Source organism: Glycomyces endophyticus (genome assembly GCF_039531525.1).
Taxonomy (GTDB): domain Bacteria; phylum Actinomycetota; class Actinomycetes; order Mycobacteriales; family Micromonosporaceae; genus Glycomyces; species Glycomyces endophyticus.
Genome location: NZ_BAAAQF010000006.1, coordinates 1 through 57302, shown reverse-complemented (window position 1 = coordinate 57302; position 57302 = coordinate 1). Strand labels below are relative to the sequence as shown.

Here is a 57302-nt window from a genome sequence, read left to right as displayed (position 1 = left end):
TGGCGCGATCTTCTGGCGGACGTCAAGACGGAGCAGGCCCAGCGCTCCGGCGAGCGATCCGACTTCGACGCCGCGGTCGCCTCCGCACGTGCGGCGCTCGAGAGCGCGTTCGGGGACGAACAGCAACGCGGCGTCGCCCTGGCCCGGCTGGGCCACGTGCTCGACCGGCGGCACGCCCTGTTCGCGTCGCCCCAGGACGGCGAGGAGGCGGTGCGGTCACTCGAACTGGCCCGCGAACGACTCGACGGCCGCCACCGCGATGCACTCCTGATGTGCCTCAGAGCCCTCCGCAGCGCCCACCGGAACCGCGCGCTGCGCACACTGCGCCTGGACCACCTCGACGAGGCCATCGACGCCGCCCGCGCGGCGCACGCGGTCGACCCGGACGCCTCGAGCAGCGCCGACGCCGCGCTTCGCATCGGAGAACTGTTCCTGATCCGGTTCCGGTCCTCCGCCGAAGGCGTCGACCTCGACCGGTCGCTCGCCTCGCTGCGCGACGCCGCAGCTCTTCCCGGCGGCGACGGCTTCGACGTCCGGTTCGAACTCGCCACCGCTCTCATGGTCGCCTTCGAGTGGCACGGGCGCCCCGACTTCCTTCGGGAGGCCATCGACCTCCTCGAAGCCCTGCACGCCCACAGCGGCCTCTCCGATGTCGAGCGGGCGAGACTCAGCTCCCGTCACAGCTTCACGCTGGTCGTCCAGTCCGAAACCGCACGCTCGGCCGACGGCGCGCGACGCTCAGTGGACCTCGCCCGTCAAGCGCTCGCGCTCACGCCCCCCGGACATCCCTTCCGCGAGCCCCACCTCAACAACCTCGGTCTCGCTCTGGCCGCGCAGTACCGCCACTCCGGAAGCGCCGCAGTCCTCGACGAGGCGATCCGAACGGCACGCGAGGCCAGAGACATCGCAGATCCCGCCGATCCGGTCCAGGTCTCGCGCGGCGCCGGCAACCTCGGGACCGTCCTGCGGTTGCGCTGGGGGCAGATGCATTCGGCCGCCGACCTCGCCGAGGCGATCGACCTGCACCGCGAAGCCGCGGTGGCCGCCCCGCAGACCGCCCGCCACCGTGTCAATCTCTCGATCGCGCTCGCCGAACGGTTCTCCCTCAGTGAAGCGCAGAGCGACATCGACGAAGCGGTGGACGCCGCGCGGGAGGGCCGGGCGCTGACGCCCTCCGACGCCCCGCAGCGGATCCGCTCGCAGATCGCCCTCGCCGCCGCTCTGCGCATCCGCAACTCCTCCCCGCACCGGCGGCACGGTGACACCGATGAGGCCGTCGCCATCCTGAGCGAGGCCGTCCGCGACACCCCGGAGGGACATCCCTCGCTGGCGATCGTCCATTCCAACCTCTCGGTCGCCTTCAGCACCAGGAGCATCGAGGACCCGGTCCACCCCAGGGACGCCTCGCGCGCGGTCAAGGCGGCGGAACAGGCGCTCCGCATGCTTCCCGCCGATCACCCCGAACGGGCCAGGACGCTGGGAAACCTCGGTACCGCGCTGCTCGGCAGGGCCAGGGCATGGAACGCGGACAAGAGCCTCGACAGGGGCATCGCGTGCTTCCGCGAAGCCACCAGGACCCCGTCGGCGCCGGCGCAGACCCGGTTCCGGATCGCGGGCGCCTGGAGTCGACTCGCACTCGAGCTCGCACGATCCGGGCGGCTCGGCTGGGATCAGGCCCTCGAAGCCCACCAGGCCGTCATCGCCGAACTCCCGAACATCGCCTGGCGCGGCCTCGACCGCGAGGCACGCCTGTCCTCGCTCGGCCGGATCTCCGGGCTCTCCAGTGACGCGGCGGCGGTCGCCCTCAACGCGGGCGAACCCGAGACCGCGCTCCGACTGCTCGAACTGGGGAGGGGCCTCCTGCTCGCCGATGCGATCGACGCCCGCGACGACCTGGCGGACCTCCGCGAGCGGCGACCCGACCTCGCCGCTCGAATTCGGGATCTGCGCGCCCTGCTCGACGCCGAACCGGACCCGGGGGACTTCGGCGACTCGGACCCCAGTCCAGGCGACCAGGCCAGGCGCGGGCGCGCCGAGGCCGAGCGGCGTCGCGGCCTCACCCATGACCTCGACGACCTCGTGCGGCAGGTGCGGGCGCTGCCGGGCCTCGAGGACTTCCAACGGCCGCCCTCGATCGAACGGCTGCAAGCGGCCGCGGCCGGTGGGCCCGTGGTCGTCGTCAACACCAGCGCACTCCGCTGCGACGCCATCATCGTGACCCGCGACCGCATCCTCCCGGTGCCGCTCCGGGACCTGCACCTCGCAGGTCCCGAGGGCATCGAAGCGCGATCCGACGCGCTCCTCCCCGCGCTCGAACGGATCGGCCGCAGTATCGCCGAGACCTGGACCGCCCAGATCCGCATGGCCGACACGCTCGCATGGCTGTGGAGGACCATCGCCGAGCCGGTCCTGGGCAGCCTCGAACCGAGCACATGCGCGGGCGGCGACCGCCCGTCCCGCATGTGGTGGTGCCCGACCGGCCTGCTCACGCTGCTGCCGCTCCACGCCGCCGGACGCTACGGCCCGGAAGACGGCCCCGACGAGAACCTCCACTCCCGGTTCGTGTGCTCGTACACCAGCACGGTTCGGGCACTCGCCGCGATGCGCGGCCACGAAGTCGAGCCTGGAGCCAAGGACCGCCTGCTCGCGATCGCGCAGCCCGCCACCCCGGGGCTCTCCCCGCTGCCGCGCGCGCAGGACGAGATCGCGAACCTCGCCGGCCGGGCGACCTCGATGACGCGACTGGACGGCCCCGCCGCACTTCGCGCCGAAGTCCTCACCGCGCTCCCCCATCATTCGATGCTGCACTTCGCCGGCCACGGCAGCCAGCAGTGGAGCGACCTCGGCGGCGGCGCCCTCTACACCCACGACCACCAGGACGCGGGACCGCTGACCGCCGCCGACATCGCCCGCCTCAGGCTGCGCCGGGCCCGGCTCGCCTACCTCTCCGCCTGCGAGACCGCCCGCGGCACCGCCGAACTCCCCGACGAGGCCCTCCACCTCTCCGGCGCCCTGCAGATCGCGGGCTTCACCCATGTCGTCGCAGCTCAATGGAAGGTGCAGGACCAGGATGCGCTCGACATCTCGGACGGCTTCTATGCAGGTCTCGGCACTCGCGAGGGACTTGATCCGGACCGGGCCGCCCGTGCGCTGCACCAAGCCGTCGCGAATCTGCGCGCCCAGTCGCCCGAACCGATCTGGTGGGCCGCTTACGTGCACACCGGGCCTTGATGAATTCGAACGTCTGTCCACAATCCACTCTCCGAACGCGAGGATCAGGCGTGTCACCCGTTCGTGTTTTGCATTGCCCGGGTAGAGTATCCGCTGCCCGCAGTCTTCCCGTACCCCCTGGGATTTCAAGATGATGCTGAAACGCAGGCCGCGTCCGGGCGCGGCTTCCCCGTCCCCCGTCTCACTCGCAGGCTGGCTGTTCGCAGATCTGGCGCTGCTCCTGTTCATCGTCACGGTGGCCGTCGCCGCCGACTTCCCTCCCGACGACTCGGCGGGAAGCGAAGCCGCGGCGACGCCCGACGCCGCTGCGTCACCGACGCCGGAGCCCACGCCCACCGCCGAGCCCGGCGTCGAGTCGGAACCGCACGTGTTCTACGTCGACACCGACGCAGCGGGAATCGTCGCGGGAGACGCCGATGCCGAAGCGGCCCTGACCGCCGCCCTGCGAGACGACTTCGAAGCACTGGTCGCGCAGGGCTACAAGGTCGGATTCGCCCTGACCTTCGGCGGCGCCGAGGAGCCCGCGTTCGGCGGCGACATCGCCGAGGCGTCGAACCGGGTCCTGGCCGAGGGCTTCCCCGAGCTCTTCGGCACCGCACCCATGCGGCACTTCTGGACCTCCAGCAACAAGGACGGCATCGATGTCGGCACGTTGCAGGTCGAGTTGTATCTGCTGGCCGTCTGAGCCCTCCTGGAGAACGATGCTGGACTTCCTCAAAGCCGCGCCGCCACCGGCGCCGACCACCGCCCCCATGCCCGCCGCCGCCGCGGACTACGGCCCCGGGACACCGGCCGCCGACGGCACGGCTTCCCGACTGAAGTCGCTGGCCGACCACTCCCGGTTCGCCTCGCACCGGCGGCCGCTCCGAGCGCTCGCGGACGCACTCGGCGACGCCGAGACCGCCGCGCTGTGGCGCGAGCTGCCCCTCCACGACGTCTTCGCCGGTGTCTCCGGCGAACCCGGGCAGCCCGCGCGCGGACGCGTCCTGCAGGGCCTCTACGCAGTCCGCGCCGCCGCGATCTTCCTGCCGCTCCTCGTCTCCTGGGTCGGCATCCACGGCGCCGTCAGCGCCTACCGGGACCGGCTCGGCACCGATGCCGAACAGGGCGCGCAGACCTTCTTCCGCGAATGGCTCAGCGGGTTCGACGGGGAACTCTGGCTCAGCTTCGACCGCATGGCCGGAGCCGTCGTCGCCTGCGTCCTGATCCTCATCGCCGTGTCCGTCGCCATCGAGTGGTTCCAGCGCAGCGTCGCCGCCGAGACCGAGGCGATCGAGACCGGCCTGCGCGGCGAACTCGACGGCGCACTGACCGAGGCCGCCCTCCACCTCCGGGCCACCCCCGGTTTCAGCGCTGAAGCCCTCGAACGCCGCTTCGGCGAGACCGTCGGCCTCGCGGCCGACCTGGGCGTCACCCTCGTCGAGGCCGCGCAATCGGTCAACGGCGAACTCGCCGCCCTCGAAGCCGCGGGAAGCGAGTTCCGAGCAGTCGCCACCGGCCTCGAGTCCGGCGCCCGTTCGATCGCCGACGCGGCCACGCGGCTCGACACCACCGTCGCAAGTGAGCGCGACCGTGCGGTCCAGGCCTTCCACGACGCCGGCATCGCCACCGCCGCCGCCATCGGCGTCGCGGCACAGGGCCTGCAGGACAACGCGGCCGAACATCAAGACCAGGCCGCCATGATCCTCCGAGAAGTCGGCGCCTCGGTGATCGAGGCCGTCGGGCAGGGAGAACGGCACCGGGACGCCCTTGGCCGGCTCCTCCGCGACAACCGCGAAGAGGACGCGAGCGCGCTCGCCCGAGCGATCGCCTCCGAGCAGTCGCGGTTCGCCGACGACATGCGCCGCGCGGGCGAGGACATCGCCGCGAAGCTCGCCGGAGTCGTCGAGATCGAGGCGGACCAGCAGCTTCGCGACCGGCTCGACCAGATCGCCCGCACCGGCGACCAGATGACCATGACCGTGGACCGACTCGCCCAGGCCGTCGACCGGCTCGGTCAAGGCCTCGGCGAACCGCACCTGCCCGTTCCGGTCACGCCGAAGCGGCGCTGGTTCGGACGCTGAACGAGAAAGGCAAAACCATGGAGCAAGTCCTCCCCTTCTACGTGATCTGCGACGAGTCCTACTCGATGGAAGACCACATCGACGCCTTGAACGACGGACTCCAGAAACTGCACGCCGCCGTCGGCTCCGATCCGGTGGTGGCGGACAAGACCCGCTTCTGCATCATCGGGTTCTCCGACGACGCCGAGGTGCTCCTCGAACTCTCCGACCTCAGCGACGTCACCTCCACCAAGGGCCTCGTCGTCAAGGGCGGCACCAACTACGGCGCCGCGTTCCGGCTCCTGCGCGACACCATCGACGGCGACGTCGCGAACCTCAAGGCCGAAGGCTGCCGCGTCTACCGACCCGCCGCGTTCTTCCTGTCCGACGGGCAGCCGAACTACGACTGGCGGAGCGACTTCGCCCGGCTCACCGACCCCTCCTGGAAGTCGAGGCCCAACATCGTCGCCTTCGGATTCGGCGCCGTGGACGAGAGCACGATCGCCGAGATCGGCACCTTCAAGTCCTTCATCGCGGACAACACCATCGGCCCGGCCGAGGCCCTCCACGAGTTCGCCTCCGCCCTCACCAAGTCGATCGTCCAGTCCGGAACCAGCATGACCAACGCGGGAGACGTCACCCTCAAGGTCCCCGATCAGGTACCGGGCTTCACCGAGCTGAAAGCCGACGAGATCTGACGATGGACGACACGGTCCAGAACCGGCTGCAGCTCACCCCCGGCCGGCCGACGGCCGCCTGGGGCGACCGGGAGCCGCCCTGGGTCCCCGAGACCCTCGGCCGCCGCGCACGAACCGCCGAGGCCGCATGGAAACTCGATCCGGACCCGGCCTACCCCGACACCGTCTACGAACAGGGCCGCATAGGCGACGTCACCGTCGCCGCAGCGGCCGTCCGCGGCGCGAAGCACCGCTACGAGGGCAAGCCCCGCCAGGACTCGGCGCTGGCGCGAAGCGCAGGCGGTGCCTGGGCGGTCGCCGCCGTGGCGGACGGCGTCGGCTCCGTCGACCACAGCCAGGTCGCCGCCGAGGCCGCAGTGCGCCTTTGCATCGAGGACCTGGCAAGGCGTCTCGAGTCGTCGGGCGCCGATGCGTTCCGGCAGGGGCGCGCGCTGTTCAAGCACGTGAATACGAGACTCGAGCGGTTGCAGGGGCCCCGGACCACCCTCACGGTCGCGGCCATGGCCGCGAAGCCGGACGGCGACGGGTTCTATCCGTACTGGATCGCCCGCGTGGGCGACAGCCCCGCGTACGTGATCGACGAGCGGCGCCTGATCGAGCTCTTCCCGCTCGAACGCGACGAGGACTTCAGCACCGTCACCGCCGCGATGCCGACCGCAGCGCTTCGCGACTGCTTCCGCGAACGGATGGGGCTGCTCTCCCCGGGGCAGGCGCTCGCACTGGTCAGCGACGGGATCGGGGACCTCATCACGACCGACGGGCACCGCGCGGCCCGCAGCGGCGGTCCCATCGCGGACGACTCCCGGGACCACTTCGGCGAGCGCTGGAGCAGCGCACCCGATCCGCTCGACTTCCTCCGCCAGACCCAGCTCCGCCGCAAGTCCTTCGACGACGACCGCTCGGCAGCGGTCTTCTGGACCGCGCTCCCCGAGCACCGGGAGCCTGCGCCGCCGCTGCTCCCGGCCGGTGCACTGCCGATCGGGCCGACCCTGCCCAGAGATCTCGAACTCCGCGCCGGAAGGCACGGCGACATCGAGGTGCGCGCCGCGGTGGCCGGCAGCGATCTGAGCAAGGCCTCCGGAATCCCGCGGCGGTCGCGGATCCTGATAGCCGCCCACGCCGATCGGATCGTCGCCATCGTCGCCGCCCCCATCGTCCTCGGGGCGGAGCGCACCGTCGAACGGTGGACCAGCACGCTGCAGGCCGCCGTCGAACTCATGCCCCCGGATCAGCCGTCGGAGGACTGGACGGTGCTGCCCTGGACGCATGCGGTCCGCACGTTGCGCGACGATCCGGAGATCCACCTGGACGCCATCGCCGCCGCGCTGATCTGCGTCGAGCCGACCGCGGGCTCGGTCCACTACACGCTCAGCCTCTCCGGCGGTCCGTCCGCCCTCATCGCGGGCGACGGGATCCAGCAGAGTCTCGGCGAACCGCGCCGCGTCTTCACCGGGACCGCCGGCGAGCCCGAAATGCGCCTGTACGCCGACCATCTCGACGAGGACAAGACGCTCCTGCTCACCTACGGCCTCATCCCCGCGCTGATCGACCGGGTGCACCTCCGCCCCGGACCGCTCCAGACCATCGACCTGCTCGGACGGGGCACGGCCCAACGCGAGCGGTTCGCGGTCGTCCTCTGGGGGGAACGATGACACACCACGACCGACCCAGCAGCCTCGACGACCTGGGCGAGCTCACCGTGATCGGCGACGGCGGCCAAGGGGTCGTCAAGCGCACCTCGCGCATGCCCGGCGTGCTCTACAAGCAGTACCACGCCAGAGAGCAGCTCAACGTCGTCGAACTGGAACGACTCATCCGGCTCGTCCACACCGACATGCGCCCCGGGCCCGACAGGAACCTCATCCTCTCGAGCGCCGCCTGGCCCAGCGGCGTCGTCCTCGACGGCGGCGTGCACTGCGGCCTCACCATGCCGGAGGCCCCGGACCACTTCACCGCGGACATCGGCGAGGCGCGCAAACTGCGCGAACTGCAGTTCCTCATCTTCCGCAAGAAGGCCGGCTGGTCGAACCTCCGACTCCCCGACGAGACGCAGCGGCGCGCACTGCTCCTCCGCTACGCCCGGCTTTTCAAAGCCCTGCACGCCATCGACGTCATCATCGGCGACGTCTCCCCGCGCAACCTGCTCTGGACGATCGAACCCGAACCGGCCGTGTACATGCTCGACTGCGACGGATGCCGCATCGCCGGGCACCTGCCGCCGATGCCGCAGGCGCAGACCCCCGACTGGGCCGACCCCGACCAGGAGGTCGGCACCGCGACCTTCGATTCCGACCGGTTCAAGCTCGCACTCCTCATCCTTCGAGTGCTCCTGGTCGAGCCGAAGATCACGCCGGTTCAGGTCGCCGCGAACTCCGAGCAGCTCGGCCGGCTCGGTGGCCCGGTGGCGGAGCTCGCCGTCCGCGTCGCAGACGGCGAGCGGTGCCGTGCCGAGGAGTGGATCGGCGCACTGGAGAATCGCCCGACCCTCACGTTCGCCCCGATCCAGCCGCCGGCACCGAAGCCGGGGCCCCGGCGAGAGGGCCCCGAGCGTCCGATGATCCCGTTCGTCAGCGCGCCCCGGCGCCCCCCGTCACGATCGACTTGACGTTCGACGGGGTGTCGAGCGTGAAGGCGTACGGGACGCTCGCGACGGAGCCGCTGGAGACCGGCGTGCCGGAGTTCACCAGGTGGTTGTTGCGCGAGACGATGCGGCCGCCGGCGGAGTCGCCCTGGCCGATCTCGGTGGGGGAGTCGGTGTTCTCGATGTAGTTGCCCTCGAAGATCACGCCGGCGTTCATCGTGGTGGCGACGCCGTAGTCGCCGATGTCGTAGTAGTAGTTGTTGTAGATGTGCACCGGCTCGCCGAAGCGCACGCGGGGGTTGCGCTGCTGCGTGCCGTTGAACCAGTTGTGGTGGTAGGAGACCCGCAGGTTCCCGATGTCGGCGGTGTGGTCGTCGGAGTGGCCCAGCAGCATGTTCTTGTCGCTGCCGTCGAACCGGTTCCACGAGACCGTGACGAAGTCGGACTCGCGCTTGATGTCGCAGGAGCCGTCGTAGCCGGTGCCGAAGGTGTTGTGGTCGACCCAGATGTTGGTGGAGCCGTCCTGGATGTTGATCGCGTCGTCGGACCAGCCGTTGAACCGCAGGTTCTGGATGATGACGTTGCGCGAGCCGCTCAGGTGGAAGCCGCCGCCGGTGATCTGCGCGCCGGAGTTGCCGACGATCGTGACGTTGGAGCCGACGTTGATCATCCCGGAGACGTTGATGGTGCCGCTGACGCGGACCACCCTCGCCGAGGTGCCGCTGACCGCCGAGGCCAGTGCGGACGCCGAGGTCACCGTGGTCGCCGAGGCGCTGCCGCCGCCGGTAGTGCCGCCGTTCTGGGTCGCCCAGCCGACCAGGCCCGTGGTCGGCGTGGTGCCGCCGGCGGGGACGAGCTGCCACTGCTGGTTGTACCCGTTGAGGTAGTCGTACTGGGAGATCCGCGTCCCGGGGGTGGTCGACCACTCCCACACGTCGAGGGCCTTGCCGGAGAAGCGGTTCACGAAGGTCGCGTACCCGCCCGACTCGGTCACCCGCCACTGCTGGTTGTCGGCGTTGAGGTCGTTCCACTGCGCGATCGTGGCGCCGTTGGCGGCGTTCCACTCCCACACGTCGAGCACGAGGTTCGAGTGCCGCGCCTGGATGCGGTAGTAGCCGCCGCCCGAGTCGACGAACCGGAACTGCTGGTTGGTCGTGCCGGTCTGGGTGTACTGGATGATCTCGGCGCCGCCGGCCGTGCTCATGTTGAGCACGTCCAGGACCAGGCCGGAGTGGCGGGACTTGATGAAGTACCAGGTGCCGGGGGTGACCGCCTGTGCCGGGGCGGCGGCCGCGAGGAGTCCGGCGGAGGCGGCGACGGGCACGGCCGCGCCGAGCCCGACGATCTTCCAGAAGCCGCGTCTGGTGTGGCCGCCGGTGGGGTTGGTGTCCATGAGACCGAGGTCCTTTCGATGGAGGGGGAGGTCCAACATATCGATGGGCCTCGATGTTGACGGTAACGTCCCGAGGACAGCGTTTGCAAGAGGTCCGTCCGAAATAGAAAGAGACGGGACCGGCGATGACTCCCCGGTCCCGTCTGACGCATGGCAAGCGCTGGTACAGGCGGGGCTAACTGGCCCCGGCGCTCGCCGTCACCACCGACTTCACCTGCGACGGGGTGGTGAGCGAGTACCCGTACGGGACACCGCCCACCGATCCGCTCGACGCCGGCGTCGAGGTGTTCACCAGGTGGTTGTTCCTGGAGACGATCCGGCCGTCGTCCGAGGAGCCCTCGCCGATGTGGACGGCGTCGTCCGCGTTCTCGAGGTAGTTCCCCTCGAACAGGACGCCCGCGTTCTCGGTGGTGGCCACGCAGTACGAGCCGATGTTGACGTAGTAGTTGTTGTAGACGTGCACGGTCTCGCCGAACCGCACGCGCGGCGTGCGCTGGTTCGTGCCGTTGAACCAGTTGTGGTGGTAGGTGACCCGCAGGTGGCCGATGTCCTGGCTCCCGTTCGAGTCGGAGTGGCCCAGCAGCATCGTCTTGTCGGTGCCGTTGAACCGGTTCCACGACACCGTGATGAAGTCCGAGCCGCGCTTGATGTCGAGCGCGCCGTCGTAGCCGGTGCCGAAGGTGTTGTTGTCGAACCACAGGTTCGTGGACCCGTCCTGGACGTTGATCGCGTCGTCGGACCAGTTGTTGAACCGCATGTTGTAGACGATCACGTTGCGGTCGGAGTCGAAGTTGAGGCCGCCGCCGGTGAAGGTGGCGCCGGAGTTGCCGATGATCGTGGTGTTGGATCCGACGTTGACCATGCCGGAGAGGGCGATCGTGCCGCTGACGCGGACGATCTTGGCGCTGCTGGAGGACACCGCGGAGGTGAACGCCGAGGCGCTGGTGACCGTGGTGGTGGGGCCGCCTGCGCCGCCGGTGGTGCCGCCGTTCTGCGTCGCCCAGCCGGTGAGTCCGGACTGGGCCACCGCCGGTGCCGGGTCGAGGGCGGTGACCGACAGCGCGGCCAGCACCACCGCCGCGACGAGTCCGAGGACCCGCCTGGCCGTGAGAGAGATGGTCGTCGACATTGACGAGCGTCCTTTCGTTGGAGGGGGAGACACAACGTATTGATATGTGTCTATTTTTCACGGTAAGCCCGGACGGACAGCGTTTGCAAGACTTCGGCCCGAAATAGAAAGGCACGGGACCGACGGCGAGTCGCCGGGCCCGACTGGCGCCTGGCAAGCGCTGATACGAGGCGGAACGGGTGTGGCAATCGGTTGCGGTGGACTTATTTGTTGGGTCGTGTTAGAAATTTCCCCATGGCTCTTTTCGACCTCCCCCTGGACCAGCTCCGCGAGTACCGGCCCGACGTGCCCGAACCGGCCGACTTCGACGAGTTCTGGAAGACCACCCTCAGCGAGGCCGGCGGCTTCGACCTCGACGTGCGGCTCGAACCGTACGAGACCGGGCTCGTCAACCTCGACGTCCAGGACCTGACCTTCGCCGGCTGGGGCGGCCACCCGATCAAGGGCTGGCTGGTCAAGCCCAAGGGCGCCGAGGGCCTCCTCCCGTGCGTCGTGGAGTACATCGGCTACTCCGGCGGCCGCTCCTACCCCTGGGCCCACACCACCTATCCCGCGGCCGGCTGGGCCCACCTCGTCATGGACACCCGCGGCCAGGGCTACGGCAACTGGCAGCCCGGCGACACCGCCGACCCCTACGGGACCACCGGCCCCACCAACAAGGGCTGGATGACCCAGGGCCTCGAAGCCCCCGAGCACTACTACTACCGCCGCGTCTTCACCGACGCCTACCGCGCGGTCGACGTCGCCAAGGGCCTCGACGGGATCGACCCCGACCGGATCGTCGTGGCCGGCGGCAGCCAGGGCGGCGGCATCACCCAGGCCGTCGGCGGCCTGCGCGACGACCTCGCCGGCGCGATGATCGACGTCCCGTTCCTGACGCACTTCCAGCGCGCCGTCACCATCACCGACGCCTTCCCCTACCAGGAGATCGTGGAGTTCCTCTCGGGCCAGCGCCTGCGCGAGGACCGCGTCTTCGCGACCCTGAACTACTTCGACGGGCTCCACTTCGCCGCCCGCGGCACCGCGCCCGCGCTGTACTCGGTCGGCCTCATGGACGACATCTGCCCGCCGTCCACGGTCTTCGCCGCCTACAACCGCTGGCAGGGCGACAAGCGGATCACCGTGTGGCCCTGGAACCGCCACGAGGGCGGCGGCATCCACCAGCGCGGCGAGCACCTGAAGTTCCTCGCCGAGGTCTAGGACGCGCGAAGGGGCGGGACCGCTCGGTCCCGCCCCTTCGCCGTGCTTTACGGTTCGCGGATCTTCAGCCGCTCCAGCGCCTGGTCGTGCAGCAGCCCGTTCGTGGCGAGCGCCGACCCGCCGTCCGGTCCGGACCGCCCGCGCAGGTCGGTGAACTTCCCGCCGGCCTCCTCGACGATGAGCGCGAGCGGCGCCAGGTCCCACAGGGCCACTTCGGGTTCGGCCGCGATGTCCACGGCCCCCTCGGCGAGCAGGCAGTACGAGTAGAAGTCGCCGAACCCGCGCTCGCGCCACGCCTCGTGGAGCAGCCCGAGCATGGCGCCCTGCCGGTCGAGCTTCGTCCAGCCGGTGATGGAGGAGATGCTCACCGACGCGTCGGCGAGCGCGGCGACCTTGGAGACGTGGATGCGCTTCCCGGCGCGCTGGTCGCGCCCGGCGAAGGCCCCGGCGCCCTTCATGGCCCACCAGCGGCGGCCCAGGGCGGGGGCGCTGACGACGCCGACGACGGGCTCGCCGCGGTCGAACAGGGCGATGAGCGTGGCCCAGATCGGCACGCCGCGAACGTAGTTGCGGGTGGCGTCGATCGGATCGATGACCCACTTGCGGCCGGAGGCCCCGGGGTTGTCCCCGAACTCCTCGCCGAAGATCCCGTCGCGGGGGCGCGCCCGCGAGAGCGTGGACCGCAGCACCTCTTCGATGGTGGTGTCGGCGTCGGAGACCTCGGTCATGTCCGGTTTCGACGAGACCCGCAGGTCCGAGGACCGGAACCGGCTCGTCCCGATCTGGGCCGCGGAGTCCGCGAGCAGGTGCGCGAGGCCGAGATCGTCGTTGTAGCTGGAAGAGGGCATGGCCTCATCCTACTGGCCGGGGCCCGCCGCTCAGTTCTTCGAGTCCGCCTCGTGCAGGGAGGCGAGGACGCGGCGGAACGAGGCGAGGCGTCCGGCGCGGGGGTCGTCGGGCCCGATCTCGGCGTCGAGGGCGCAGTCGCCGATCTCGGGGGTGTGCGTGCAGCCGCGCGGGCAGTCCGCGGCGACCGCGGCGAGTTCGGGGAACGCCTTGAGGATCGAGTCGGCGGTGACGTGCGCGAGCCCGAAGGAGCGGACGCCGGGGGTGTCGATGACCCAGCCGCCGCCGGGCAGTTCGAAGGAGACGGTGCTGGTGGAGGTGTGGGAGCCCTTGCCGATGGCCCTGACCTCGCTGACGGCGCGGCCGGCGCCGGGGACGAGCCGGTTGACGAGGGTGGACTTGCCGACGCCGGAGTGCCCGAAGAACACGTTCTCCTTGTCGCGCAGGAGGTCGACGAGCTCGTCGAGCGGACTGTCGGGCTCGGTGGCGGCGATGGTGAGGTCGAGCTGCGAGTAGTAGGCGCGGACCTCGTCGACCATCTGCGGGGCGAGGTCGTTCTTGGTGAGGCACAGGATCGGCTTGACCCCGGCGTCGTAGGCGGCGACGAGGCACCGGTCCACGAACCCGTACCGCAGCGGCGGGTCCACGGTGGAGGCGACGACCACGAGGGTGTCGACGTTGGCGACGACGACCCGCTCGGTGGCGTTCTCGTCGTCGGCGGAGCGCCGCAGCTCGCCGTGGCGCTCGGCGATCCGCACGATGCGCGCGAGGGTCCCGGGGGCGCCGGTGAGGTCGCCGACGAGTCCGGCGCGGTCGCCGACCACGATGGACTGCTTGCCGAGTTCGCGGGCCTTCATGGCGGTGACGGCGGTGCCGCCGACGCGGCAGGTGTAGCGGCCGCGGTCGACGGCGGTCACGAAGCCCTCGACGGCGTTCTCGTGCTTGGGCCGGATCTTGGTGCGGGGCCGGGAGCGCCGCGAGGCGCGCACGGGGACGTCGTCCTCGTCCCACTCGTCGTCATCGTCGTCGGCGTCGACGTCCCATTCCGGCCTCGGCAACGGCTATCCCTTCCCGCGCACGGCCTGTTCCCAGACCTCCGCGAAGTCGGGCCAGGTCTTGGAGACGCAGGCGACGTCGTCGAGGACGAGTCCGGGGATCGCCAGGCCCGCGACGGCGCCGGCGTGGGCCATGCGGTGGTCGGCATAGGTGGACCAGGTGCCGCGCTCGCGGCCGCCGGTGCGCACGCGGAAGCCGTCCTCGTGCTCGTCGACGTCGGCGCCGATCTTGCGCAGCTCGGTGACCAGGGCCGAGACGCGGTCGGTCTCGTGGCCGCGGATGTGGGCGACGCCGCTGACCACGAAGGGGCCCTTGCTGACGCCGAAGACGGCGGCGAGCGACGGGGTCAGCTCGGCGGCGTCGGCGAGGTCGAGTTCGCACGGGAGCGCCTCGCCGGAGCCGTAGGCGGTGAGGCCGCCGCGGGTCCACTCGACGCGGGCGCCGAGCTGGACGAGGATCTCGCGGATCGCGTCGCCGGCCTGGGTGGTCTCGGTGGGCCAGCCTTCGACGGTGACGCGCCCGCCGGCGACGAGGGCGGCGCACAGGAACGGGGCGGCGTTCTGGAGGTCGGGCTCGATGACCCATTCGCGGCCCTGGAGCTCGCCGGGGGCGACGCGCCAGCGGTTCGGCTCGGAGTCGTCGACGTCGGCCCCGGCGTGGCGGAGCATCTGGACGACCATGTCGAGGTAGGGGCGGCTGGGGACGGGCCGGTCGCCGGTGTGGCGCAGGTCGAGGCCGTTCTCGAACCGGGGCGCGGCCATGAGGAGGGCGCTCACCAGCTGCGAGGTCTTGGAGGCGTCGACCTCCAGGTCGCCGCCCTTGATCCGCCCGGTGGCGTTCACGGTGAACGGGAGCGCGAGGCTCCCGCCGTCCTCGATGTCGACGCCGAGGCCGCGCAGGGCCTTGATGACGCCGTCGTTGGGGCGCTTGCGCGCGTGGGGGTCGCCGTCGAAGGCCACGGGTCCGTCGGCGAGGGCGGCGACGGGAGGGAGGAACCGCATGACGGTCCCGGCGAGGCCGCAGTCCACGGCGGTGCCGCCCCGGAACTCGCCCGGCGTGACGGTCCAGGAGGCGTCGTCGCCGGTGTCGACGCCGACGCCGATCGCGCGGAGGCCCTCGACCATGAGGAGGGTGTCGCGGGCGATGAGCGGGCGCTGGATCGTGCTGGGGCCGGTGGCGAGCGCGGCGAGGATGAGGGCGCGGGCCGTCATCGACTTCGAGCCGGGCACGCGGACGACCGCGTCGAGCTCGGCCTCCGCGTACGGGGCCTCCCAGCGGCGCTTCTCGGGGGCGGCGGTTGCGTTCACGCCCGCCAGTCTAGTGGTCCGGTGTGCGGGAACCCGGTGGTCGCCGGACCGTGGTGGCGCGGGCCGGGCGCGCCGCATTCCGCGTCGGAAATTGATGAGCCGCGGTGTCGGTGGCCGGGGTTACCGTGTGGGCATGTGCGGAAGGTACGCCAACAGCAAGTCGAGCCCCAGCATGGCGGCGCTCTTCGACGCCGAGGACCTCATCGCCGGCGCGTGGGACCCGCGGTACAACATCGCGCCCACGACGCAGGCGCCGGTGGTGCGGCGCTCGAAGTCCCGCGACGAGCGGGTGGTCGAGCTCGCGCGGTGGGGCCTGGTCCCGCCGTGGGCCTCGGACCCGGGGATCGGGGCGCGGATGTTCAACGCCCGCATCGAGACCGTCGCGAGCTCGCGGGCGTACAAGCGCCCGTTCGCGTCGCGGCGCGCGCTCGTCCCGGCCGACGGCTGGTACGAGTGGCGCAAGCTCCCCGGGGGCGGGAAGCAGCCGTACTTCTTCACCAGGCCCGGCGGGGTGGTCTTCGCGGGCCTGTGGGACACCTGGAAGGACGGCGACCTCACCCTCATCACGTTCACGGTCCTCACCTGCCCGGCGATGGGGGAGGCGATGGAGACCATCCACGACCGCATGCCCTACGTCCTCCCGCCCGAGCGGTACGCCGCCTGGCTGGGGGAGGAGGACGCGGCCGAGAGCGAGCTGCTCGCGGGCCCGCTCCTGTCGCTGCCGGGGGACCTGGAGATCCGGAAGGTCGGCCGCGGGGTCGGCCGGGCCACCAACGACGGGCCGGAACTGGTCCGCCCCGCGGACGGCGAGGCGGGTCCGTCGACACTCCCAGGATTGTGAAGTCAATCACACTGCCGCATCGGTATCTGTACCACAACTCGTCGATCTTTCGTGTACAAGCCGTCGCCGGCTGAAGGGAACACCCCGCGCATCGAGGCGAAGACGTGCGGGGGAGCTGCGGCGGCAATGGAAAATGGGAGGCAGCAATGCGGCGAATCCGCCCCGAGGAAGTAGCCCGCGCCCGGAAGGACCCCCGGCTGCTCGACGCCGCCGAGTACCGCAGCGAGTCGCTCGGCGGCTCGTACCGGATGAGCGGCGACGACTGGCTGCGCAGCGGCAACTGCGCCGAGGCCGAGCCGGACGTCATGTACCCCGAGCCCCGCGAGCCCATCGACGAGGCCCTGGCGATGTGCGCGTCCTGCCCGGTGCGCACCCCCTGCCTCGTCCGGGCCCTGGAGGCCCGCGACCGCCACGGCGTCTGGGGGCCACCGCGCCCCGCGAGCGCCGCGCGATGATCGAGGTCTGGAAGGACATCAACCCCCTGGCCGTGGGCGCGTAGCGCTCACCGATTCGGATGGCCGCGACCGCCCCGCAGGGCGACCGTCGCGGCCTTTCGCCTGTCCGGGGTCGGGGGCCGCAGCCTCCCCGGACCGGCGGCGGTGTCATGTCCGCCGGCCCGGGGCAGGTACTGGGAGTTCACGCGGCGACGTGTCATCGCCGCGATCAAGACCCTTCCGGGTCCACCGGTGATAACGAGTGCCCGCACCGAAAGTTACCGATTCGATCCTTTAAGTAATAATTTCGGATGGTTTCGTGAATTTCGCACGCTTCGCGATCCGCGGCGCCGGAGGTGTGGCGGAGCAGACTCGCGGGGTTTCGCCCACGGGGAATGAACCCGACCCCCGTGCTGTTGAGCGGTACGAGTCTCCGACCTCGCTGTAAGGAGCGCATCGCTGATGACCACCACCGTCCGCGGACGTGAAGACGAGCGCCTCGCCGCGCTGCTGAGCGGTCCCGAATGGTCCCCTGCCTACGGGACCGATCCCGTCGGCGGCGTCACCGCCGCCGGTATTTCCGCCGTCCCCGCCCAGGGCCCTGCCGTAGGCTCGGCTTCTGAGGCCGACGAGAGGGAGACGGTGACCGAGGCAGGAAGCGAGACCGCCCAGGAGCGGCGCGCGCGGTTCGAGCGCGACGCGATGCCCCTGATCGACCAGCTCTACGGCGCCGCCCTGCGCATGACGCGCAACCCGGCCGACGCCGAGGACCTGGTCCAGGAGACCTTCCTGAAGGCGTACTCGAAGTTCCACCAGTTCCGCGAGGGCACCAACCTCAAGGCGTGGCTGTACCGGATCCTCACGAACACGTACATCAACTCCTACCGCAAGAAGAAGCGCCAGCCGCTGACCTCGCCGACCGACGAGATCACCGACTGGCAGCTCGCGGACGCCGAGTCCCACTCGGCCACGGGGCTGCGCTCGGCCGAGACCGAGGCCCTCGACCACCTCCCCGACTCCGACGTCAAGGACGCCCTCCAGCGCCTGGGCGAGGACTTCCGCCTGACGGTGTACCTCGCCGACGTCGAGGGGTTCTCCTACAAGGAGATCGCCGACATCATGGGCACGCCGATCGGCACCGTCATGTCCCGCCTGCACCGGGGCCGGCGGCAGCTGCGGCAGCTGCTGAGCTCGTACGCCGCCGACCGCGGCCTTTCGCCCGCACAGGAGGGGCAGTCGTGACCAGCGAACCGGACAAGCCCAGGCTCGACTGTCGCGAGGTGCTGGAAGAGGTCTACCTCTACCTCGACGAGGAGTGCTCCGACGTGCGCCGCGGCGTCATCAAGGACCACCTCGAGGACTGCTCGCCCTGCCTCTCGGAGTACGGCATCGAGCAGGAGGTGCGCGCCATCGTGCACCGCTGCTGCTCGAAGGAGGTCGCACCCGACGACGTCAAGGAGCGCCTCCGCCAGAAGCTCAGCGCGATCGAGCAGGTCAGCGAGCTGTTCAGCGAGGTCGCCGAGCGCGACCGCTGACCGCGCCCGGGCGTCCCCCGTTCACGAGGCGGCGTTCGCCTCGATCATGCCGATCGAGATCTGGAGCGACGCCTCGCGGATCTCGTCCTCGGAGTCGTCGACCCGCGGGTACGTGATCCAGTTGCTGTAGAGGGTCGTGATCGCGTCCCACGAGCGCATGCGCTGGATCAGGGGCGCGTCCGATTCCACGAGCAGCGCGTGCAGGCGCCGCTGCCGCAGCCGGAACACCGACATGCGGTCCAGGCGCGTGAGCGCGGCCTGGTTGTTCTGCATGAACTTCAGCACCGGCACGTGCGCGCGGATGACCTCCGCGTAGCGGCGCAGCAGTTCGATGCGGGTGTCGAGTTCCCTCGGCTGCGTGTCTCCCCAGTCGCAGATGGCGTCCAGGTCGTTCGCGTAGGACTCGAAGAAGCTCGCCGCGATGTCTTCCTTCGTCTTGAAGTGGTAGTACAGCGCGGCCTTGGTGACGCCGAGGTGCTCGGCGATCTCCCTGAGAGAGGTGTGCTCGTAGCCGTGCTCGCTGAAGAGCGCGATCGCGGTCTGCTGGATCCGCTCGCGGGTGCTCGGCTGTTGTTGCTCGCGCGCTTCGCGCGGCGCTTCGGTCATGTGGGCGAGTCTCGTTCTTGTCCTCGGGCCAGTGCCATCGCGGGGCAGTCGCGGCCACGGCCGCCTGCCCCGCCAAGCGCTAGCTGTTCGGCCGCTTCCCGTGGTTCGCGGCCTTCTTCTTACGCGACTTGCGCTTGCGAGCTGCTTTCGCCATGGCTTCCTCCTCGGTGGTCGGGAATTCGGTGGTCCAACCTTACCGGTACCTGCGCGACCGTCCGGAGGGCGTTGACGACGGGGTGAAATCGGCGGAGGGTTGAGGGGGCGCGGCGGGGCGCCCGCCCGGTCCGCGGGAAGCCCCGGCGGCGGTGGACGGCCCTGGCGGGCGTCGACTAGGCTTCATTATGAAGGTTTATTTAATATTTCACTGCGGTATCCGTCTGACAAGGAGCGTCCCGTGAACCAGCCCCAGGCCGGCGTCCCCGACACCACCGGCGCCGACGAGCGCCCCGGCATCGGCATGGCCGCCGACATCGCCGAGCAGCCCGGCGTCTACGCCGACGTGCTCGACCACGGCACCCCCGAGATCGCCCGGATCGCCGCGCTCATCGCCGAGCGCCGCCCGCGCTCCATCGTGTTCACCGCCCGCGGCACCTCCGACCACGCCGCCCTCTACGCCGCGTACCTCACCGAGATCCGCCTCGGCCTCCCCGCGAGCCTCGCCAGCCCCTCCGTCGTCACCGTCTTCGACGCCCGACCCGACTGGTCCGACAGCCTGGTCATCGCCGTCTCCCAGTCCGGCGGCTCGCCCGACCTCGCCCAGGTCGTCGCCGCCGCCCGCGCCGGCGGCGCCCTCACCCTCGCCGTCACCAACAACCCCGCCTCGCGCCTCGCCACCGAGGCCGAACTCCACCTCGACGTGCGCGCCGGCCACGAGCGCGCCGTCGCCGCCACCAAGACCTACACCGCCGAACTCCTCACCCTCCTGCTCCTCATCGAGGGCATCCGCACCGGCACCGGCCGCCTCGAGGCCGCCGAGGCCGCCGCCCTCGACAAGCTCCCCGAACTCGCCCAGAGCGTCCTCGACGACCCCGGCGCCGCCGAACTCGCCGGCCGCTACCGCTTCGCCTCCCGCTTCGTCACCACCGGCCGCGGCTACGCCTACCCCACCGCCCGCGAGACCGCCCTCAAGCTCATGGAGACCTCCTACCTCCCCTCGCTCGCCTTCTCCGGCGCCGACCTCCTCCACGGCCCCCTCGCCATGGCCGACCCCGGCGTCCCCGTCCTCGCCGTCGTCGGCTCCGGCCCCGGCGGCCACGCCATGTGGAACGTCCTCACCCGGCTCGAGAAGCAGCGCGCCGACGTCGTCATCGTCGGCGCCGCCGACGTCCCCGGCCAGACCGCCCGCCTCGCCACCCCCGCGGTCGACGAGCGCATCGCCGCACTGCTGGACATCCTTCCGCTGCAACGGGTCGCACTCCATCTCGCCATCGAGCGCGGCGAGAACCCCGACGCCCCAAGAGGTCTCAAGAAGGTCACCGAGACGGTGTGATCGCAGGTCCGCGGCGTCGCGGAGGCTGGTGTTCACCTTCGGTTCACCGAAGCGTTCACCCGCCTCCGTACACTCAGCGTCATGCAGGCCCCACCTGCCGCGCAGACCGGCATCACTGAGATCGTCTGGCATGACAGGCGGTACCGGGCCCGTGCGGTCGCCGGCGGCGCCGCATTCGAGATCTATTCGGACACTTCGGAACCCGGCTTCCAACCGAGCGGGTCGACCTTCCACCGGTTCGTCCACGCCTCCGAAGCCACCAGCTCCGGCGGCGAGATGCTCCTCGCCGGCGTCGCCCCCCTCGCGATCCCGGTCATGCCCGGGATCAACGCGTCCACAGTGCACCAGTACAGCCAGAACCCCCGCATCGGCCCCGCCGAGCGCGCCCTCGTCTCCGCCACCCGTGCCACCGCCTTCATCACCCCCGGCACCCGCATGGTCAAACCCCTCAGCCGCCACCAGGTCTCGCGCCAGCTCACCGCCGCGCCCCTCGTCAGCGGCCTCTGCTTCCGCGAGTCCGACGTCGCCCACCTGCGCTTCCCGAGCGACCGCGTCGTCCTCTCCGGCGACCCCGACGACGTGCGCGACCTCGCCTTCGCCCTGCGCTGGCGGGCCATCGGACCCGACGACTACACCAGCACCGAGCTCGTGCACTTCCCCGGCCTGGTCGGCATCCCCGGCCGCGAACGCCGCGGCTCGATGGTGCTCGGCACCGGGTTCCTCCCCAGCGGCACCCACCTCATCGCCGAGTTCGCCACCGCCGGCCTCGCCGACCTGCCGCTCACCGCACGCGCCGAGATCCTCGCGTACACGCCCGACGGCGCCGAGATCGCGCTGTTCCAGTACCAGCCGCAGACGAACGTGTGGACCCGCGTCGCCGGCGCCCGCCACCGCGACCTCGTCAACCGCATCCCCGGCCTCGAGACCGGCCGCACCCTCTTCCGCGTCGACCCTTCCGTGCACGCCGGACTCACCGGCGAGCACGAGGGCGAGCGCGTCCCCATCACCGCCGACCCCGGCCACGGCTTCCATGCCTACGAGCGCGGCGCGGCCACCCGCAACCCGATCGTCGGCCCGCGCCGCTTCCACACCCGCGCGCGCTGGCGCGACACCGAGGTGATCGCGCTGGGCCGCAACGAGGACTGGGTCCGCCTGCGCCTGAGCCAGCCCGACATCGAGGCGATCATGGCCGCCGACGCCACCTGCGTCGAACGCGGCGTCTACGAATGCTGGGCGCCCCTCGCCGAGCTCGTGAACCCCCGCACTGTCAACCTCGACTACCCCGTGCCCCCGCCGCCCCCGATCCCCTAGCCCGGCAACGGCCTCGGAGGCCCTCCCCCCCCCGCCCCCACCCCTCCCACCCATCGATTTCGGACGCGGTGCACCGCGTTGTCGGCGTGTTGCGCTCAGAGCGCCCGGGTTCGGCCCGGCTGGGTGCCGGGGGTCGGTGAGGCGCGGGGCCCGTGTTCGGGCGGAGCTCGGATTCGGTTCAGTGCGGGGCCTCCTTCCGCGGTGGGCGTCTGTCACGGTGCTGCTTCACCAGTGCGGTTCAGTCGGGCGGTGCGTCTGTGATTGAGGCCGCCTGCCTCGTTCGGATCAGGGCTGCGAGCCTCTCGCGAGGCGCCAGCGGTTGTCTATGCGGTCGACCCAGCGCATCCGCTGGAGGCGCTCGAGGGTCTCGGCCGCGACCTCGGTGGGGAGGCCGGCGACCGCCGCGAGGCGGGCCGTCTCCACTACGTAGCCGCGGGGGAGGGACTCGACGAGGCGGGCCTCGATCTCGGTGAGGCGGTCGATCGGGCGGCGCTGGGCCGGAGGCGGTGTCGCGAGGGGGCCGCCGATGCCGGTCAGGTCCTCGACCACCTCCTCGGCGCTGGTCACCAGGCGCGCCTCCCAGGGCTCCCTCGCCAACCGGTGCACGCCGATCGACTGCGACGAGGTCACCGGCCCCGGCGTGAACATCAGGACCCGGCCCAGCTCGGCCGCGTAGCGGGCCGTGTTCCGCGCCCCCGAGCGGTCGGCCGCCTCGACGACCACCGTGCCCGCCGTGAGCGCCGCGATCACCCGGTTCCGGGTCAGGAAGCGGTGCTTCATCGCCGAGGAGCCCGGCGGCCACTCGCTGAGGAGCATCCCCTGCTCGGCGATCAGGTTGAACATCGAGTGGTTCGCCTTGGGATACGGCAGCTCCACACCGCAGGCCAGCACCGCGACCGTCGCGCCGCCCCGCGCGAGCGAGCCGAGATGGGCCGCGCGGTCGATGCCGAGCGCGCCGCCCGACACGATGGTCCAGCCCGCGGCGGTCAGGTCGGCCGCGAGGTCGTCGGCCAGGTGCTGGCCGTACTCGCTGGCGGCCCGCGAGCCGACGATCGAGACCGAGGTGGCGCACAGCTCCGCGAGGTCGTGCCGCCCTCTGACCCACAGGCACCGGGGCGGTCGCACGTGCGGTTCGTCGGCGTCGCACACCAGGTGGAGGTCGTTGAGCTGCCCCGGCCAGTCGGGGTCCCCTGGGGCGAGGACCCGCGCGCCGCAGGCCTCGGTCACCGCGGCGATCTGCTCCGCCCGGTCCGCCGGGTCGGGCGTGCACGAGACCGCGGCGCCGGTCAAGCGGCGCAGGCGGTCAGGCACGTCGCCCTCCCAGATCCGCTTGACCGCCTCGATCGGCTCGGCCTCGTCCAGGAGGTCGTCGAGCTCGGCGTCACCCGGCTCCACCAGTTCGGACAGCAGCATCAGCGCTCGTCGCGCGTCGTTCGGCAGGTTGGTCACCGGTCCTCCGTTCCAGTTCGCCGACCGCGGTCCGCGGTCGGGTAGTGCCTCTGCTTCCGGGCCGCCCCGGAAGCGCCTCGCCGGTCCCGGCGGTCGGGTCCGGGCGGTCGGGTCCCGGCCATGTGCGGCGGTCCGCGCCGCCGGTCAAGACGCGCCGCTCGCGCGACCGCCTCGCAGGCCTCGCCGACGGCCGGGCCGGTCCTCACGCCGCGGTTCATCTGAGCGGGTAGCCGAGTCGCAGGCCGCCGGCCTCGGCCACGTCGTCGGCGGTGGGGCTGCCGTGCTCGCGGAGGTCCGCGATCGTCCACGCCAGCTTGAGGACCCGGTCGTAGCCGCGGGCCGTGATGCGCTCCTTCAGCAGCAGGTCGTCGACGGGTTTGCGCACCGGCGGCGGCAGCCGCCACCGGGCCGAGCGCAAGGCCGGCCCCGGCACCTCGCTGTTCACGCCCCACGACTCGCCCGACTCCGACCAGCGGGACACCGCCGCCTCCCGCGCCCGCAGGACCCGCTTCGCCACCGACCCCGACGGCTCGGCCTCGGAGAGGTCGGTCAGGATCGCCGAGGGCGGCACCGGCGGCAGGTGGACCCGCAGGTCGATCCGGTCCATGAGCGGCCGCGAGATGCGGGTGAGGTAGCCCCGGCGCTTCAGCGGCGGGCAGGTGCAGTCCGCGGGCCGGTTCGGCGCGCACGGGCACGGGTTCGCGGCCAGGACCAGCGTCACCTTGGCGGGGTAGCTGATCGAGGTGTTCGCCCGGCGGATGCGGACCTCGCCGCACTCCAGCGGCTGGCGCAGCGAGTCCAGGACCGACCGCGGCCACTCCGGGGCCTCGTCGATGAACAGCACGCCCCGGTGCGCGAGCGCCAGCGACCCCGGGCCCACGCTGCCGTTGCCGCCGCCCACGAGCGCCTGCATCGTGATCGAGTGGTGCGGCGCCTCGAACGGCGCGTGGTGCAGGAGCGCGGCCGCGCCCCCGGTGAGCCTGCCGCGCAGCGAGTGCAGCGAGGTCACCTCGACCGCCTCCGCGTCCGAGAGCGGCGGCAGGATCGACGGGAGGCGCTCGGCGAGCATCGTCTTGCCCGCGCCCGGCGGGCCGATCATCAGCATGTGGTGGCCTCCCGCCGCCGCGATCTCCAAGGCGCGCCTGGCGAGCGGCTGCCCGCGGACGTCGGCGAGGTCCGGGAGGCGCGGCGGTTCGCCCGCGGGCGGGCGGGGGACCGGGTCGAGCGGCGTCTGGCCGAAGACCCAGGCGACGAGCGTGGCGAGGTCGCGCGGGGCGAGGATCGTCAGGTCCGCGACCATCGCGGCCTCGGCCGCGTTCTCGGGGGCGACGATCGCGGTGCGCAGGCCGCTCCGGCGGGCCTCCATGAGCGCCGGGAGTGTGCCCGGGACCGCGCGCAGGCTCCCGTCGAGGCCCAGCTCCGCCAGCAGCACCGCGTCGGCGAGGCGCTCTGTCGGCAGCAGGTCGTCGGCGCACATGATCGTGACCGCGAGCGCGAGGTCCGCCGCCGAGCCGGTCGTCGGGACCGACGCTGGCGCGAAGTTGACCGAGATCGACTTGTCGGGGAAGCGGAGCGCGGAGTTCGCCATCGCCGAGCGGACCCGGGTCTGGGCCTGGTTGACGACGTTGTCGGGCAGGCCCGACATGCGGACGGTGTCGGCGCCCTTGGAGGAGGACTTGAAGACCGACGCCTCCACGGTGACCGCGACGGCCGAGGCCCCGACCATGCAGACGGTGTTGGTGCGTGCGTAACCCACGGCGTGCTCCTCGGCGATGCTCGAGTGCCAGATGCGCGGTGCCGGCGACTGTCAGGGCCAGCCGGTCCACGCGCCACGGCTGGTCGGGGCGGCAGTGCTCGCGCAGCCAGGCGCGGGCGAGGCGTTCGACGCGGTGGACCTTCTCGCCGTCTACGGCCCCGAGCGGGCCGCCGAACCGGTCGGAGCGGCGGGTCTTCACCTCGCAGACCACGACGGTGTCGGCGCTGCGGGCCACGAGGTCGAGCTCGCCGGTGCGGTGGCGCCAGTTGCGGTCCAGGATCTGCATCCGATGCCGCTGGAGGTGCGCCGCGGCGAGGCGCTCGCCGAGGCGGCCCAGCTGGTGCGGGGTGAGCCGGCGGAGATCGGTTCCGGCGGGTGCGGGCGGTGCCGATCCGAGTGTTCGCGAGAGGTTCATGACGCGCCGCCCGAGCACTGCGGTGCGGCCGAGCGGAGCGGTGAGGCGGAGAGCAGCGGTGCGGCCGCCGCGCGGCCGGGGCGGGGGAGGAGCCGGACCTTCCCGGATCCGAAGAGCAGCATCGGGTCGAGGTAGAGCGGACCGCGCTTGAGGCCGAGGTGGAGGCAGACCGCGCCCGGGCAGGAGGCGTGGCCCGCCTGCAGGGTGCCGACCGGTTGGCCCGCCGTGACGGTCTCGCCTGCATCGACCATCGGCGCGACCGGTTCGTAGGTGGTGCGGAGGCCGTTCGGGTGGGCGATGCTCACCACACCGCGGCCGGCGAGGTCGCCGGCGAACATGACCGTGCCGGCGCCGACGGCCGTCACGGTCTGGGCGTCAGCGGCGCCGAGGTCGACCCCGCGGTGGCCGGGCAGCCACGGGAGGGGCGGCGGGTCGAAGGCGGTGCGCAGGTCGAGCGCGCCGGTCGGAGGCCGCCACGGTCCGGCGGCCGCGTGGCCCCGGTCCTGCGCGGAGGCGGGGGCGGCGCGGGCGAGTGCGGTGGCGGTGAGGATCACGGTAATGACGAGGCCGAGGGTCGTCGCCCTGCGTAGCTGATGCATGACTCAAGGTTGGATCAGGCGGCCGGTATCGCCCAGAAAAATCTTTTCAGCCTGTGGATAACCTTGTGAGCGGCTTTCCGCCTGCGGTGGCGCCGTGCGGGGTTTCCGCGGTGGCGCCCGTTCGCGGGGCCGGGCGGCGCATCGCCTCGGTCACTGCGGTCCACCGCCTCGACGGCGGTCGCGCGGGTCCAAGTACACTGATCAAAGCGGTACGGCACCACTGTGCGCCGGACCGACTTCGCGCACTCGTCGCGGCCAGACCTCCATTGCCGGCTCGGTGTCCGAGCCCTGCGGTGGGTGCGGTCCGGCCCTCGCGATCTCCCAGGTCCGGGTCCTTCCCGGTTGCGGATCGCCGGAGACGGGTGCCAGGCGCGGGACGCCCGGACTTCGGGCGCCTCCCGCGAACGAACCAGGGAACGAAAGGAACACAACCGTGTCGGTTGTCACCATGCGCCAGCTCCTCGAGAGCGGTGTGCACTTCGGTCACCAGACCCGTCGCTGGAACCCGAAGATGAAGCGGTTCATTCTCACCGACCGCAACGGCATCTACGTCATCGACCTGCGCCAGACGGTCGACTACGCGGCCAAGGCCCACGACTTCGTCAAGAACGTCGTCGCCGAGGGCGGCGCCGTCCTGTTCGTCGGCACCAAGAAGCAGGCCCAGGAGGCCGTCGCCGAGCAGGCCCAGCGCGTCGGGATGCCCTTCGTGAACCACCGCTGGCTCGGCGGCATGCTCACGAACTTCCAGACCATCCAGAAGCGCCTCATGCGCCTCAAGGAACTCGAGATCATCGAGGCCAACGGTGCGGCCAACCGCACCAAGAAGGAAATGCTCCAGCTCATGCGCGAGAAGGACAAGCTCGAGCGCACGCTCGGCGGCCTCCGCGACATGGAGAAGACCCCGGCCGCGATCTGGATCGTGGACACCAAGAAGGAGCACATCGCCGTCGACGAGGCCCGCAAGCTCGGCATCCCCGTCGTCGCGATCCTCGACACCAACTGCGACCCCGACGAGGTCGACTTCCCGATCCCCGGCAACGACGACGCGATCCGCTCCGTCGCCCTGCTGACCAAGGTCATCGCCGACGGCGCGGCCGAGGGCCTCCTGGCCCGCTCCGGCGGCCAGGGCGGCGAGAAGGCCGAGGGCGAGCCGCTCGCCGAGTGGGAGAAGGAGCTCCTCGTCGAGGACAAGCCCGCCGAGGCGCCGGCCGCAGAGGCCCCCGCGGCCGAGGCCCCCGCCGCCGAGGCGACCGAGCAGACCTCCGCCGAGTAATCGGACCTCACGAGAAGTAAGAAGGGGAGCAATGGCCAACTTCACGATGGCTGACGTCAAGAAGCTCCGGGAAGCCACGGGCTCCGGGATGATGGACGTCAAGAAGGCCCTCGAAGCGGCTGACGGCGACTACGACACCGCCCTCGAGGCGCTGCGCATCAAGGGCGCCAAGGACGTGGGCAAGCGCGCCGAGCGCACCACCGCCCAGGGCCTGGTCGCCCAGTCCGGGAACACCATCCTCGAGCTGCTGTGCGAGACCGACTTCGTCGCCAAGAACGGCGCGTTCATCGAGCTCGCGCAGACCCTGGTGGAGCGCGCCGACGAGGTCCGCCCCGTCGACGGCCCGGCCTTCGAGCAGTCCGAGCTCGACGGCAAGACCATCGCCGAGGTCATCTCCGAGGAGTCGGTCAAGCTGGGCGAGAAGCTCGCCCTGGGCCGCGTCGGCTCGCTGGAGGGCGAGGTCTCGGTGTACATGCACCGCAAGGCCGCCGACCTCCCGCCGGCCGTCGGCATCCTCGTCTCGTACACCGGTGACGCCGAGGCCGCCCGCCAGGCCGGCATGCAGGCCGCCGCGATGCGTCCGAAGTACCTCAGCAACGACGAGGTCCCGGCCGACATCATCGAGACCGAGAAGCGCGTCGCACTCGAGACCGCCAAGGAAGAGGGCAAGCCCGAGCGCGCCTGGGACAAGATCGTCGAAGGCAAGGTCGGGGCCTACTTCCGCGACTTCGTCCTCCTCGACCAGACCTCGGTCCTCGACAACAAGAAGACCGTGCGCCAGGTGCTCGCCGAGTCCGGCACCGAGGTCACGGGCTTCATCCGCTTCGAAGTCGGCCAGGAGTAGCGAGCGGTCCGCGGACGCGGACTACACTGGCTCCAGCCGTAAGCACGGGAAGGGGCGGCGGCGCAGGCCGCCGCCTCGTTCCATGTCCGGCGACCGGAGCCCGAGGCGGCAGACCGCGCAACGGGGCCGGGCCCGCCGAGGGAAAGTCAGAGCAGGGAGTGCCATGAGTCAAGCCACGTTCCGCCGGGTCGTGCTGAAGCTGTCCGGCGAGTCCTTCGGGGGCGGTTCCGTCGGCGTCGACCCCGACGTCGTCCAAGGCGTCGCCAGGCAGATCGCCGCGGGCGTCGCCGAGGGCGTCCAGGTGGCCGTGGTCGTCGGCGGCGGCAACTTCTTCCGGGGCGCCGAACTCCAGCGCCGCGGCATGGAGCGCGCCCGCGCCGACTACATGGGCATGCTCGGCACCGTCATGAACTGCCTCGCCCTCCAGGACTTCCTGGAGAAGGAGGGCGTCGACACGCGCGTCCAGACCGCGATCGCCATGGCGCAGGTCGCCGAGGCGTACCTGCCGCTGCGCGCCATCCGCCACCTGGAGAAGGGCCGCGTCGTCATCTTCGGCGCCGGCGCCGGCATGCCGTACTTCTCCACCGACACCGTCGCCGCCCAGCGCGCCCTCGAGATCGGCGCGCAGGAGGTCCTCGTCTCCAAGAACGGCGTCGACGCGGTCTACACCGCCGACCCCAAGACCGACCCCGACGCGCAGCGCCTCGACGACATCACCTTCGACGAGGCCCTCAAGCGCGAGCTCATGGTCGTGGACCAGGCCGCCTTCAGCCTCTGCAAGGACAACGCCCTGCCGATGCGCGTCTTCGGCGCCGACGACGAGGGGAACCTGCGCCGCGCCGTCATCGGCGAGCAGATCGGGACCCTCATCCACGCCGCCGAGGACTGACCCGGCGGGACGGACCCCGACGATGGGGACGTCCGCGCCACCGAGGACCGACGGCGGGACGGTACGGTCAGAAGTGCTGTCAGGCCGCGAGAGAATGTGAGATTGCCGTGATTGACGACACCCTCCTCGAAGCCGAGGAGAAGATGGAGCGCGCCATCGAGCACGCCAAGGAGGAGTTCGCCGCGGTCCGCACCGGCCGCGCCTCCTCCGCCATGTTCAACCGGATCACCGTCGAGTACTACGGCGCCCCCACCCCGATCCCGCAGGTGGCGTCCATCGCGATCCCCGAGCCCCGCATGGTGATCGTCAAGCCCTTCGACGCCTCCCAGATGAAGGACATCGAAGACGCGATCCGCAACTCGAACCTCGGCGTGAACCCGTCGAACGAGGGCACCCAGCTGCGCCTGAACCTCCCCGCGATGACCGAGGAGCGCCGCCGCGAGATGATCAAGGTCGTCCGCACCAAGGGCGAGGACGCCAAGATCGCCATCCGCAACGTCCGCCGCAAGGCCAAGGACGAGATCGGCAAGTTCGTCAAGGACGGCGAGGTCTCCGAGGACGAGGGCCGCTCCGGCGAGAAGGAGCTCGACGACCTCACCGGCCGCTTCACCGGCCAGGTGGACGACCTCGTCAGCGCCAAAGAGTCCGAGCTGCTCGAGATCTGATGAGCACGATTCCCGACGGTGCGCCCGGCCGACGCCCCCACCCGTCGCCGGACGGGCCCGGGCACGGGCCCGACACCGCCGAGGCCGAGGCTGAAGGCCGCACCAGGCCCAAGGCCGGCCGCAACCTCCCGGTCGCGATCGGCGTCGGCCTGGGCATCTCCGCGATCGTCATCGCCTCGGTCGTGGTCCAGCCGCTGGCGTTCCTCGTCCTCGCCGTGGTCGCCGTCGCCGTCGCCTGCTGGGAGACCGGCAACGCGATGTGCAAGGGCGGCAAGAACGTCCCGGTGATCCCGCTCGCGGCCGCCGGGGTCCTCATCGTGGTCCTCGCCTGGTTCGGCGGGGCCACCGGCCTCCTCCTCGGCACCGCCGTCTCCGTCGCCGCGCTGTACGTGTGGCGGCTCTCCGACGGCGCCACCGGCTACCGCACCGACATCTCCGCGGCGACGCTCGTGCTCATCCAGGTCCCGTTCCTGGCCGGGTTCGTGATGCTGCTCGCCACCTCCGACGCCGGCGAGGCCCGCCTCATCGACGGCGCCGCCGCGCAGGTCCTCATCTACCTGTTCGCCGTCGTCATGTCCGACACCGGGGGCTACGCCGCCGGCGTCCTGTTCGGCCGCCACCAGATGACGCCGCGCATCAGCCCCAAGAAGTCCTGGGAGGGCCTGGCCGGCTCCGTCGTGGCCGCGGCCCTCGGCGCCTCGATCACCCTCTGGGCGTTCTTCGGCGTGTCCTTCCCGCTGGGCGTGGCGTTCGGCGTGTGCGTGGCCCTGGCCGCTACGTTGGGGGACCTGTCCGTCTCGCTGCTGAAGCGGGACCTCGGCATCAAGGACATGAGCAATCTCATCCCCGGTCACGGCGGCGTGATGGACCGGCTCGACTCGATCCTCATGGTGGCCCCGGTGGCCTATGTGTGGTTCCGGTACCTGCTCGGGTGATGTGTCCTGATTGGTGTATCCGTTGAAGGAGGGCCCGGGGTGAATTCGACGATCCGGGGTTGGCGGGCCGCGGGCCTGTCATGCGAGACTAGGTCGTGACATGTCTGTAGCACTCACGTTGACCGAACCGCGCCCTCGCAAGGCCGCGCCACGGCACCTCGCCGACCTCGACCTGGCCGGGTGCCAGTCCGTCCTCTCCGAGATCGGGCAGCCCGCCTTCCGCGCCAAGCAGCTGCGACAGCAGTACTTCGGCCGCCACGTCGGCGACGCGTCCCAGATGACCGACCTCCCCGCCGCCGCGCGCGAGGCCATCGGCGAGGCGCTGCTCCCGCGGCTCCTCCAGCCGATCCGCGTCGACTCGTGCGACGACGGGCGGACCGTGAAGGCCGTGTGGCGCCTGTACGACGGCGCGCTGGTCGAGTCGGTCATCATGGCCTACCCCGACCGGGTGACCGCCTGCGTGTCGTCGCAGGCCGGGTGCGGCATGGCCTGCCCGTTCTGCGCCACCGGCCAGGGCGGCCTCGACCGCAACCTCACGACCGCCGAGATCGTCGACCAGGTGGTCAACGCCGCGCGGCTCGCCGAGGAGCGCGGCCTCGGGCGCCTGTCGAACATCGTGTTCATGGGCATGGGCGAGCCGCTCGCGAACTGGGCCCGGCTCAAGTCCGCGCTGCACCTCATCACCAAGCCCGTGCCCGACGGCATCGGGATCTCGGCCCGGAACGTCACCGTCTCCACGGTCGGCCTGGTCCCCACCATCAAGAAGCTCGCGGAGGAGGGCCTGCCGGTGCGGCTGGCCGTCTCCCTCCACGCGCCCGACGACGAGCTGCGCGACGAGCTCGTCCCCATCAACACCCGCTGGAAGGTCGCCGAGGTCCTCGACGCGGCCTGGGAGTACGCTCGGGTGACGAAACGTCGCGTCTCGATCGAGTACGCGATGATCAGGGACGTGAACGACCAGCCGTGGCGGGCCGACCTGCTCGGAAAGCTCTTGAAGGGCAAGCTGGTCCACGTCAACCTGATTCCCTTGAACCCCACGCCGGGGAGCCGGTGGGACGCGAGTCCCAAGCCGGTTGAGGCGGAGTTCGTGCGGCGCCTCCGCGATGCGGGCGTGTCCACGACGGTGCGCGATACGCGCGGCCAAGAGATCGACGGCGCTTGCGGGCAGCTGGCCGCTTCGGTCCGGGAGGCCGGTACGCCCGGCCGCGCCGGTGCGAAGCCCGGCGCCTCCGGCGCCGCGGAGTAGGCGGAAAGGGTGGCTTGGTAGTGGCGAGTCATGGTGACCGGTTCCGGCGCCGGGCGTTGAGCCGGGGCTACAAGGTCGACGAGGTCGACGCGTTCCTGGACCGCGTCGAGGCGACGCTCGCCGGCGAGCCGGTGGGCAGCCCCGTCTCGGCGGACGAGGTCGACGACGTCGTCTTCAGGGTGCGCTTCGGCGGCTACGACGAGTGGCAGGTCGACGTCTACCTCGACCGGGTCGCGCGTCAGCTCGCCGAACTGGAGGAGCGCGGCGTTCTCGGCACCGCCCCCGCTCCCGACTACGGCAAGCCCGAGTCCGCCTCGGCCCCGCACGGCGGCCGCGGCTTCGACGAGCCGCCGATGCAGCAGGGGCCCGGCTCCCGCCGCGCCCCCGAGGTGCAGGCGACCCAGGTCATCCCCGCGCAGGAGATGATGGCCGCCCGCGAGATGGCGCCCCCGCCGCCGGCCCCCGAGCCGGTCGGCCGCGGCCGCGGACCCGCCCCCCGGGCGGCCGCGCCGCAGGACAACGAGGGCTTCGGCGACCTCCGCGGCGACGACGACGAGGGCTTCGGCTTCCTCGCCGGCCCGCCCGGCGACGACTACGACGACCCGTTCGCCAAGCGCGGCGGCGGTGGCGGCCAGGACTTCGGCGGCCCCCGCGGCGGCCAGCAGGACTTCGGCCGCGGCGGCCCCCGCGATGACTTCGGGCCCCGTGACGACTTCGGCGGGCGCGACGACTTCGGTCCGCCCCAGGACCAGTTCGGCGGCCCCCCGCAGGACCAGTTCGGCCCCCGCGACGACTTCGGCCCCGGCCAGGGCGACTTCGGGCGCGACGAGTTCGCCCCGCAGCGCGGCGCGAACGGCGCCAACGGCTACGGCCCGCGCGGCGGCGCCCCCGACCCCGGCGTCTACGGCGGCCAGCGCGGACCCGAGCCGGTGCGCGGCGACTTCGGGCCGCCCCCGCAGGCGGGACCCCGCGCCGGAGGGCCCATGCACGACGGGCCGCAGGCCGGCCCCGTGCCGCACGGCGCCACCGAGCAGCTCCCGCTCCAGTCCGACCCGCGCCGCGGCGGCTTCGGCCCCGCCGACCAGCCGGGCGTCTACGGCCAGGGCCCGCGCCGCGGCGCCCCCGAGCCGCCGCCGGCCCCCGGGTTCGGCGCGGCCTACGACGACGAGTTCGGCGACACCGGCAGCCGCCGCGCGGCGCCGCACCAGTCACCGATGCAGCAGAGCCCGATGGGGCAGCCGCCGCACCAGACCGGCTCGATCCCGCGGGCCGACCGCTACGGCCAGCCCGAGCCCGAGCCGATGCCGCCCGCGGCGCCGACCCAGGCGATCCCGCAGCACCTCGTCTCCGGCATGGGCCAGGGCCCGATGGGCCGTCCCGAGCCGCAGCAGCCGGAGCCCTACGGGGCCCAGCGCGGGCGCGACTACGGCACGCAGGGCGGCTTCGGCGGCCCGCCGCAGCAGGAGGACACCGGGTACGGCCGCCGCGGCGGCGTCCCGAGCCCGCCCATGCAGGGCGGGTTCGACCGCGGCCCGCACGAGCCGACCGGCGGTTTCGGCGGCCACGGCGGCGGACCGCAGCACGAGCCCACGGGCGGCTTCGGCGCGCCCGCGGGACCGCCTCCCGGGCAGGACCCGACCGGCGGTTTCGGCGGCCACGGCGGACCGCCCGCCCCCGGGCCGCGCGGTGCGGCGACGCCGCCGGACTTCGGCCGCCGCAACCCGTACGAGGGCCGCGGCGCGTTCGAGGCCCCCGGGCGGCACGGCCGCGAGGAGATGACCACGGAGATGCGGGCGTCGGACTCCCCGTTCACGCCCGACGACGTGCAGCGCCTCGAGCAGCTGCGCCGCGCCTTCCAGCCGCGCCGCTTCGGCTCCGGGTACGACCCGAGCCAGGTGGACCAGATGTTCGACGCCGTCTCGGCAGCGATGACCGGGCGCAACCCGGTGCCGCTGTCGGACCGCGAGCTCGACACGAGCCAGTTCTCGCTCGTGCAGGGCGGCTACTTCGAGGCCGAAGTGGACTCCGCGCTCCGCGAGGTGCGCGAGATGTTCGCGCGCCGCGGCATGATGCACTGAGACGACGCGAGAGGGGCGGGACCGCATCGCGGTCCCGCCCCTCTTTCGATGCTCGGGCTAGCGCAGGCCGGCCTTGACCATCCAGGCGTCGGTGACGATGACGGCCAGGAGAACCGCGACGGTGATGAGGATGAACGCGTCCTCGACCCATCCCTGGTGGTTGCCGAACAGGTACGCCAGGTTGATGACGATCGCGACGGTCAGCGCCGAGTAGAGGGCCTTGCGGCTGGTGGGCTTGCGCTGATCGGGCGAGAGAATCTGCTCTTCGGCAGCCATGCTGGGTCCTCCAACCGTTCGTTTGATCCCGCACAGTCTCCCACGCCACATGGATCGGCGTCCCGGCCCCGCCCGAGCTGTGACTTGTAGAGTTGAGGCGTCGTCGTCCCCATGTCCGGAAGGGTAACCGTGCGCATCACCGGTACCGGCCACGCAAGCATGTTCATCGAGACCGCCGCGGGTTCGATCCTGTGCGACCCCTGGGTGAACCCCGCCTACTTCGCGTCGTGGTTCCCCTTCCCCGACAACTCCCGGCTCGACTGGGACGCGCTCGGGCGGGCCGACTACCTGTACGTCTCGCACCTGCACCGGGACCACTTCGACGAGGAGAACCTCACCAAGCACATCAGCAAGGACACGACCGTCCTGCTGCCGGAGTACCCGACCTCCGAACTGGAGTCGGAGCTGCGGGCCCTGGGCTTCCACAAGTTCATCAAGACCGTGTCCGAGGAGATCGTGGAGCTCCCCGGCGGCGTCAAGGTCATGATCCAGGCGCTCACGAGCCCCACGGACGGCCCGATCGGCGACTCCTCCCTGTGGGTCGAGGACGCCGACGGCACGCGGATGCTCAACCAGAACGACGCCCGGCCGACCGACATGAGCGTGTTCCTGCAGCACGGGAAGATCCACGCGCACCTGCTCCAGTTCTCGGGCGCGATCTGGTTCCCGATGGTGTACGAGCTGCCCGACAACGCCAAGCGCGCCTTCGGGAAGCAGAAGCGCGAGCGCGGGTTCGACCGCTCGCTGCGGTACATCGACGACGTCGCGGGCGACTGGGTCTTCCCGATCGCCGGCCCGCCGTGCTTCCTGGACGACGCGCTGTACCAGTTCAACGACGTGTTCGAGGACGAGGGGAACATCTTCCCCGACCAGATGACGTACGTCGAGTGGCTGGAGCGGCAGGGGCACGACAAGAACATCATCCTGCTGCCCGGCTCGGTCGCCGAGGTCTTCGCCGACGGCTCGGGCTCGGTGGAGCACCCGGTGGACGACATCCGAGAGTGGTTCAAGAACAAGAAGCAGCACCTCGACGAGTTCAAGGAGCGCATGCAGCCGCGCATCGCCGCGGAGAAGGCCTCCTGGTCGCACCCGGAGATCGACGTCCTGGAGACGCTGCGCGAGCGCATCGAGCCGCTCATGGAGTCCGCCGAGCACATCGCCACGGGCATCGGCGGTCCGGTCCGGTTCGACCTGACCGCGCCGGAATCCGAGGAGGTCGTGGAGTCGATCGTGTTCGACTTCCTGGAGCGGAAGATCCACCACGACGACGGCGGCAAGGTCCGCTACCGGTTCCGCACCGAGCGGCGCCTCATCGAGCACCTGCTGCACATCCGCGAGGTCGACTGGGTGAACTCGCTGTTCCTGTCGTGCCGGTTCACCGCCGCGCGCATCGGGCAGTACAACGAGTACGTGTACGCGTTCTTCAAGTGCCTCTCGGAGGAGCGCCTCCAGTACGCCGAGGGCTGGTACGCCGAGCAGCGCCCCGACGACGAGGACATCGTCGTGAACGGCTGGCAGTTCCAGCGCCGCTGCCCGCACCTGAAGGCCGACCTGTCGGTGTTCGGGAAGATCGAGGAGGGCGTGCTCACCTGCCAGATGCACGGCTGGAAGTGGAACCTGAAGTCCGGCAAGTGCATGACCTCGGTGGGCCACGACATCCGCTCGTGCCCGGCCGACGAGGCCCCGGCGGCCTCCTGACCCGTCGTCGAGGGCCTGGACGCGCCGCGTCCGGGCCCTTCGCGCTACCCCTCGATCCCGAAGTCGTGCATCATCGACAAGACCTGGGTCTTGTAGAACTCGTCGACGTTCTCGCTCACCGGCAGGCTGCCGAACGCCTCCATGACGACCAGGCCGAACACCCGCACCCACCCCGAGGTGAACGAGAACACCCAGGCCAGCGGCATGTCCTCGCCGACGATGAACGCCGAGCACTTCTCCATCAGCTCCGCCTTGAGCCCCTCCGACATCGCCGGCAGCTCAGCGGGCCGGTTCGCCTCGATCTCGCCGCGCTCGGCCTTGCGGTAGAACGCGGCCATCTCCCGCCCGCACAGCTGCGAGTGCTCCAGGGCCTTGCGCGAGAGCAGGTCGGGGTCGCGCTCGAGCTGCTCGCCGTCGATGAGCATGGCGGCCTTGCCGTCGGGGAAGGAGATCATGAGCTCGAACTCGCGCCGGTGCCCCACCGCCCAGGCCCGGAAGGCCCAGATCCACGACTTCATCCGTTCGAGGTGCGCGTCCTCCGGATGGGCGTCCATGGCCGCGACCGTGTCGGCGATAAGTTCGTCGTAGAGGTCGACGCAGGTGGCGTGCAGGAGCGCGTCGAGGCTGTCGAAGTAGCGGTACAGGGCCGCCGGGGTGACTCCCACCTCCCGGGCGATCGCGCGGAGGGAGATCCCGCTCGGACCGTGCTCCTGGAGCTGCCTCCGGGCGCTCGCCTTGATCTCGGCGATGGTCTCGGCGCGCATTCGCTCGCGACGGGTCGGGCCACCCGCGGTGTTGGAAGTCACTGCTCTCCTTCTCTTACAACTTAGTTAACGGCGTTGACTCTATGAGGGGCGTTCATTAGAGTGAACGGCGTTAGCTAAATGATCGACGGTTACATCGTACCGCCGTCCGGAGCCCCGGCACCAGCGGTCACCGCCTCCCTCTCCGCAGAACACCCAGAGGAGAAATCCATGTATTCCCTGCTAGGCCGCGCGGTCATCAAGACCCGCTGGTTGATCATGGCCGGCGTGCTCGCGGTCTTCGCCATCGGCGCGACCTGGGGCCTCGGCGTCTTCGACGAGTTCACCGACGGCGGCTTCGTCTCCGGTGAGGCCCCCTCGGTCACCGACGCCGCGGCCATCGAGGACGAGTTCGGCAACACCGGCGCGGACGTGATCGTCCTCTACGAGTCCGACACCCTCACCGTCGACGACCCCGCGTTCGAAGCCGCCGTGGCGAGCGCCGCGGCGGAGATCGCCGACATCGACGAGGTCGGCACCGTGACCACCTACTACGACACCGGGGCCGAGTCGTTCGTCTCCGACGACCGCGGCGCCACCTTCGCGGCCGTCTCCCTCGGCGGCGGCGTCTCCGACGAGGCCCTCGCGGGCGTCTACGAGTCGATCCAGGACGACCTGCGCGACGCCGGCGACACCGACGGGCTCGACGTGTCCCTCGGCGGACCGGCCGCCATCTTCCACGACATCAACACGCAGGTCCAGCACGACCTGGAGATCGCCGAGCTCATCTCGATGCCGCTCCTGCTGGTCATCATGATCATCGTGTTCGGCGCGCTCGTCGCCGCCTCCCTGCCGCTGCTCGTCGGGGGCCTCTCCATCCTCGGCGGCTTCACCATCACCCGCGTCATCACCGAGTTCACCGACGTCTCGGTGTTCGCGGCCAACGTCATCACCATCATCGGCCTGGGCATGTCCATCGACTACGCCCTGTTCGTGCTGCGCAGGTTCCGCGAGGAGATGGCCCACGGCCGCGGCAAGCGCGCCGCGGTCCTCACCACCGTCGCCACCGCCGGGCGCACCGTCATGGTCTCGGGCCTCATCATCGTGCTCTCGATGGTCGGCCTCCTCTTCGTCGACGTGCCGTTCCTGCACGGCATCGCGTTCGGCGTCATGTCCGCCGTCGCCGTGGCCATGCTGGCGGCCCTGGTGGTCCTGCCCGCCGCGCTCTACCTGCTCGGCGACCGCGTCGACAAGGGCCGGATCTTCGGCCGCCGCCGCGACCGCGGCCCGGCCGACCCCGAGCAGGGCTTCTGGCACGGCCTCGCCGCCGGGGTCATGCGCCGCCCCGTGCTCGTCCTGCTGCCGGTCCTCGCGTTCATGGCGCTCCTCGCCAGCCCCGTCGTCGACATCGCGCTGGGCGGCACCGACGAGCGCGACATGCCCGCCGACGCCGAGTCGCGCGTGGTCACCGAGACCATCGCCGCCGACTTCCCCGGCGGCGACGCCGAGAGCTTCGACGTCATGGTCATGGGCGACGCCGCCGCGGGCGCCGCGGTCGCCGAGGAGCTCGACGGCCTCGACCTCGTCACCGGCGTGACCCCGACGGGGCAGACCGCGGACGCCACGCTGCTCCAGGTCGCCTACGAGGCCGACCCGTTCAGCGAGGAGGCCCGCGCCCTCATCGAGGACGCCCGCGCGATCGACGGCGACCTGTACGTCACCGGCGGCGCCTCCGACCTCGTCGACATGTTCGGCGCCATCGAGGACGGCCTGCCGCTCATGGTCGGCTACATCGTCGCCGTCACCGTGATCGTGCTGTTCCTGGCGTTCGGCTCGATCGTGCTGCCGATCAAGGCGGTCCTGATGAACCTGGTCTCGCTCGCCGCCGCCATCGGCGTCGTGGTCTGGATCTTCCAGGAGGGCCACCTCTCCGGCGTCCTCGACTTCACGCCCTCGGGCTACCTGATGCCGTCGAACCTGCTGCTCATGGTGGTGCTGCTGTTCGCCCTCTCCACGGACTACGAGGTCTTCCTGCTCTCGCGGGTCCGCGAGGAGTGGGACCTCGGCGCCGACAACCGCACCGCGGTCATGCGCGGGATGCAGGCCACCGGCTCGATCATCACCGCCGCGGCCGCGATCCTCATCGTCGTTGTCGGCGCGTTCGCCTTCGGCGGCATCACGTTCATGAAGATGATCGGCCTCGGTATGGCCGTGGCGATCCTCCTGGACGCCACCGTGGTCCGGATGCTCCTCGTCCCCGCGACGATGCGCCTCCTGGGCCGCGCCAACTGGTGGGTCCCCGGCCCGCTGGGCCGCCTCTACGCCAAGTACGGGATCAAGGAGTCCGACGACGCCGCCGCGCCGGCGGAGGACCGCACGCCCGTCAACGCCTGACCACCGGGGAACCAGGGCCCGTCCGGATCGCTCCGGGCGGGCCCGCTCGCGTTGCCGGAGTGACCCAGATGGACTGACGTCCGATTCGTCCCGGCCCGCAGGCCGCGGGTCGAACAATATCCAAGAATTTAAGTTGAGCCATTGACTTTAGGCAAGCGGTTGCATAGATTGATGTGATCTAGGAGCCAACCCCCTCCGAAAGGTCCCAATACCCTATGACCGACAACGATGTCGCTGTGGTGCGCCCGAAGCAGCGCAGCTCGGGCCCACCGCCCGGGCCGGCTGCTCCCGCACCCGCGCAGCGCCCCGAACCGGCCCCGCGCAAGGGCCGCGGGACGATCCGCAACCGAGAGCGGTGGGCGGCCCTCAGCTTCATGTCGCCGTGGATCATCGGCCTGCTGGCCATCACGATCGGGCCCATGGTCGCCTCGTTCTACCTCTCGTTCACCGACTACAGCCTCGGCTACGGCGAATGGGTCGGCGGCGAGAACTACGCCCGGATGCTCGACGACTCCCGGCTCGCGAACGCCGTCAAGGTCACCGCGGTCTACACCTTCGTCTCGGTCCCGCTCCAGCTCGCGGCCGCGCTCCTCCTCGCGATCGTCCTCGACCGCGGCCTGCGCGGCATGGCGTTCTACCGCTCGGTGTTCTACCTGCCCTCGCTGCTCGGCGGCTCGGTGGCGATCGCCATCATGTGGCGCCAGATCTTCGGGACCGAGGGCCTGGTCAACCAGGTGCTCGCGCTCTTCGGCATCCAGGGCGAGGGCTGGGTCTCCCACCCCGACTACGCCCTCGGGACCCTGATCGTCCTGCACGTGTGGACGTTCGGCTCCCCGATGATCATCTTCCTCGCGGGCCTGCGGCAGATCCCGACCATGTACTACGAGGCCGCCAAAGTGGACGGCGCCGGGCCGATGCGCCGGTTCTGGAGCGTGACGATCCCGCTCCTGACCCCGATCATCTTCTTCAACCTGGTGCTCCAGATCATCAACTCGTTCCAGTCGTTCACCCAGGCGTTCATCATCTCCAGCGGCAAGGGCGGCCCGGCCGACTCGACCATGTTCCTGACGCTGTACCTCTACGACCAGGGCTTCACCCAGTTCGACATGGGTTACGCCTCGGCCATCGCCTGGCTCCTGCTGGCCATCATCGCGATCTTCACCGCGCTCAACTTCCTCATGTCGAAATTCTGGGTGTTCTATGGCGACAATGACTGAGACCGGCGCACCGGCCCCGGCCCCGACCCGCCGCCGCGCCGAGCGCGGCGCCGCGACCGGCCTGAAGCGCTTCGTCTTCCACCTGCTCCTGACCGTCTCGGCGATGGTCATGATCTACCCGCTGCTGTGGATGCTCTCGGCCAGCTTCAAGCCGATCGACGAGATCTTCGCCGACCCCGGGCTCATCCCCTCGACCTGGGAGTGGAGCAACTACGCGGAGGGCTGGAACGCCCTGCCGCACCCGTTCGAGAAGTACATCTGGAACTCGATGCTCATCGTGGCCGGCTCCATCGTCGGCAACCTGGTGTCCTGCTCGATGGCCGCCTACGCCTTCGCCCGGCTCCGGTTCCCCATGCGCGGCATGCTCTTCGCCGTGATGCTCGGCACCATCATGCTGCCGATCCACGTCGTGATCATTCCGCAGTACATCCTGTTCAACAACCTCGGCTGGGTCGACACCTTCTGGCCGCTCATCGTCCCCAAACTCCTCGCCACGGACGCGTTCTTCGTGTTCCTCATGGTCCAGTTCATCCGCGGCCTGCCGCGCGAGCTGGACGAGGCCGCCTCGATCGACGGCTGCGGCTACTGGGGCACCTACCTGCGGATCATCATGCCGCTGTGCATGCCCGCGCTCGCGACGACCGCCATCTTCACGTTCATCTGGACGTGGAACGACTTCTACTCCCAGCTGATCTACCTGCGCGACGTGGACCTCCAGACCGTGCCCCTGGCACTGCGCCTGTTCATGGACTCCACCGGTACGACCAACTGGGGGGCGCTGTTCGCGATGTCGATCGTCGCCCTGGGCCCGATCTTCGGGTTCTTCCTCGCCGGCCAGCGGTACCTCGTCCGGGGAATCGCCACGACCGGCATCAAGTAACATCCGGCATACCGACCTCTCATAGTCCTGAAAGGACGAACTCATGCAGTCATCCAACCCCTCGGGCGTCTCGCGGAGGACGCTCGCCAAAGCCGGCCTCCTCGGCGCAGCGGCCTCGCCCCTCCTCGCGGCCTGCGGCAACGACAGCGGCGGCGGCGGCGACGAAGGCGACGGCGAGCTGGACTTCTGGTGGTGGGGCTCCGACCCCCGCCACGAGTACACCCAGCAGATCATCGACGCCTTCCTCGCCAAGAACGAGGGCGTCACGATCAAGCCCAGCCCCAACGAGTTCGACGCCTACTGGGACGCCCTCAACGTCTCCGTCTCGGGCAACAACGCGCCGGACGTCCTCCAGCAGGACGAGCGCTACCTGCGCGACTACGCGGACAAGAACGCCCTCCTGCCGCTCGAAGAGCTCGACATCGACCTGTCGAACATCGAGGACGGCACCATCAAGACCGGGCAGTTCGACGGCAAGACCTACGGCATCCCGACGGGCGTCAACTCCTTCGCGCTGCTGGTCAACCCGGCCCTCGTCGAAGCCGCGGGCCTGACCCTCCCCGACGACACCGCCTGGTCCTGGGCGGACTACGCGCAGTTCGTCACCGACCTGTCCAACCAGGGCGACGCGATCGGCAACTCCGCGATCTCCTTCAGCAACGAGTCGCTGTTCAACGTCTTCGCCCGCCAGAAGGGCGAGAGCCTCTACACCGACGACGGCAAGCTCGGCTTCACCGAGGCCACCATGAACGAGTGGTGGCAGATGGTCATCGACCTGCGCGACGCCGGGGCCATCCCCGCGGCCAGCCAGATCGTCGAGGCCTTCGCCGCCGGCCAGGACCAGGCGCCCCTCGCCACCGGCACCGGCGTCACCGAGTTCTACTGGACCAACCAGATCGGCGCGATCCAGTCGGTGCTCGGCTCCGACCTGGTCCTCCTCCGCGTCCCCGGCGAGTCCACCGGCGCCCAGCCCGGCCTCTACCTGAAGTCGGCCATGTACTGGTCGGTCTCCCGCACGGTCTCCGACAAGGCCGCCGCCGGCAAGCTCGTGGACTTCCTGCTCAACAGCGACGAGTCCCTCGACCTCATGCTCGGCGACCGGGGCCTCCCGTCCAACACCGCCCAGCGCGAGCGCATCCTGCCGCAGCTCCCCGCCGACCAGAAGCTCGGCGCGGACTACATCGCGGCCATCACGCCCACGCTGGCCGACGCCCCGCCGGTGCCCCCGATCGGCTCCGGCGGCGTCGCCGACATCATGCTCGGCGTCTTCGAGACCCTGATCTTCGACGACACCACGGTCGAGGAGACGACCGCGGCCTTCATCGAGCAGGCCAACACCGCCATCGGCGCGGCGTAGCGCACCAGCGTGAGGGGACGGGCCGCGGCCCGTCCCCTCACGCGTATCATTGGTCCGATGGCCAGCCAGTTCGTGCTCACCGTCTCGTGCCCCGACCGCCTCGGCATCGTGTACGCCGTCTCGGGCTTCCTCACCCGCCGCGACGCGAACATCGAGGACTCGCAGCAGTTCTCCGAGCACGGCTCCGGACGCTTCTTCATGCGCGTCGAGTTCACCACCGCGCACACCCGCGACGAACTGGCCGTCGGCTTCGCCGAGATCGCCCGCGAGTTCGACATGGACTGGCAGCTCCACGACCGCGCCGTCAAGCCCCGCGTCCTCATCATGGCCTCCAAGCAGGGCCACTGCCTGAACGACCTGCTCTACCGCTTCCGCATCGGCGCCCTCCACGGCGAGGCCGCCGCCGTCGTCTCCAACCACCCCGACTGGGCCGACCTCGCCGCCTCCTCCGGCGTCCCCTTCCACCACCTGGCCGTCGGCCCCGCCGGCAAGGCCACCCAGGAGCAGCAGGTCCTCGACCTCATCGAGGCCGAGCAGATCGACGTCGTCGTCCTCGCCCGCTACATGCAGATCCTCTCGCCCGAGTTCTGCGCCAAGCTCCCCGGCCGGATCATCAACATCCACCACTCGTTCCTGCCCAGCTTCAAGGGCGCCAAGCCCTACCACCAGGCCCACGCCCGCGGCGTCAAGCTCATCGGCGCGACCTGCCACTACGTCACCTCCGACCTCGACGAGGGCCCCATCATCGACCAGGAGGTCGCCCGCGTCGACCACGCGATGAGCCCCGAGGACTTCGTCTCCGCCGGCCGCGACCTCGAGTCCACCTGCCTCGCCCGCGGCCTCGCCGCCCACCTCGATCAGAGGATTCTCCTGAACGGCCACTCGACCGTCGTCTTCCGCTAGCGGATAATGGCCGCGTGACAGTCGAGAAAGCAGAGCAACGCGAGATCGTGCTCCTGGGGTCCACCGGCTCCATCGGCACCCAGGCCGTCGACATCGTCCGCGCCGACCCCGACCGCTTCCGAGTGACCGCGATCGGCGCGGGCGGGGCCAACCCGGCCCTCCTCGCCGAGCAGGCCGTCGAACTCGGCGTCGAGGCCGTCGCCGTGGCCGACGCCACCGCGCTCGAAGCCGTCCAACTGCGCCTCTTCGCCGCCGCGAAGGAGCGCGAATGGGACAGCGGGGGCTTCCGCATGCCGAAGCTCATCGCCGGGCCCAACGCCATGACCGAGATCGCCGCCTGGCAGGCCCACACGGTCCTCAACGGCATCACCGGCTCCATCGGCCTCGCCCCGACCCTCGCGGCCCTGCGGGCCGGACGCCAGGTCGCCCTCGCCAACAAGGAGTCCCTCGTCGCCGGCGGCCCGCTCGTGCGGGAGGCCGCGGCCCCCGGCCAGCTCGTGCCCGTCGACTCCGAGCACTCCGCGCTCGCCCAGTGCCTGCGCTCGGGCGCCCCCGAACGCGTCGCCAAGCTCGTCCTCACCGCCTCCGGCGGGCCCTTCCGCGGCCGCACCCGCGACGAGCTCGCGAACGTCACCGTCGAGCAGGCCCTCGCCCACCCCACCTGGGCCATGGGCCCGGTCGTCACCATCAACTCCGCGACCATGGTCAACAAGGCCCTCGAGGTCATCGAGGCCCACGAGCTGTTCGGCATCGGCTACGACGACATCGAGGTCGTCGTCCACCCCCAGTCGGTGGTCCACTCCATGGTCGAGTTCACCGACGGCTCCACCATCGCCCAGGCCTCCCCGCCCGACATGCGCCTGCCCATCGGCCACGCCCTCGCCTGGCCCGACCGCCTCCCCGGCGCCGCCCGCCCCGTCGACTGGACGCAGGCCGCCGACTGGCACTTCGAACCGCTCGACGAGGCCGCGTTCCCCGCCGTCGCGCTCGCCAAGGACGCCGGCCGCGCGGGGGGCCTCCTCCCCGCGGTCTACAACGCCGCCAACGAAGAGGCCGTCGCCGCGTTCCGCGACGGGCGGCTCCGCTTCCCCGGCATCGTCGACACCGTCGAGGCCGTCCTCGCGGCCGCCCCGGAGTTCGGCCGACCCGCCAGTGTCGCAGACGTACTCGAAGCGGAGAAGTGGGCGCGGTCGAGCGCCCGGAAGCTAGTCTTGGCAGCGTCCGAGCGTTAGAAGGAGACCGACTTGACGGCCTACATCACCGGGATCGCGCTGTTCGCGCTGGCGATCCTCATCTCCGTGAGCCTCCACGAGTTCGGGCACATGCTCACCGCCAAGGGCTTCGGCATGAAGGTGACCCGCTACTTCGTGGGCTTCGGACCGACCCTGTGGTCCTTCCGCAAGGGCGAGACCGAGTACGGCGTCAAGGGCGTCCCGCTCGGCGGGTTCGTCAAGATCGTCGGCATGACCCCCCTCGAAGAGGAGGAGGAAGAGCTCGACGAGAAGGACCAGAAGCGGGTCTTCTGGCGCAAGCCGCTGTGGCAGCGCACCGTCGTGCTCGCGGCCGGCTCGATCACCCACTTCATCCTCGGCTTCGTCGTCCTGTGGATCCTCGTCGCCTTCGTCGGGATCGGCGTCAACCCGGCCTACGCCGAGGCCGCCGAGACCGGGCAGGAGAACGTCGCCGTCGAGGTCGCCCCCTGCGTCGAGACCTCCGACCCGGCCACCGGCACCGCCGGGGACTGCGCCGACGGCCAGATCGAGGGCCCGGCCGCCGCCGCCGGGATCGAGAACGGCGACGAGATCACGACCGTCGCCGGCACTGAGATCGCGGACTGGGACGGCCTCCTGGCCGCCGTCGGCGAGCTCACCCCGGGCCAGCCCGTCGCCGTCACCGTCGAGCACGACGGCGCCGAGAAGACCGTCGAGGTCACCCCCTACGCCGCCGAGGTCGAGAACGAGGACGGCGTCGTGGAGGAGGTCGCCCGCCTGGGCGTGTTCGTCTACGTCGACCCGGCAATCCCCTACACCGCGGAGGGCGCCGGACCGATCGCCGGCATCGGCGAGACGGTCACCTACACCGGTGACATGTTCAAGGAGACCTTCATCGCCCTGGGCCAGCTGCCCTCGAAGATCCCGCCGCTGTGGGACGCGATCATGGGGGAGGAGCGCGCCGAGGACACCCCGGTCAGCGTCGTCGGGGCCTCCCGCCTGGGCGGGGAGATGGTCCAGTACGACCAGTGGGCGATGTTCTTCATGCTGCTGGTGGTCCTGAACTACTTCATCGGCGTGTTCAACCTGCTGCCGCTGCTCCCGATGGACGGCGGACACATCGCCATCGCCTGGTACGAGCGGTTCCGGTCGTGGGTCGCCGCCAAGCGCGGGCGCCCGGACCCCGGGCGAGTTGACTACTTGAAGCTGATGCCGTTGACCTACGCTGTGATCGTCCTCCTGGGCGGCTTCATGCTGCTGACCATCACCGCCGACATCGTCAACCCGATCACTATCTTCAACTGACCCGCGAATCTGGGTGGAGACTTAGCCACATGACCGCAGTGAACCTCGGTATCCCCACCAAGCGCCACGATCACGAGATCGAGCCCCTGGCGCCCCGCCGGACGACCCGGCAGCTCAACGTCGGCGGCGTGCTCGTCGGCGGCGGGGCCCCGATCAGCGTCCAGTCGATGACCACGACCCGGACCTCCGACATCGGCGCGACGCTCCAGCAGATCGCCGAGCTGACCGCCACCGGCTGCCAGATCGTGCGTGTCGCGTGCCCGACCCAGGACGACGCGGACGCGCTCAAGGTCATCGCGAAGCAGTCGCAGATCCCGGTCATCGCCGACATCCACTTCCAGCCGAAGTACGTCTTCGCGGCGATCGACGCCGGGTGCGCGGCGGTCCGCGTGAACCCGGGCAACATCAAGCAGTTCGACGACCGCGTCGGCGAGATCGCGAAGGCCGCGAAGGACGCCGGGACGCCGATCCGCATCGGCGTCAACGCCGGCTCGCTCGACAAGCGCCTGCTCCAGAAGTACGGCAAGGCCACGCCCGAGGCGCTGGTCGAGTCGGCGCTGTGGGAGGCGTCCCTGTTCGAGGAGCACGACTTCCGCGACATCAAGATCTCGGTCAAGCACAACGACCCGGTCGTCATGGTCAAGGCCTACCGCCTGCTCTCGGAGGCCTGCGACTACCCGCTGCACCTGGGCGTCACCGAGGCCGGGCCCGCGTTCCAGGGCACCATCAAGTCGGCCGCGGCGTTCGGCGCGCTCCTGTCGGAGGGCATCGGCGACACCATCCGCGTCTCGCTCTCGGCCCCGCCGGTCGAGGAGGTCAAGGTCGGCAACCAGATCCTGGAGTCCCTGGGCCTGCGCGAACGCGGCCTGGAGATCGTCTCGTGCCCCTCGTGCGGGCGCGCGCAGGTCGACGTCTACACGCTGGCCGAGCAGGTCACCGCCGGTCTCGAAGGCCTCCCGGTCCCGCTGCGCGTGGCCGTCATGGGCTGCGTCGTCAACGGCCCCGGCGAGGCCCGCGAGGCCGACCTGGGCGTCGCCAGCGGCAACGGCCGCGGCCAGATCTTCGTCAAGGGCGAGGTCATCCGGACCGTGCCCGAGTCGCAGATCGTGGAGACCCTCATCGAGGAGGCCGTGCGCCTCGCCGAGGAGATGGGCGCCGAGCTCCCCGAGGAGCTCCGCGGGCTCGCCGGGCCGGTCGTCAAGGTCCACTGACTGTCGGATCGCCGACTCCGGACGAACGGACGCTTCACTACGCTTGTACGCAGCGGCAGTTCACGCCAGGGGTGAACCGGACACCGCACGCATCGTGTGCGAAATTCCATATTGGTGACTCGGAGGATTCCGCCTGCACCGTGTCCGGCGCCACGCATAATTGTCGTGCCTGCGCCTGCTGACAAGGGAGCCTCCGACATGGGCAAGATCGAACGCCAGATTTCCGAGGGCGTCACCAAGTACTACTGGTACCCCGGCGAGAAGGTCGACTGGATCCGGGGCGTCCTGACGCTCCTCGGCGGCGGGCTCCTGTTCGCGCTGATCTACGTCGTCACCAAGAACAGCCTCCTCGCCGCGGTCGTCGCGGGCACGGCGGTCCAGGCGACCGTCGGCGCCTACCTCGGGCGCCGCGACGCGGCGGGGCTCTCGGAGTTCCACGACCCGGCGACCGAGCGCCGCGAGGCCGTCATCGACGGCACCCGCGCGGCCTGGCGCGGCACCCTCCAGGGCCTGCTGTGCGCCGGCTCGGCGATGCTGGTGCTCAACATGCCGCACGCCGGGTTCCTCGCGGACTGGGTGCTGCCGTTCGTGCCCTCGATCGTCGGCGCCGTCGCGCACTCCGGCGGGATGCTGTGGGAGCGGCTCGCGCAGGAGGTCAGCGCCCCCGAGGCGGCGGCCGCCGCGGCCGACTCGTCCGACGAGGACGCGACCAAGGAGCTCGAAGCCGCCTAGCGGCGGATTCGAGAAAGGCCCGCGCCCCTGACGGGGGGACGCGGGCCTTTCGACTTCGAGGTGGTGAGCCGACGCAGGGCGACTGCACGCCGCCTGGGTTGGACAGGCGGGGCGCTCGACCGCGGGAGGTGTCGTACGCCGGCTTCCAGGTACGGAACCAGGTCGCCGGCACTACCGCGGGAGCAGCGCCCCGCGTCGGCTCGGACAGGAGAGGCCTCGCGGGGTCCGGCCTGCTCAAGGAGCGGGCCGGTGCACTCAGGATGCCGATTCCGGACTCGAAACGCAAGAGGTTTTCTCCTCGCGAACCGCACTTTTCCGCGTCGTCTCGATAACGGAGTCACAGCGGCCCCGCAGGTCCCGGGGCACGCGTTGGTTAGTCTGTGGCGATGAGTTCCCGTCCCGCGCTGCGTCCCGGAAAGCAGAGTCCCCGCCGGAGCGTCCCCGAGTCGATCGCCCGCCCCGAGTACGTCGACCGGCCCGCGCCGGCGCCGTTCACCGGCAGCGAGGTCAAGGACGCCGAGACGGTCGAGCGGATGCGCACCGCCGGCCGGATCGCCGCCGACGCGCTCGTGGAGGCCGGCAAGGCCGTCGCCCCCGGCACCACCACCGACGAGCTCGACGCGGTCGTCCACGAGTACCTGTGCGACCTGGGCGCGTACCCGTCGACGCTCGGCTACCGCGGCTACCCCAAGTCCTGCTGCACCTCGCTCAACGAGGTCGTCTGCCACGGCATCCCCGACTCGACCGTGATCGAGGACGGCGACATCGTCAACGTCGACGTCACCGCGTTCATCGGCGGCGTCCACGGCGACTGCAACGCCACCTTCCTCGCGGGCGACGTCGCCCCCGAGGTCCGCGACCTCGTCGAGCGCACCTGGAAGGCCACCTGGCGCGGCATCAAGGCCGTCAAGCCCGGCCGTCAGCTGAACGTGGTCGGCAAGGTCATCGAGGCGTACGCCTCCCGCTTCGGCTACGGCGTGGTCCGCCAGTTCACCGGCCACGGCATCGGCACCTCGTTCCACTCCGGCCTCTACGTGCCGCACTACGACAACCCGAAGCTCACCACCGAGATCGAGACCGGGATGACCTTCACCATCGAGCCGATGATCAACCTCGGGACCGCCGACCACGAGATGTGGGACGACGGCTGGACCGCGGTCACCCGCGACCGCAAGTGGACCGCCCAGTTCGAGCACACCCTCCTGGTCACCGACGACGGCTTCGAGATCCTCACCCTCCCGTCCACAGGGGTGCCCGCCGGAACGCCTGCGGGGCAGCTGTAGTGGCAGTCCCTTCCTAAGCTGAGGCGGGGCGGCGCCGGTCACTGAGATGCCGATGTCTCCGAGGGGTTGAGCCGGCGCCGCCTCCCGAGCGCGCAGCAGGCCCGTCCGCGAACGCGGACGGGCCTGCTCTCATTGGCGCCCTAGGTGATGCGCCGCTCGCTCGGCAGCGTCGCCTTCGTGAACACGACCGCCCCGGCGGCCGCGATGAGCGGCACGGCCAGCAGCATGATCGCGAAGCTCGCCCACGGGAGCTCCCAGCCGTACATCGCGTCGAACGGGTAGGTCCACTGGAGCGGCCGGTTCAGGGCCTCCCGGATGAGCGCGTACCCGACGACCCCGGCGGCGGTGCCGAGCCCGGCGCCGAACACCGCGATCACCACGGTCTGCCACATCGCGAACCGCTTGCGCAGGCCCGGGGCGGCCCCGACCGCGCCGAGCGTCGCCATGTCCCGCCGCTGCTCGGCGATGATGAGCCCGGTCGACACCGCGGTCGCCCCCAGCGCCACCAGCGCGCACAGCCCCGTCACGGCGATCGTGAAGTAGAACGTGAACGGGTCGGTGTAGTCGGTCACCGTGAAGTTCGCCCAGACCTGGCCGTCGGCGAGCTCCTGGCTGAAGTCCTCCGCGAGCGCCTCGGCCGTGCCGGGCTCCATCTCTCCGGCGGTGTCGACCAGGTACACCTGCTGCCAGACCGCCGACTCCAGCTCCATCGCCGCGGCGGCGCCGGGGCTCAGGAAGAGCCGGTTGTAGCCGAGCTGGCCCCGGTCCACGACCATCGCGGGCACCTCCAGCTCGGTGATCGCGGGCTCGTCGTCGACGGGCTCGCCGTCGACGTCGTAGAGGGTGACCGCCTTCTGGAGCACGACTGTGTCGTCGCCGGTGAGGGCGAGCCGGTCGCTGACGAGCACGCCGCCCGCCTCCAGCACCTCGACCGCCCGGTCGAGCTCCTCGCCCTCGAGCTCGGTGTACGCCGCCACGATCGCGGGATCGGTCGACCCCGGCACGTCGTACACCGCGCCCCAGTAGTCGGCGCCGGTCTCGTCGCAGTTCGGGTCCTCGCGGGCCGCCTCGACGGCGGCCCGGTCGGCCTCCTCGTCGGGCTTGTCCGCGGTCCAGTACGAGCACACGTGCTCGTCGGGCCTGGTGATCGTCCACGCGCAGTCGGCCCACATGTCGGCGCTCGCCAGCTCGCCGGCGCAGTCCTCCGCCGGGCTGAACGTCGTCACCGGGGTCAGCTCGACCTCGTCGAGGCGCGACTCCAGGATCGGCTCAGCCTCGGCGCGCGCGCCCTCCCAGTCGACCTCGGCCGCGTCTCCGTTGTTGAAGAGCGTCAGCGTCATCGCGCCCTGGGTCAGGATCCGCTCCTGGCTCTGCTCGTTGCGCACCGAGTCGGCGGTGACGATCATCGAGAAGGCCATGCCGCCGGCGACGACGCCGAGGACCGCGGCGATTGCCGGGGCCGCGGAGCCGCGGTTGCGCCCGGCCTCGCGCAGCGCCATGCGCGGCGCGAGCGGCAGCCACCGGCCCAGGCGCGCGGTGAACGACAGGAGCGCGGGCGTGCACACGACCAGTCCCAGCTGCGCCAGGATGATCGCCGCGGCCATGAGCGGCAGGCTCCAGATCGCGACGCCGCCCAGGCCCGCGGCGATGCCCGCCGCGACCATGCCGACGCCGGTGAACATCCACCGCTTCGAGCCCTTGCGGCGGCCCGCGCGGCCGGTCAGGGCCGCGACGACGTTGATGCGGGAGGCGCTGATCGCGGCGGCGAGCGCCGAGAGCAGGCCCGTGGCGAGCGCGACCCCCACGAGCACGGCCTGGAGCGCCGGCATGACGCGCAGTCCGGCGCTGCGGTGGCCGATGAGCTGCTCCAGCCACGGCATGCCGGCGGCGACCAGGCCGATGCCGATCACGATCGCCGCGAACGCCGCGAGCAGTCCGAAGAGGACGCCGCCGGCGAGGACGGTGTTCCGGATCTGGCCCGGCGTCGCCCCGTTGGCGCTCATGAGCGCGAACTCGCGGGTGCGCCTGCGGGCGCTGATCGCGAACGCGGGACCGGCCAGGAGCACGACCTCCATGACGACCGCGACGACGATGAGCCCGTAGATCATGAGCTCGGCCTCGTCCATCATGAGCTGCTGGTCGCCGTACGCGCCGGTGGTCGGCTCGTCGAGCAGCGACTGCGCCCAGACCGTCATGCCGAGTCCGTTGAGGGCGACCGCCTGCTCCTTGGTGAGCGGTTCGGGGGTGTCGACCAGCCAGCCGCTGGCCTGGATCGGGAAGACCCCGCCGATCGCATAGCGGCCGTTCAGGTCCCAGGGGAGCTCGACGATCCCGCTGACCTCGTGCTCGCCCTTGCCCGGCCCGCTCTCGACCGCGAGGTCGTCGCCGACGCCGAGGCCGAGGTAGTCGGCCGCGGCGCCGCTGATGACGACCTCGCCGCGCCCGGGCGCGGAGCCGTCGAGGTACTCGAGCCCGGCGGCCTCGTAGAGGCCGTCGCCGAGGCTGTAGCCGAAGGTGAAGACCTGCCCGAGCCCGTCGGGGGTCTCGACCTGCGCGGTCTCGCCCGAGTTGGCGTCGGGGGTGTACGGGGCGATCCAGGAGCCGACCGGGAGGGCGTTGAGGATCTCGGTGTCGGTGACCCCGCGCCCCGGGTCCTCGTAGTCGTCCATGTCGTACATCGACCAGCGGTTGTTCCAGGAGTGCTGGACGAGCGGGGCGCCGGGGACGGCGAACTCAATGTAGGCCTCGTTCTCGCCGAGGACCTGCGCCGCGGTCTCCTCGTCGGAGAGCATCGCGGTGTCGTACACGCTCGCACCGATGGCGACGGCGAGCAGGGGGAGCCCCAGGAGCGTGATCGACAGCGCCGACCGCCCCTTGTAGCGCAGCGCCTCGCGGCGCGCGATCCTGAACGCCAGCCGCTGGCCGGCGATCGTCACGTTGCCCATCTCAGGAACCCGCCCCTTCGAGCAGGGTCTCGGCGGCGGGCAGGGGCGCGGAGGAGTCGACGACGCGGCCGTCGCGCAGGAACACCACGCGGTCGGCCCACCCGGCGTGCCGGGCGTCGTGGGTGACCAGGAGCCCGGCGGCCCCGGCGTCGCAGCGGCGGCGCAGCAGTTTGAGGACCTCCTCCCCGGTCGTGGAGTCGAGGGCGCCGGTCGGCTCGTCGGCGAGCACGAGGCGGCGCTCCCCGATGAGGGCGCGGGCGATGGCGACGCGCTGCGACTGCCCGCCGGACAGCTCGTCGGGGAACCGGTCGGCCTGCTTGGCGTCGAGCCCGACCTCTTCGAGCGCGGCGAGCGCCTGCGCGCGGGCCTTCCCCGCGGACACCCCGTCGAGTTCGAGCGGCAGCGCCGCGTTCTCGGCCGCGGTGAGGCTGGGGATCAGGTTGTAGTCCTGGAACACGTACCCGACGCTGCGGCGGCGCAGGCGCGCGAGCTGCTTCTTGTTCAGGGACGCCAGGACGGTGCCCTCGACGAGGACCTGGCCCGAGCTGGGGGCGTCGAGGCCGCCGGCGAGGTTGAGGAGGGTGGACTTGCCGGACCCGGAGGGGCCCATGATGGCGACGAGCTCGCCGGCGGCGACCTGGAGGTCGGTCTCGACGAGGGCGTGGACGGCGTTGTCGCCGGCGCCGTGGACGCGGGTCACGGCCCGCAGCTGGAGGACGGTCATGGGGGTCACCGGTGCTCTCGGACGGTCTCGGTCTCGGGCTGCTCGACGTGGGAGGCGAAGGGGGAGGGCGCGGGCAGTCCGGTCCGGGCCACGACGGCCTCGGTGTGGTCGAGCCAGCGGACCTCGGCCTCGGCGCGGAAGATCATCGACTCCAGGACCAGCCGCCAGGCCAGCTCGGCGTCGTCCTCGGCGGCCTTGAGCCGGGTGTACTCCTGAAGGAGGCGCAGGGTCGCCGTCCGCTGGCGCTGGATGACGTCGGCGACGTCGACGCCGGGGGTGGTGACGGCCAGGGCGAGCTTGATCGTCAGCTCGTCCCGGGGCCGGTCGGCGGCCTGCACGGGCGAGGCGAACCAGCCCGCGAGCTGGCGGCGGCCGGAGTCGGTGATCCGGTAGGGGCGCTGGCCGGACTCGTTCTCGGGCAGAGCCTCGACGAGCTCGTCGCGTTCGAGCCGGTTGAGGGTGGTGTAGACCTGGCCGATGTTGAGCGGCCAGGTGTTGCCGGTGGCGCTCTCGAACGCGGCGCGCAGCTGGTAGCCGTAGGCCGGGCCGCGTTCGAGCAGCGCCAGGAGGCTGTGCTTGACACTCATGTGCAACCTCGCATCGCTGGGGACACTCTTCACGTCGAAGAGATACTCAGTAGGGTATAGCGGGTATGCAAACACGGGATACGCGGTATGGGGTGGAGTCGTTCCCCCAGGTCAGTGAATTACTGCGGCCGTCCCGGCCACGGGTCGGCCACGGCCTGCCCGATCGCGAGCCGCCACCGCGCCAGCGACACCGCCGAGGCGGCGTACATGTCGAGGCACAGCCGCCGCTCCTCCGGATCGGTCGCGGCCGCGCCGGCCCGCCAGGTCGCGGTCACGTCCAGCTCGACCGCGGTCAGCAGCTCCTGCGCGGCGGCCGCGTCGGCGACCACGCCCACGTCGTAGCCCGCCGCGGGGGCGGGCGCCTCGGCCCCGGCCGCCGCGTAGTGGTCCAGCAGCGCGTCGCGCCGGGAGCGGTGCTCGGAGTCGAGTGCCTCGGCCTGCTCGCGCGCGTCGCCGTCGAGGTGCACGGCGGCCGCGCCGTAGGCGAAGATGGCCGCGTACTCGGCCGCGAGGCCGGTGTCGGTCGCGGTCACGCGATCACCGCCGCGTGGGCGGCGCGGCTGGCCGCGATCTCCGCGAACAGCACGGCGTAGTCCGACTGGGTGGTCATGCACGACTCGGCGGCCTCGTCGCTCCCGGCGGTCTCGGCGGCGGCGAGCGCCTCGGCGTCGGCCGGCGCCGCCACCTCCTCCTCCGTGATCGCGTTGGGGCGCAGCAGGCGCTCCAGGGTCGCGGCGTGGGTCCGGTGGTCCTCGGCGATCTCGCCGTAGCCCAGGGCCTCGGCCCCCTGCGCCAGGGCGCGCGCGGTGCGGAGGGCGGCGGTGAGATCGGCGTCGGAGGTGGTGATCTGCGCCTGCTCGGTGCAGCCGGCCGCGGCGAGGACGGCCGCGCCCATCAGGAGTGCGCGTCGAGTCGTGAACACCCACCCAGTTTCCCAGGCTGCCTTTCCATTCTGACTCCGGGCGGTTAATCTCGGCGAAATAGGCGATACGAGAGGAGTGCGCATGGGATCCGAGCAGCGCGCCGAAGTGGAATCGATCCTGTCCCCGGCGGTCGCCGCCGCGGGATACGACCTCGAGGGGCTGGCCGTCACGAAGGCCGGGCGAAGACTCCTCGTGCGAGTCCTTGTGGACAAGGACGGCGGGATCAGTCTGGACGATGTGGCCGTTGTCTCGAAAGCGTGCTCCAGGGCCCTCGACGAGTCCGACGCGACCGGCGGACCCTTCGCGGACACCGCATACACCCTGGAAGTGTCCTCGCCGGGGGTCGACCGTCCGCTGACCGAGCCTCGGCACTGGCGGCGTAATATTGGGCGCTTGGTAGCCGTGAACATCGGGGAGGAGCCTGTCAAAGGGCGGATCGCGGATGCCAGCGAGCGGGGGATTGAACTAGAGGCCGACGGCGCGCGCCGCTCGGCCACCTATGCCGAGCTGGGGCCCGGCAAGGTGCAGATCGAGCTGAGATGAGCGTCCGATGGCGACGCCGGCTCGCACGCCTTGAACGGCCGCGGTGAGGACAACTCAAGACTTAAGGAGAACGGGTGCATATCGACCTGGCCGCGCTGCGGTCGCTGGAACGCGAGCGCGACATCCCTTTCGAGACAATCCTCGGCGCTATCGAATCGGCGCTGCTGACCGCCTACAAGCACACCCCCGGGGCCGATGAGCGCGCACGAGTCGTGGTCAACCGCGACAGCGGGATCGCCAATGTCTTGGTGCCAGTGTTGAACGAGGAGGACGAGGTCGTCTCCGAGCGCGACGACACCCCCGAGGGCTTCGGCCGCATCGCCGCCCAGACCGCGAAGCAGGTCATCCTCCAGCGGCTCCGCGAAGCCGCCGACGAGGTCAACTACGGCGAGTACTCCGGCAAGGAGGGCGACATCGTCACCGGCGTCGTCCAGGCCCACGGAGAGCGCAACGAGCGCGGGATCGTCACCGTCGACCTCGGCAAGATCGAGGCCACCCTGCCCCTCAACGAGCAGGTCCCCGGTGAGAACTACGAGCACGGGAAACGCATCCGCGCCATCGTGATCCAGGTGAACCGCACCGCCCGCGGCCCCCAGATCACCCTCTCCCGCACCCACCCGGCCCTGGTCAAGAAGCTGTTCGCGTTCGAGGTGCCCGAGATCGACGAGGGCGCGGTGGAGATCCCGGCGATCGCACGTGAAGCCGGTCACCGTTCCAAGATCGCGGTGCGCGCCACAACGAAGGACGTCAACGCGAAGGGCGCGTGCATCGGCCCGATGGGCTCGCGCGTGCGCGCCGTCATGAGCGAGCTCGGCGGCGAGAAGATCGACATCGTCGACTGGAGCGCCGACCCCGCGCAGTTCGTGGCGAACGCCCTGTCGCCGGCGAAGACCCTGTCGGTGCGGGTCGTGGACGAGTCCACGCGCTCCACCGAGGTCATCGTCCCGGACTACCAGCTGTCGCTGGCGATCGGCCGCGAAGGTCAGAACGCGCGTCTTGCGGCGCGGCTCACAGGGTGGCGGATCGACATCAAGTCCGACGCCCACGTGTCCGGCGGCGCGAAGGAGGAGACCGGCCCGGCCGGTGGCGGCCGCCGCTCCGGGAGGTAGACTTATTAACGGATCGCAACGTGACGCAGCGGTAGTCCGCACCTGTGTGGGGTGCCGCAGACGTGCTTCCGCTTCCGAGCTGCTGCGCGTCGTCGTTCGACGCTCTGAGGGTTGCCAGAATCTGCTGATTCCGGACCCGCAGCGCCGCCTCAGCGGACGCGGAGCCCATGTGCACCACTCTTCGAACTGCCTTGACCAGGCAGTTCGTAAGCGTGCGTTCGCCCGGGCGCTCAGGATAGAAGGAGCCGTGGACGTCGCCGCGGTGCGAACCCTTGTCGAGTCGGAGTCGGCCGAGAGGCCGACTCCCGCACACGAAGCAGGTAGAGACCGAATGAAGACCACGCGATGAAGTTCTCCCGATGAACTGGTTGTCAGTGGAAGGCTGAGGTCGGCGGGCGCTGCCCGTACGGCCTCGAATGTGAGGAGTGCAGTGGCAGCAAAGCCCCGCGTACATGAACTTGCCAAGGAACTGGGCACGACGAGCAAAGAGCTGCTCTCGCGCCTGGGCGACATGGGCGAGTTCGTGAAGTCAGCGTCGAGCACGGTCGAAGCGCCGGTGGCGCGTCGACTGCGCCTGGAGTACGACGCGGCACAGGGCGCCCCGGCTGCGTCGGCCGGGAAGACCGAGTCCCCGACGCCCGCGCCCGCGACCCCGGCAGCGGCCTCCCGGCCGCGCCCGGCGGCCCCGAGCCCGTCCAAGATCATGCAGGCCAAGGTCGACGCGAAGGACGCGAAGACCGAGGCCAAGGCCGAGGCGGAAGCCAAGAAGGCCGCGAAGAAGGCCGCCCCGAAGCCGGGCGGACCGCGGCCGGGCCCCAAGCCCGCGCCCGTCGCGGCCCAGCCCGAGGTCAAGCCCGCGTCCGCCCGCGACATCGAGGTGGCCGCGGAGCAGAAGCGCGCCGAGGAGCTGGTCAAGCGTCAGCAGGAGCAGGCCGATGCGGCGCGCGTCGCCGCGGCGGCTCCGAAGCCCGGCCCCAAGCCCGCTCCCGCCGCCCGTCCGGGCGCGCCGAAGCCGGGCCCCAAGAACCCGTTCGGCGTCGGTGGAGGCACCGGCGCGAAGCCGCGCCCGGCCGCCCCCGAGGACGGCGGCGACCGCCCCGACGGTCCCCGTCCCAGCCCGCGCATGATGCCCCCGCGGCCGAACCCGGGCATGATGCCCGGTCGTCCGGCCGGCGGCGGCCGTGACGGCGGTCCCCGCGGGGCCCGCGGCGGCGGTCGCGGCGGACCCGGCGGCGGCGGAGGCCGTCCCGGCGGCGGTGGCGGTCGTCCCGGTGGGGGCGGCGGCAACTACCGCGGCACGTTCGGCGGTTCCGGCGGCGGCGGTGGCGCCGCGGGCGGCACCGGCGGTTCCGGTCCTTCGACCGGCGCGCCGGCTCCCTACCGCGGCGGCGGCGGCCGCGCGGGCGGCGGCGG

52 protein-coding genes and 1 pseudogene (1 of these 53 running past the window's edge) are annotated in these 57302 nt (G+C 71.1%); 35 read left to right on the top strand and 18 right to left on the bottom strand.

Going from position 1 to position 57302, the window contains the following annotated elements; all coding sequences use genetic code 11:
• From ABD419_RS10315 to ABD419_RS10290, 6 genes are all read left to right on the top strand, one after another.
• Positions 1 to 3231, top strand: the 3' portion of a protein-coding gene (locus tag ABD419_RS10315; RefSeq protein ID WP_344485507.1) for a CHAT domain-containing protein. It extends 1308 nt beyond the left edge of the window; 3231 of the gene's 4539 nt are visible here — the last part of the coding sequence; its start codon lies beyond the left edge, outside the window; it ends in the stop codon at positions 3229 to 3231.
• Positions 3232 to 3361: 130 nt separating this feature from the next.
• A complete protein-coding gene (locus tag ABD419_RS10310; RefSeq protein ID WP_344485504.1) occupies positions 3362 to 3916 on the top strand; it encodes a hypothetical protein in 555 nt (184 codons plus the stop codon).
• Positions 3917 to 3932: 16 nt separating this feature from the next.
• Positions 3933 to 5294, top strand: coding sequence for a hypothetical protein (locus ABD419_RS10305; RefSeq protein ID WP_344485501.1), 1362 nt, complete (start codon positions 3933 to 3935; stop codon positions 5292 to 5294).
• A gap of 17 nt (positions 5295 to 5311) precedes the next feature.
• Entirely contained in the window at positions 5312 to 5971 is a 660-nt protein-coding gene (locus tag ABD419_RS10300) for a vWA domain-containing protein (protein WP_344485498.1), read from the top strand.
• Between the two features lie 2 nt (positions 5972 to 5973).
• Positions 5974 to 7623, top strand: a complete 1650-nt coding sequence (locus ABD419_RS10295; protein WP_344485495.1) for a protein phosphatase 2C domain-containing protein — start codon at positions 5974 to 5976, stop codon at positions 7621 to 7623.
• Positions 7620 to 8576 (top strand): hypothetical protein, encoded by a 957-nt coding sequence (locus tag ABD419_RS10290; RefSeq protein WP_344485492.1) that lies wholly within the window; start codon positions 7620 to 7622, stop codon positions 8574 to 8576. The genes ABD419_RS10295 and ABD419_RS10290 overlap by 4 nt, the downstream gene beginning before the upstream one ends.
• Here ABD419_RS10290 and ABD419_RS10285 read toward each other — a convergent pair.
• Together ABD419_RS10285 and ABD419_RS10280 are read right to left on the bottom strand one after the other, a co-directional pair.
• Entirely contained in the window at positions 8539 to 9945 is a 1407-nt protein-coding gene (locus tag ABD419_RS10285; RefSeq protein WP_344485490.1) for a pectate lyase family protein, read from the bottom strand. The genes ABD419_RS10290 and ABD419_RS10285 overlap by 38 nt on opposite strands.
• 175 nt (positions 9946 to 10120) lie before the next feature.
• On the bottom strand, positions 10121 to 11074 hold the full coding sequence (locus ABD419_RS10280) for a pectate lyase family protein (RefSeq protein ID WP_344485487.1): 954 nt from the start codon (positions 11072 to 11074) through the stop codon (positions 10121 to 10123).
• Between the two features lie 234 nt (positions 11075 to 11308).
• Here ABD419_RS10280 and ABD419_RS10275 point away from each other — a divergent pair, with 234 nt between their 5' ends.
• The gene (locus ABD419_RS10275; RefSeq protein ID WP_344485484.1) at positions 11309 to 12274 is read left to right on the top strand and encodes an acetylxylan esterase; all 966 of its coding nucleotides are present in this window, start codon (positions 11309 to 11311) and stop codon (positions 12272 to 12274) included.
• A gap of 47 nt (positions 12275 to 12321) precedes the next feature.
• On the opposite strand, the gene hisN is transcribed toward ABD419_RS10275, so the two are convergent.
• Genes hisN through aroA form a run of 3 tightly spaced genes read right to left on the bottom strand, consistent with a single transcriptional unit; the run spans position 12322 to position 15483 of the window.
• Positions 12322 to 13122, bottom strand: coding sequence for a histidinol-phosphatase (gene hisN, locus ABD419_RS10270; protein WP_344485481.1), 801 nt, complete (start codon positions 13120 to 13122; stop codon positions 12322 to 12324).
• A gap of 30 nt (positions 13123 to 13152) precedes the next feature.
• On the bottom strand, positions 13153 to 14178 hold the full coding sequence (gene rsgA / locus ABD419_RS10265; protein ID WP_344485478.1) for a ribosome small subunit-dependent GTPase A: 1026 nt from the start codon (positions 14176 to 14178) through the stop codon (positions 13153 to 13155).
• A 3-nt stretch (positions 14179 to 14181) separates the two neighbouring features.
• A complete protein-coding gene (gene aroA, locus ABD419_RS10260) occupies positions 14182 to 15483 on the bottom strand; it encodes a 3-phosphoshikimate 1-carboxyvinyltransferase (RefSeq protein ID WP_344485475.1) in 1302 nt (433 codons plus the stop codon).
• A gap of 133 nt (positions 15484 to 15616) precedes the next feature.
• Here aroA and ABD419_RS10255 point away from each other — a divergent pair, with 133 nt between their 5' ends.
• The 4 genes from ABD419_RS10255 to rsrA all read left to right on the top strand — a co-directional run bounded on the left by ABD419_RS10255 (position 15617) and on the right by rsrA (position 18293).
• Positions 15617 to 16324 (top strand): SOS response-associated peptidase, encoded by a 708-nt coding sequence (locus ABD419_RS10255; RefSeq protein WP_344485472.1) that lies wholly within the window; start codon positions 15617 to 15619, stop codon positions 16322 to 16324.
• Positions 16325 to 16470: 146 nt separating this feature from the next.
• The gene (locus ABD419_RS10250) at positions 16471 to 16779 is read left to right on the top strand and encodes a WhiB family transcriptional regulator (RefSeq protein ID WP_344485469.1); all 309 of its coding nucleotides are present in this window, start codon (positions 16471 to 16473) and stop codon (positions 16777 to 16779) included.
• A 441-nt stretch (positions 16780 to 17220) separates the two neighbouring features.
• The gene (locus ABD419_RS10245) at positions 17221 to 18000 is read left to right on the top strand and encodes a sigma-70 family RNA polymerase sigma factor (protein WP_344485466.1); all 780 of its coding nucleotides are present in this window, start codon (positions 17221 to 17223) and stop codon (positions 17998 to 18000) included.
• Complete coding sequence (rsrA, locus tag ABD419_RS10240; RefSeq protein ID WP_344485463.1) at positions 17997 to 18293, top strand: mycothiol system anti-sigma-R factor; 297 nt, start codon at positions 17997 to 17999, stop codon at positions 18291 to 18293. Before ABD419_RS10245 ends, rsrA begins: the two co-directional genes overlap by 4 nt.
• A 21-nt stretch (positions 18294 to 18314) precedes the next feature.
• On the opposite strand, the gene ABD419_RS10235 is transcribed toward rsrA, so the two are convergent.
• Positions 18315 to 18899 carry a TetR/AcrR family transcriptional regulator gene (locus tag ABD419_RS10235; RefSeq protein ID WP_344485460.1) on the bottom strand — a complete coding sequence of 195 codons (585 nt, stop codon included), beginning with the start codon at positions 18897 to 18899 and terminating at the stop codon, positions 18315 to 18317.
• 79 nt (positions 18900 to 18978) lie between these two features.
• Entirely contained in the window at positions 18979 to 19053 is a 75-nt protein-coding gene (locus tag ABD419_RS24960; protein WP_374209694.1) for a 50S ribosomal protein bL37, read from the bottom strand.
• A gap of 303 nt (positions 19054 to 19356) precedes the next feature.
• On the opposite strand from ABD419_RS24960, the gene ABD419_RS10230 reads away from it, so the two are divergent.
• A complete protein-coding gene (locus ABD419_RS10230; protein ID WP_344486118.1) occupies positions 19357 to 20388 on the top strand; it encodes an SIS domain-containing protein in 1032 nt (343 codons plus the stop codon).
• An 81-nt stretch (positions 20389 to 20469) separates the two neighbouring features.
• The gene (locus tag ABD419_RS10225) at positions 20470 to 21699 is read left to right on the top strand and encodes a hypothetical protein (protein ID WP_344485457.1); all 1230 of its coding nucleotides are present in this window, start codon (positions 20470 to 20472) and stop codon (positions 21697 to 21699) included.
• Between the two features lie 285 nt (positions 21700 to 21984).
• Here ABD419_RS10225 and dprA read toward each other — a convergent pair whose 3' ends face one another.
• From dprA to ABD419_RS10205, 4 genes and pseudogenes are all read right to left on the bottom strand, one after another.
• Positions 21985 to 23148, bottom strand: coding sequence for a DNA-processing protein DprA (dprA, locus tag ABD419_RS10220; protein WP_344485454.1), 1164 nt, complete (start codon positions 23146 to 23148; stop codon positions 21985 to 21987).
• 214 nt (positions 23149 to 23362) lie between these two features.
• Entirely contained in the window at positions 23363 to 24922 is a 1560-nt protein-coding gene (locus ABD419_RS10215) for a YifB family Mg chelatase-like AAA ATPase (protein WP_425556010.1), read from the bottom strand.
• Positions 24921 to 25319, bottom strand: a pseudogene (locus tag ABD419_RS10210) (YraN family protein); the annotation flags it as partial. The pseudogene ABD419_RS10210 and the gene ABD419_RS10215, both read right to left, overlap by 2 nt.
• Complete coding sequence (locus ABD419_RS10205; protein ID WP_344485449.1) at positions 25316 to 25918, bottom strand: peptidoglycan DD-metalloendopeptidase family protein; 603 nt, start codon at positions 25916 to 25918, stop codon at positions 25316 to 25318. The pseudogene ABD419_RS10210 and the gene ABD419_RS10205, both read right to left, overlap by 4 nt.
• Positions 25919 to 26351: 433 nt before the next feature.
• Between ABD419_RS10205 and rpsB the strand changes: the two genes are divergently transcribed.
• From rpsB to ABD419_RS10170, 7 genes are all read left to right on the top strand, one after another.
• On the top strand, positions 26352 to 27191 hold the full coding sequence (rpsB, locus tag ABD419_RS10200; RefSeq protein ID WP_344485447.1) for a 30S ribosomal protein S2: 840 nt from the start codon (positions 26352 to 26354) through the stop codon (positions 27189 to 27191).
• A 31-nt stretch (positions 27192 to 27222) separates the two neighbouring features.
• Positions 27223 to 28035, top strand: a complete 813-nt coding sequence (gene tsf / locus ABD419_RS10195) for a translation elongation factor Ts (protein ID WP_344485445.1) — start codon at positions 27223 to 27225, stop codon at positions 28033 to 28035.
• A gap of 163 nt (positions 28036 to 28198) precedes the next feature.
• Positions 28199 to 28924 carry a UMP kinase gene (gene pyrH, locus ABD419_RS10190; protein ID WP_091044080.1) on the top strand — a complete coding sequence of 242 codons (726 nt, stop codon included), beginning with the start codon at positions 28199 to 28201 and terminating at the stop codon, positions 28922 to 28924.
• A 107-nt stretch (positions 28925 to 29031) separates the two neighbouring features.
• Positions 29032 to 29589 carry a ribosome recycling factor gene (frr, locus tag ABD419_RS10185; protein ID WP_344485442.1) on the top strand — a complete coding sequence of 186 codons (558 nt, stop codon included), beginning with the start codon at positions 29032 to 29034 and terminating at the stop codon, positions 29587 to 29589.
• Positions 29589 to 30524 (top strand): phosphatidate cytidylyltransferase, encoded by a 936-nt coding sequence (locus ABD419_RS10180; RefSeq protein ID WP_344485440.1) that lies wholly within the window; start codon positions 29589 to 29591, stop codon positions 30522 to 30524. The genes frr and ABD419_RS10180 overlap by 1 nt, the downstream gene beginning before the upstream one ends.
• Positions 30525 to 30624: 100 nt before the next feature.
• Positions 30625 to 31770 (top strand): dual-specificity RNA methyltransferase RlmN, encoded by a 1146-nt coding sequence (rlmN, locus tag ABD419_RS10175; protein WP_344485438.1) that lies wholly within the window; start codon positions 30625 to 30627, stop codon positions 31768 to 31770.
• 20 nt (positions 31771 to 31790) lie between these two features.
• Entirely contained in the window at positions 31791 to 33848 is a 2058-nt protein-coding gene (locus ABD419_RS10170; protein ID WP_344485436.1) for a DivIVA domain-containing protein, read from the top strand.
• A 57-nt stretch (positions 33849 to 33905) separates the two neighbouring features.
• On the opposite strand, the gene ABD419_RS10165 is transcribed toward ABD419_RS10170, so the two are convergent.
• Entirely contained in the window at positions 33906 to 34124 is a 219-nt protein-coding gene (locus tag ABD419_RS10165) for a DUF2631 domain-containing protein (RefSeq protein WP_344485433.1), read from the bottom strand.
• Positions 34125 to 34253: 129 nt separating this feature from the next.
• Between ABD419_RS10165 and ABD419_RS10160 the strand changes: the two genes are divergently transcribed.
• Positions 34254 to 35822, top strand: coding sequence for a Rieske 2Fe-2S domain-containing protein (locus ABD419_RS10160; RefSeq protein WP_344486115.1), 1569 nt, complete (start codon positions 34254 to 34256; stop codon positions 35820 to 35822).
• A gap of 44 nt (positions 35823 to 35866) precedes the next feature.
• On the opposite strand, the gene ABD419_RS10155 is transcribed toward ABD419_RS10160, so the two are convergent.
• A complete protein-coding gene (locus ABD419_RS10155) occupies positions 35867 to 36628 on the bottom strand; it encodes a TetR/AcrR family transcriptional regulator (RefSeq protein WP_344485430.1) in 762 nt (253 codons plus the stop codon).
• A 168-nt stretch (positions 36629 to 36796) separates the two neighbouring features.
• On the opposite strand from ABD419_RS10155, the gene ABD419_RS10150 reads away from it, so the two are divergent.
• From ABD419_RS10150 to map, 10 genes are all read left to right on the top strand, one after another.
• Positions 36797 to 38959, top strand: a complete 2163-nt coding sequence (locus ABD419_RS10150) for an MMPL family transporter (RefSeq protein WP_344485427.1) — start codon at positions 36797 to 36799, stop codon at positions 38957 to 38959.
• A gap of 215 nt (positions 38960 to 39174) precedes the next feature.
• Positions 39175 to 40176, top strand: a complete 1002-nt coding sequence (locus ABD419_RS10145) for a carbohydrate ABC transporter permease (RefSeq protein ID WP_344485424.1) — start codon at positions 39175 to 39177, stop codon at positions 40174 to 40176.
• Positions 40160 to 41056, top strand: coding sequence for a carbohydrate ABC transporter permease (locus ABD419_RS10140; protein ID WP_425555990.1), 897 nt, complete (start codon positions 40160 to 40162; stop codon positions 41054 to 41056). The genes ABD419_RS10145 and ABD419_RS10140 overlap by 17 nt, the downstream gene beginning before the upstream one ends.
• 43 nt (positions 41057 to 41099) lie before the next feature.
• Positions 41100 to 42413: an ABC transporter substrate-binding protein gene (locus ABD419_RS10135; RefSeq protein WP_344485421.1), complete on the top strand. Its 1314-nt coding sequence runs from the start codon at positions 41100 to 41102 to the stop codon at positions 42411 to 42413.
• A 57-nt stretch (positions 42414 to 42470) separates the two neighbouring features.
• Positions 42471 to 43316: a formyltetrahydrofolate deformylase gene (gene purU / locus ABD419_RS10130; RefSeq protein ID WP_344485418.1), complete on the top strand. Its 846-nt coding sequence runs from the start codon at positions 42471 to 42473 to the stop codon at positions 43314 to 43316.
• Between the two features lie 47 nt (positions 43317 to 43363).
• Positions 43364 to 44548, top strand: a complete 1185-nt coding sequence (dxr, locus tag ABD419_RS10125) for a 1-deoxy-D-xylulose-5-phosphate reductoisomerase (protein WP_344486109.1) — start codon at positions 43364 to 43366, stop codon at positions 44546 to 44548.
• A gap of 12 nt (positions 44549 to 44560) precedes the next feature.
• On the top strand, positions 44561 to 45832 hold the full coding sequence (locus tag ABD419_RS10120) for a M50 family metallopeptidase (protein WP_344485415.1): 1272 nt from the start codon (positions 44561 to 44563) through the stop codon (positions 45830 to 45832).
• 29 nt (positions 45833 to 45861) lie between these two features.
• Complete coding sequence (gene ispG / locus ABD419_RS10115; RefSeq protein ID WP_344485412.1) at positions 45862 to 47043, top strand: flavodoxin-dependent (E)-4-hydroxy-3-methylbut-2-enyl-diphosphate synthase; 1182 nt, start codon at positions 45862 to 45864, stop codon at positions 47041 to 47043.
• 198 nt (positions 47044 to 47241) lie between these two features.
• Positions 47242 to 47775, top strand: a complete 534-nt coding sequence (locus tag ABD419_RS10110) for a hypothetical protein (protein ID WP_344485409.1) — start codon at positions 47242 to 47244, stop codon at positions 47773 to 47775.
• A gap of 386 nt (positions 47776 to 48161) precedes the next feature.
• Complete coding sequence (gene map, locus ABD419_RS10105; RefSeq protein ID WP_344485406.1) at positions 48162 to 49058, top strand: type I methionyl aminopeptidase; 897 nt, start codon at positions 48162 to 48164, stop codon at positions 49056 to 49058.
• A gap of 140 nt (positions 49059 to 49198) precedes the next feature.
• Here map and ABD419_RS10100 read toward each other — a convergent pair whose 3' ends face one another.
• The 5 genes from ABD419_RS10100 to ABD419_RS10080 all read right to left on the bottom strand — a co-directional run bounded on the left by ABD419_RS10100 (position 49199) and on the right by ABD419_RS10080 (position 54236).
• A complete protein-coding gene (locus ABD419_RS10100; protein ID WP_344485403.1) occupies positions 49199 to 52003 on the bottom strand; it encodes an FtsX-like permease family protein in 2805 nt (934 codons plus the stop codon).
• A 1-nt stretch (position 52004) separates the two neighbouring features.
• Positions 52005 to 52727 (bottom strand): ABC transporter ATP-binding protein, encoded by a 723-nt coding sequence (locus tag ABD419_RS10095; protein ID WP_344485400.1) that lies wholly within the window; start codon positions 52725 to 52727, stop codon positions 52005 to 52007.
• A 5-nt stretch (positions 52728 to 52732) separates the two neighbouring features.
• Complete coding sequence (locus ABD419_RS10090) at positions 52733 to 53314, bottom strand: PadR family transcriptional regulator (protein ID WP_344485397.1); 582 nt, start codon at positions 53312 to 53314, stop codon at positions 52733 to 52735.
• A 119-nt stretch (positions 53315 to 53433) separates the two neighbouring features.
• Entirely contained in the window at positions 53434 to 53847 is a 414-nt protein-coding gene (locus ABD419_RS10085; protein WP_344485394.1) for a DUF4439 domain-containing protein, read from the bottom strand.
• Complete coding sequence (locus ABD419_RS10080; protein WP_344485391.1) at positions 53844 to 54236, bottom strand: hypothetical protein; 393 nt, start codon at positions 54234 to 54236, stop codon at positions 53844 to 53846. The genes ABD419_RS10085 and ABD419_RS10080 overlap by 4 nt, the downstream gene beginning before the upstream one ends.
• A gap of 82 nt (positions 54237 to 54318) precedes the next feature.
• Between ABD419_RS10080 and rimP the strand changes: the two genes are divergently transcribed.
• The 4 genes from rimP to ABD419_RS10060 all read left to right on the top strand — a co-directional run.
• Positions 54319 to 54780, top strand: coding sequence for a ribosome maturation factor RimP (gene rimP / locus ABD419_RS10075; RefSeq protein ID WP_344485389.1), 462 nt, complete (start codon positions 54319 to 54321; stop codon positions 54778 to 54780).
• Positions 54781 to 54854: 74 nt separating this feature from the next.
• Complete coding sequence (gene nusA / locus ABD419_RS10070) at positions 54855 to 55889, top strand: transcription termination factor NusA (protein ID WP_344485386.1); 1035 nt, start codon at positions 54855 to 54857, stop codon at positions 55887 to 55889.
• Positions 55864 to 56238: a YlxR family protein gene (locus ABD419_RS10065; RefSeq protein ID WP_344485382.1), complete on the top strand. Its 375-nt coding sequence runs from the start codon at positions 55864 to 55866 to the stop codon at positions 56236 to 56238. The genes nusA and ABD419_RS10065 overlap by 26 nt, the downstream gene beginning before the upstream one ends.
• Positions 56239 to 56319: 81 nt before the next feature.
• Positions 56320 to 57302 (top strand): translation initiation factor IF-2 N-terminal domain-containing protein (locus ABD419_RS10060; RefSeq protein WP_344485379.1); only part of this gene is annotated, 983 nt, incomplete at its 3' end.

Coding starts and splice junctions, on each gene's coding strand:
- map (WP_344485406.1), top strand. CDS start 48,162: ATGAGTTCCCGTCCCGCGCTGCGTCCCGGAAAGCAGAGTCCCCGCCGG.
- pyrH (WP_091044080.1), top strand. CDS start 28,199: ATGAGTCAAGCCACGTTCCGCCGGGTCGTGCTGAAGCTGTCCGGCGAG.
- ABD419_RS10225 (WP_344485457.1), top strand. CDS start 20,470: ATGCAGGCCCCACCTGCCGCGCAGACCGGCATCACTGAGATCGTCTGG.
- ABD419_RS10310 (WP_344485504.1), top strand. CDS start 3,362: ATGATGCTGAAACGCAGGCCGCGTCCGGGCGCGGCTTCCCCGTCCCCC.
- ABD419_RS10095 (WP_344485400.1), bottom strand. CDS start 52,727: ATGACCGTCCTCCAGCTGCGGGCCGTGACCCGCGTCCACGGCGCCGGC.
- ABD419_RS10140 (WP_425555990.1), top strand. CDS start 40,160: ATGGCGACAATGACTGAGACCGGCGCACCGGCCCCGGCCCCGACCCGC.
- ABD419_RS10180 (WP_344485440.1), top strand. CDS start 29,589: ATGAGCACGATTCCCGACGGTGCGCCCGGCCGACGCCCCCACCCGTCG.
- purU (WP_344485418.1), top strand. CDS start 42,471: ATGGCCAGCCAGTTCGTGCTCACCGTCTCGTGCCCCGACCGCCTCGGC.
- ABD419_RS10300 (WP_344485498.1), top strand. CDS start 5,312: ATGGAGCAAGTCCTCCCCTTCTACGTGATCTGCGACGAGTCCTACTCG.
- tsf (WP_344485445.1), top strand. CDS start 27,223: ATGGCCAACTTCACGATGGCTGACGTCAAGAAGCTCCGGGAAGCCACG.
- rimP (WP_344485389.1), top strand. CDS start 54,319: ATGGGATCCGAGCAGCGCGCCGAAGTGGAATCGATCCTGTCCCCGGCG.
- ABD419_RS10230 (WP_344486118.1), top strand. CDS start 19,357: ATGGCCGCCGACATCGCCGAGCAGCCCGGCGTCTACGCCGACGTGCTC.
- ABD419_RS10165 (WP_344485433.1), bottom strand. CDS start 34,124: ATGGCTGCCGAAGAGCAGATTCTCTCGCCCGATCAGCGCAAGCCCACC.
- ABD419_RS10280 (WP_344485487.1), bottom strand. CDS start 11,074: ATGTCGACGACCATCTCTCTCACGGCCAGGCGGGTCCTCGGACTCGTC.
- ABD419_RS10205 (WP_344485449.1), bottom strand. CDS start 25,918: ATGCATCAGCTACGCAGGGCGACGACCCTCGGCCTCGTCATTACCGTG.
- ABD419_RS10135 (WP_344485421.1), top strand. CDS start 41,100: ATGCAGTCATCCAACCCCTCGGGCGTCTCGCGGAGGACGCTCGCCAAA.
- ABD419_RS10150 (WP_344485427.1), top strand. CDS start 36,797: ATGTATTCCCTGCTAGGCCGCGCGGTCATCAAGACCCGCTGGTTGATC.
- ABD419_RS10145 (WP_344485424.1), top strand. CDS start 39,175: ATGACCGACAACGATGTCGCTGTGGTGCGCCCGAAGCAGCGCAGCTCG.
- ABD419_RS10255 (WP_344485472.1), top strand. CDS start 15,617: ATGTGCGGAAGGTACGCCAACAGCAAGTCGAGCCCCAGCATGGCGGCG.
- hisN (WP_344485481.1), bottom strand. CDS start 13,122: ATGCCCTCTTCCAGCTACAACGACGATCTCGGCCTCGCGCACCTGCTC.
- ispG (WP_344485412.1), top strand. CDS start 45,862: ATGACCGCAGTGAACCTCGGTATCCCCACCAAGCGCCACGATCACGAG.
- ABD419_RS10100 (WP_344485403.1), bottom strand. CDS start 52,003: ATGGGCAACGTGACGATCGCCGGCCAGCGGCTGGCGTTCAGGATCGCG.
- ABD419_RS10250 (WP_344485469.1), top strand. CDS start 16,471: ATGCGGCGAATCCGCCCCGAGGAAGTAGCCCGCGCCCGGAAGGACCCC.
- ABD419_RS10245 (WP_344485466.1), top strand. CDS start 17,221: ATGACCACCACCGTCCGCGGACGTGAAGACGAGCGCCTCGCCGCGCTG.
- ABD419_RS10090 (WP_344485397.1), bottom strand. CDS start 53,314: ATGAGTGTCAAGCACAGCCTCCTGGCGCTGCTCGAACGCGGCCCGGCC.
- ABD419_RS10285 (WP_344485490.1), bottom strand. CDS start 9,945: ATGGACACCAACCCCACCGGCGGCCACACCAGACGCGGCTTCTGGAAG.
- ABD419_RS10110 (WP_344485409.1), top strand. CDS start 47,242: ATGGGCAAGATCGAACGCCAGATTTCCGAGGGCGTCACCAAGTACTAC.
- ABD419_RS10290 (WP_344485492.1), top strand. CDS start 7,620: ATGACACACCACGACCGACCCAGCAGCCTCGACGACCTGGGCGAGCTC.
- rlmN (WP_344485438.1), top strand. CDS start 30,625: ATGTCTGTAGCACTCACGTTGACCGAACCGCGCCCTCGCAAGGCCGCG.
- ABD419_RS10275 (WP_344485484.1), top strand. CDS start 11,309: ATGGCTCTTTTCGACCTCCCCCTGGACCAGCTCCGCGAGTACCGGCCC.
- ABD419_RS10305 (WP_344485501.1), top strand. CDS start 3,933: ATGCTGGACTTCCTCAAAGCCGCGCCGCCACCGGCGCCGACCACCGCC.
- ABD419_RS10295 (WP_344485495.1), top strand. CDS start 5,974: ATGGACGACACGGTCCAGAACCGGCTGCAGCTCACCCCCGGCCGGCCG.
- ABD419_RS10235 (WP_344485460.1), bottom strand. CDS start 18,899: ATGACCGAAGCGCCGCGCGAAGCGCGCGAGCAACAACAGCCGAGCACC.